General features: G+C 44.9%; 57 protein-coding genes and 1 pseudogene (1 of these 58 cut by a window edge). 31 read left to right on the forward strand and 27 right to left on the reverse strand.

The features are described from left to right. Positions 1-1014: 1014 nt before the first annotated feature. Positions 1015-2985, forward strand: a complete 1971-nt coding sequence (locus tag VEJY3_RS15875) for a replication initiator protein RctB domain-containing protein (RefSeq protein WP_020335045.1) — start codon at positions 1015-1017, stop codon at positions 2983-2985. 290 nt (positions 2986-3275) lie between these two features. Here VEJY3_RS15875 and VEJY3_RS15885 read toward each other — a convergent pair. The 3 genes and pseudogenes from VEJY3_RS15885 to VEJY3_RS15895 all read right to left on the reverse strand — a co-directional run bounded on the left by VEJY3_RS15885 (position 3276) and on the right by VEJY3_RS15895 (position 5525). After that, positions 3276-3742 (reverse strand): annotated as a pseudogene (locus tag VEJY3_RS15885) (transcriptional regulator). Beyond that, the gene (locus VEJY3_RS15890; RefSeq protein ID WP_014233424.1) at positions 3742-4674 is read right to left on the reverse strand and encodes an ATP-binding cassette domain-containing protein; all 933 of its coding nucleotides are present in this window, start codon (positions 4672-4674) and stop codon (positions 3742-3744) included. Before VEJY3_RS15890 ends, VEJY3_RS15885 begins: the two are co-directional and overlap by 1 nt. Positions 4675-4676: 2 nt before the next feature. Then, positions 4677-5525 carry an ABC transporter ATP-binding protein gene (locus VEJY3_RS15895; protein WP_014233425.1) on the reverse strand — a complete coding sequence of 283 codons (849 nt, stop codon included), beginning with the start codon at positions 5523-5525 and terminating at the stop codon, positions 4677-4679. Positions 5526-5887: 362 nt separating this feature from the next. Between VEJY3_RS15895 and VEJY3_RS15900 the strand changes: the two genes are divergently transcribed. The 10 genes from VEJY3_RS15900 (at position 5888) to VEJY3_RS15945 (ending at position 14324) form a co-directional block, all read left to right on the forward strand. Continuing rightward, positions 5888-6085 carry a PA3496 family putative envelope integrity protein gene (locus tag VEJY3_RS15900; RefSeq protein WP_014233426.1) on the forward strand — a complete coding sequence of 66 codons (198 nt, stop codon included), beginning with the start codon at positions 5888-5890 and terminating at the stop codon, positions 6083-6085. A gap of 392 nt (positions 6086-6477) precedes the next feature. Further along, positions 6478-6687 (forward strand): DUF3283 family protein, encoded by a 210-nt coding sequence (locus VEJY3_RS15905; protein WP_005374484.1) that lies wholly within the window; start codon positions 6478-6480, stop codon positions 6685-6687. Between the two features lie 138 nt (positions 6688-6825). Then, positions 6826-7542, forward strand: a complete 717-nt coding sequence (locus tag VEJY3_RS15910) for a YebC/PmpR family DNA-binding transcriptional regulator (protein WP_014233427.1) — start codon at positions 6826-6828, stop codon at positions 7540-7542. Between the two features lie 219 nt (positions 7543-7761). Continuing rightward, on the forward strand, positions 7762-8430 hold the full coding sequence (locus VEJY3_RS15915) for a hypothetical protein (protein WP_014233428.1): 669 nt from the start codon (positions 7762-7764) through the stop codon (positions 8428-8430). Positions 8431-8439: 9 nt separating this feature from the next. Continuing rightward, a complete protein-coding gene (locus tag VEJY3_RS15920; protein WP_014233429.1) occupies positions 8440-9138 on the forward strand; it encodes an ABC transporter ATP-binding protein in 699 nt (232 codons plus the stop codon). After that, positions 9126-10394, forward strand: coding sequence for an ABC transporter permease (locus VEJY3_RS15925; RefSeq protein ID WP_014233430.1), 1269 nt, complete (start codon positions 9126-9128; stop codon positions 10392-10394). The genes VEJY3_RS15920 and VEJY3_RS15925 overlap by 13 nt, the downstream gene beginning before the upstream one ends. Beyond that, positions 10387-11160, forward strand: coding sequence for an outer membrane lipoprotein-sorting protein (locus VEJY3_RS15930; RefSeq protein ID WP_014233431.1), 774 nt, complete (start codon positions 10387-10389; stop codon positions 11158-11160). Before VEJY3_RS15925 ends, VEJY3_RS15930 begins: the two co-directional genes overlap by 8 nt. 19 nt (positions 11161-11179) lie before the next feature. Next, a complete protein-coding gene (locus VEJY3_RS15935; protein ID WP_014233432.1) occupies positions 11180-12487 on the forward strand; it encodes a hypothetical protein in 1308 nt (435 codons plus the stop codon). Beyond that, positions 12488-13510, forward strand: a complete 1023-nt coding sequence (locus VEJY3_RS15940; RefSeq protein ID WP_014233433.1) for a sensor histidine kinase — start codon at positions 12488-12490, stop codon at positions 13508-13510. Positions 13511-13532: 22 nt separating this feature from the next. After that, positions 13533-14324, forward strand: coding sequence for a LytTR family DNA-binding domain-containing protein (locus tag VEJY3_RS15945; protein WP_014233434.1), 792 nt, complete (start codon positions 13533-13535; stop codon positions 14322-14324). A gap of 112 nt (positions 14325-14436) precedes the next feature. Here VEJY3_RS15945 and VEJY3_RS15950 read toward each other — a convergent pair whose 3' ends face one another. Together VEJY3_RS15950 and VEJY3_RS15955 are read right to left on the reverse strand one after the other, a co-directional pair. Then, complete coding sequence (locus tag VEJY3_RS15950; RefSeq protein WP_014233435.1) at positions 14437-14931, reverse strand: peptidylprolyl isomerase; 495 nt, start codon at positions 14929-14931, stop codon at positions 14437-14439. 60 nt (positions 14932-14991) lie between these two features. Continuing rightward, the gene (locus VEJY3_RS15955; protein ID WP_014233436.1) at positions 14992-15378 is read right to left on the reverse strand and encodes a thiol-disulfide oxidoreductase DCC family protein; all 387 of its coding nucleotides are present in this window, start codon (positions 15376-15378) and stop codon (positions 14992-14994) included. A 468-nt stretch (positions 15379-15846) separates the two neighbouring features. Between VEJY3_RS15955 and gltS the strand changes: the two genes are divergently transcribed. After that, entirely contained in the window at positions 15847-17073 is a 1227-nt protein-coding gene (gene gltS / locus VEJY3_RS15960; RefSeq protein ID WP_014233437.1) for a sodium/glutamate symporter, read from the forward strand. Between the two features lie 83 nt (positions 17074-17156). Here gltS and VEJY3_RS15965 read toward each other — a convergent pair whose 3' ends face one another. Genes VEJY3_RS15965 through VEJY3_RS15975 form a run of 3 tightly spaced genes read right to left on the reverse strand, consistent with a single transcriptional unit; the run spans position 17157 to position 19212 of the window. Further along, entirely contained in the window at positions 17157-17987 is an 831-nt protein-coding gene (locus VEJY3_RS15965) for a hypothetical protein (RefSeq protein ID WP_014233438.1), read from the reverse strand. Further along, complete coding sequence (locus VEJY3_RS15970) at positions 17987-18844, reverse strand: ABC transporter ATP-binding protein (protein WP_014233439.1); 858 nt, start codon at positions 18842-18844, stop codon at positions 17987-17989. Before VEJY3_RS15970 ends, VEJY3_RS15965 begins: the two co-directional genes overlap by 1 nt. Further along, positions 18841-19212, reverse strand: a complete 372-nt coding sequence (locus VEJY3_RS15975; RefSeq protein WP_014233440.1) for a GntR family transcriptional regulator — start codon at positions 19210-19212, stop codon at positions 18841-18843. The genes VEJY3_RS15970 and VEJY3_RS15975 overlap by 4 nt, the downstream gene beginning before the upstream one ends. A 192-nt stretch (positions 19213-19404) precedes the next feature. On the opposite strand from VEJY3_RS15975, the gene VEJY3_RS15980 reads away from it, so the two are divergent. Next, positions 19405-20271: a hypothetical protein gene (locus tag VEJY3_RS15980; RefSeq protein ID WP_014233441.1), complete on the forward strand. Its 867-nt coding sequence runs from the start codon at positions 19405-19407 to the stop codon at positions 20269-20271. A 71-nt stretch (positions 20272-20342) separates the two neighbouring features. On the opposite strand, the gene nagB is transcribed toward VEJY3_RS15980, so the two are convergent. Next, positions 20343-21143, reverse strand: coding sequence for a glucosamine-6-phosphate deaminase (nagB, locus tag VEJY3_RS15985; RefSeq protein WP_014233442.1), 801 nt, complete (start codon positions 21141-21143; stop codon positions 20343-20345). A 380-nt stretch (positions 21144-21523) separates the two neighbouring features. Between nagB and VEJY3_RS15990 the strand changes: the two genes are divergently transcribed. After that, positions 21524-21775: a DUF3081 domain-containing protein gene (locus tag VEJY3_RS15990; protein WP_014233443.1), complete on the forward strand. Its 252-nt coding sequence runs from the start codon at positions 21524-21526 to the stop codon at positions 21773-21775. A 153-nt stretch (positions 21776-21928) separates the two neighbouring features. On the opposite strand, the gene VEJY3_RS15995 is transcribed toward VEJY3_RS15990, so the two are convergent. Next, entirely contained in the window at positions 21929-22282 is a 354-nt protein-coding gene (locus tag VEJY3_RS15995; protein ID WP_014233444.1) for a DUF413 domain-containing protein, read from the reverse strand. Between the two features lie 148 nt (positions 22283-22430). Between VEJY3_RS15995 and VEJY3_RS16000 the strand changes: the two genes are divergently transcribed. Continuing rightward, complete coding sequence (locus VEJY3_RS16000; protein ID WP_014233445.1) at positions 22431-23324, forward strand: LysR family transcriptional regulator; 894 nt, start codon at positions 22431-22433, stop codon at positions 23322-23324. Positions 23325-23401: 77 nt separating this feature from the next. Here VEJY3_RS16000 and VEJY3_RS16005 read toward each other — a convergent pair whose 3' ends face one another. The 3 genes from VEJY3_RS16005 to VEJY3_RS16015 all read right to left on the reverse strand — a co-directional run bounded on the left by VEJY3_RS16005 (position 23402) and on the right by VEJY3_RS16015 (position 25176). Continuing rightward, complete coding sequence (locus VEJY3_RS16005) at positions 23402-24097, reverse strand: pirin family protein (protein ID WP_014233446.1); 696 nt, start codon at positions 24095-24097, stop codon at positions 23402-23404. Between the two features lie 80 nt (positions 24098-24177). Next, the gene (locus tag VEJY3_RS16010; protein WP_014233447.1) at positions 24178-24621 is read right to left on the reverse strand and encodes a DoxX family protein; all 444 of its coding nucleotides are present in this window, start codon (positions 24619-24621) and stop codon (positions 24178-24180) included. Positions 24622-24972: 351 nt separating this feature from the next. Next, complete coding sequence (locus tag VEJY3_RS16015; RefSeq protein ID WP_014233448.1) at positions 24973-25176, reverse strand: hypothetical protein; 204 nt, start codon at positions 25174-25176, stop codon at positions 24973-24975. Between the two features lie 194 nt (positions 25177-25370). Here VEJY3_RS16015 and VEJY3_RS16020 point away from each other — a divergent pair, with 194 nt between their 5' ends. Then, positions 25371-26738 carry a DNA-3-methyladenine glycosylase 2 family protein gene (locus tag VEJY3_RS16020; protein WP_014233449.1) on the forward strand — a complete coding sequence of 456 codons (1368 nt, stop codon included), beginning with the start codon at positions 25371-25373 and terminating at the stop codon, positions 26736-26738. Then, positions 26735-27217 carry a methylated-DNA--[protein]-cysteine S-methyltransferase gene (locus VEJY3_RS16025; protein WP_014233450.1) on the forward strand — a complete coding sequence of 161 codons (483 nt, stop codon included), beginning with the start codon at positions 26735-26737 and terminating at the stop codon, positions 27215-27217. Before VEJY3_RS16020 ends, VEJY3_RS16025 begins: the two co-directional genes overlap by 4 nt. Positions 27218-27337: 120 nt before the next feature. Here VEJY3_RS16025 and VEJY3_RS16030 read toward each other — a convergent pair whose 3' ends face one another. Beyond that, on the reverse strand, positions 27338-27946 hold the full coding sequence (locus VEJY3_RS16030) for a YitT family protein (protein WP_014233451.1): 609 nt from the start codon (positions 27944-27946) through the stop codon (positions 27338-27340). A 336-nt stretch (positions 27947-28282) separates the two neighbouring features. Here VEJY3_RS16030 and VEJY3_RS16040 point away from each other — a divergent pair, with 336 nt between their 5' ends. Continuing rightward, positions 28283-28678, forward strand: a complete 396-nt coding sequence (locus VEJY3_RS16040; protein ID WP_014233452.1) for a GFA family protein — start codon at positions 28283-28285, stop codon at positions 28676-28678. 2 nt (positions 28679-28680) lie between these two features. Here VEJY3_RS16040 and nhaD read toward each other — a convergent pair whose 3' ends face one another. After that, positions 28681-30111: a sodium:proton antiporter NhaD gene (gene nhaD, locus VEJY3_RS16045; RefSeq protein ID WP_014233453.1), complete on the reverse strand. Its 1431-nt coding sequence runs from the start codon at positions 30109-30111 to the stop codon at positions 28681-28683. 412 nt (positions 30112-30523) lie between these two features. Continuing rightward, a complete protein-coding gene (locus VEJY3_RS16050; RefSeq protein WP_014233454.1) occupies positions 30524-31549 on the reverse strand; it encodes an acyltransferase in 1026 nt (341 codons plus the stop codon). 250 nt (positions 31550-31799) lie between these two features. On the opposite strand from VEJY3_RS16050, the gene VEJY3_RS16055 reads away from it, so the two are divergent. Beyond that, positions 31800-32390 (forward strand): TetR/AcrR family transcriptional regulator, encoded by a 591-nt coding sequence (locus VEJY3_RS16055; protein WP_014233455.1) that lies wholly within the window; start codon positions 31800-31802, stop codon positions 32388-32390. Between the two features lie 130 nt (positions 32391-32520). Beyond that, positions 32521-33378, forward strand: coding sequence for an alpha/beta hydrolase (locus tag VEJY3_RS16060; RefSeq protein WP_014233456.1), 858 nt, complete (start codon positions 32521-32523; stop codon positions 33376-33378). Between the two features lie 102 nt (positions 33379-33480). Here VEJY3_RS16060 and VEJY3_RS16065 read toward each other — a convergent pair whose 3' ends face one another. Next, positions 33481-36030 (reverse strand): glycosyl hydrolase family 18 protein, encoded by a 2550-nt coding sequence (locus VEJY3_RS16065; RefSeq protein WP_014233457.1) that lies wholly within the window; start codon positions 36028-36030, stop codon positions 33481-33483. A gap of 517 nt (positions 36031-36547) precedes the next feature. Between VEJY3_RS16065 and VEJY3_RS16070 the strand changes: the two genes are divergently transcribed. Further along, complete coding sequence (locus VEJY3_RS16070; RefSeq protein ID WP_014233458.1) at positions 36548-36832, forward strand: pyrimidine/purine nucleoside phosphorylase; 285 nt, start codon at positions 36548-36550, stop codon at positions 36830-36832. Positions 36833-37116: 284 nt separating this feature from the next. Then, entirely contained in the window at positions 37117-37401 is a 285-nt protein-coding gene (locus tag VEJY3_RS16075) for a hypothetical protein (RefSeq protein WP_014233459.1), read from the forward strand. A gap of 26 nt (positions 37402-37427) precedes the next feature. On the opposite strand, the gene VEJY3_RS16080 is transcribed toward VEJY3_RS16075, so the two are convergent. After that, complete coding sequence (locus tag VEJY3_RS16080; RefSeq protein WP_014233460.1) at positions 37428-38585, reverse strand: GGDEF domain-containing protein; 1158 nt, start codon at positions 38583-38585, stop codon at positions 37428-37430. A 407-nt stretch (positions 38586-38992) separates the two neighbouring features. On the opposite strand from VEJY3_RS16080, the gene VEJY3_RS16085 reads away from it, so the two are divergent. Continuing rightward, positions 38993-40333, forward strand: coding sequence for an MATE family efflux transporter (locus VEJY3_RS16085; protein WP_014233461.1), 1341 nt, complete (start codon positions 38993-38995; stop codon positions 40331-40333). Positions 40334-40444: 111 nt separating this feature from the next. Here VEJY3_RS16085 and VEJY3_RS16090 read toward each other — a convergent pair whose 3' ends face one another. Then, complete coding sequence (locus tag VEJY3_RS16090) at positions 40445-42124, reverse strand: RluA family pseudouridine synthase (protein WP_014233462.1); 1680 nt, start codon at positions 42122-42124, stop codon at positions 40445-40447. Positions 42125-42249: 125 nt separating this feature from the next. After that, complete coding sequence (locus VEJY3_RS16095) at positions 42250-42870, reverse strand: DsbA family protein (protein WP_014233463.1); 621 nt, start codon at positions 42868-42870, stop codon at positions 42250-42252. 132 nt (positions 42871-43002) lie between these two features. On the opposite strand from VEJY3_RS16095, the gene VEJY3_RS16100 reads away from it, so the two are divergent. Next, positions 43003-43890, forward strand: a complete 888-nt coding sequence (locus tag VEJY3_RS16100; protein ID WP_041170378.1) for a LysR family transcriptional regulator — start codon at positions 43003-43005, stop codon at positions 43888-43890. 110 nt (positions 43891-44000) lie between these two features. Beyond that, on the forward strand, positions 44001-44804 hold the full coding sequence (locus tag VEJY3_RS16105) for a Cof-type HAD-IIB family hydrolase (protein WP_014233465.1): 804 nt from the start codon (positions 44001-44003) through the stop codon (positions 44802-44804). Positions 44805-44888: 84 nt separating this feature from the next. Here VEJY3_RS16105 and VEJY3_RS16110 read toward each other — a convergent pair whose 3' ends face one another. The 6 genes from VEJY3_RS16110 to VEJY3_RS16135 all read right to left on the reverse strand — a co-directional run bounded on the left by VEJY3_RS16110 (position 44889) and on the right by VEJY3_RS16135 (position 50565). Next, positions 44889-45986: a diguanylate cyclase gene (locus tag VEJY3_RS16110; RefSeq protein ID WP_014233466.1), complete on the reverse strand. Its 1098-nt coding sequence runs from the start codon at positions 45984-45986 to the stop codon at positions 44889-44891. Further along, on the reverse strand, positions 45986-46450 hold the full coding sequence (locus VEJY3_RS16115; RefSeq protein ID WP_014233467.1) for an oxidoreductase: 465 nt from the start codon (positions 46448-46450) through the stop codon (positions 45986-45988). Before VEJY3_RS16115 ends, VEJY3_RS16110 begins: the two co-directional genes overlap by 1 nt. Positions 46451-46851: 401 nt before the next feature. Continuing rightward, on the reverse strand, positions 46852-47691 hold the full coding sequence (gene fghA / locus VEJY3_RS16120) for an S-formylglutathione hydrolase (RefSeq protein ID WP_014233468.1): 840 nt from the start codon (positions 47689-47691) through the stop codon (positions 46852-46854). 89 nt (positions 47692-47780) lie between these two features. Next, on the reverse strand, positions 47781-48929 hold the full coding sequence (locus tag VEJY3_RS16125; RefSeq protein ID WP_014233469.1) for an S-(hydroxymethyl)glutathione dehydrogenase/class III alcohol dehydrogenase: 1149 nt from the start codon (positions 48927-48929) through the stop codon (positions 47781-47783). A 271-nt stretch (positions 48930-49200) separates the two neighbouring features. Further along, positions 49201-49950, reverse strand: a complete 750-nt coding sequence (locus VEJY3_RS16130; protein WP_014233470.1) for a class II aldolase/adducin family protein — start codon at positions 49948-49950, stop codon at positions 49201-49203. A 12-nt stretch (positions 49951-49962) separates the two neighbouring features. After that, on the reverse strand, positions 49963-50565 hold the full coding sequence (locus VEJY3_RS16135; RefSeq protein ID WP_014233471.1) for an HD domain-containing protein: 603 nt from the start codon (positions 50563-50565) through the stop codon (positions 49963-49965). A 177-nt stretch (positions 50566-50742) separates the two neighbouring features. Between VEJY3_RS16135 and VEJY3_RS16140 the strand changes: the two genes are divergently transcribed. Then, the gene (locus VEJY3_RS16140) at positions 50743-51612 is read left to right on the forward strand and encodes a LysR family transcriptional regulator (protein ID WP_014233472.1); all 870 of its coding nucleotides are present in this window, start codon (positions 50743-50745) and stop codon (positions 51610-51612) included. A 108-nt stretch (positions 51613-51720) separates the two neighbouring features. Here VEJY3_RS16140 and kdgR read toward each other — a convergent pair whose 3' ends face one another. Continuing rightward, complete coding sequence (gene kdgR / locus VEJY3_RS16145; RefSeq protein WP_014233473.1) at positions 51721-52503, reverse strand: DNA-binding transcriptional regulator KdgR; 783 nt, start codon at positions 52501-52503, stop codon at positions 51721-51723. A gap of 254 nt (positions 52504-52757) precedes the next feature. On the opposite strand from kdgR, the gene kduD reads away from it, so the two are divergent. The 5 genes from kduD to VEJY3_RS16170 all read left to right on the forward strand — a co-directional run. Continuing rightward, positions 52758-53519 (forward strand): 2-dehydro-3-deoxy-D-gluconate 5-dehydrogenase KduD, encoded by a 762-nt coding sequence (kduD, locus tag VEJY3_RS16150; RefSeq protein WP_014233474.1) that lies wholly within the window; start codon positions 52758-52760, stop codon positions 53517-53519. 18 nt (positions 53520-53537) lie between these two features. Continuing rightward, positions 53538-54098 carry a YgjV family protein gene (locus VEJY3_RS16155; protein ID WP_049794699.1) on the forward strand — a complete coding sequence of 187 codons (561 nt, stop codon included), beginning with the start codon at positions 53538-53540 and terminating at the stop codon, positions 54096-54098. 59 nt (positions 54099-54157) lie between these two features. Continuing rightward, a complete protein-coding gene (locus VEJY3_RS16160; RefSeq protein ID WP_014233476.1) occupies positions 54158-54793 on the forward strand; it encodes an RpiB/LacA/LacB family sugar-phosphate isomerase in 636 nt (211 codons plus the stop codon). A 76-nt stretch (positions 54794-54869) separates the two neighbouring features. After that, entirely contained in the window at positions 54870-55799 is a 930-nt protein-coding gene (locus VEJY3_RS16165; RefSeq protein ID WP_014233477.1) for a sugar kinase, read from the forward strand. A gap of 11 nt (positions 55800-55810) precedes the next feature. Beyond that, positions 55811-56281: the 5' portion of a bifunctional 4-hydroxy-2-oxoglutarate aldolase/2-dehydro-3-deoxy-phosphogluconate aldolase gene (locus tag VEJY3_RS16170; protein ID WP_014233478.1), read on the forward strand. Its footprint extends 153 nt past the window's final position; the window shows 471 of its 624 coding nt (coding positions 1-471); it begins with the start codon at positions 55811-55813; its stop codon lies off the right edge, out of view.

The following is a 56281-nucleotide window of genomic DNA, read 5'->3' on the forward strand; positions in this document are numbered from 1 at the left end:
ATTGTAAATTAAAATTTATGCGGAACGATTATATTGACCGGCTAAATTACGGATTATGTAAAATCAACATGTTTACAACAAAAAATGCAGAAACGGGGACAAGATTCATTCACGGATACCTACTTGATCATGCTTCCAAAGCATTTGAGGCCATTTTTTAATAGATGGTTCGGAAAGATGATCAAGAGGGTTACTTGATCATCTTTCCGTGTTTTATCCAACTTACGAAAGCATGATCATGACAAAAGTAGGGGAGTGCATGAGTAGATGGACGTTATTCGATGCGATCAAACCATCGGAAAAATGATCAAGTGAATAGGTTTCTCGGAAGCATGCTTTTTACTCGCCATTTTACGGACGAATGCAGATATACTGGGGCATTCAGAGAATCAAGCGTAAACAAACCTCGGAACGATGAAATAAAAACATGGTATTTGATAAGTACGGCTATCATGATCATGCTTCCTAAATTTAGAACAGATATAGGATTTACACGCTTAGTACTGATATCTGATGATATTTTCAGCACATGAATAAATTACCGCCGAAATGAGACTTTAACTTGGCATTAACGCTACTCTTGATCATCGATCCGGAACCAAGGAGGCGGTAAAATCCATGGTGTTTACACCTTTGTTGATCAAGCAAACCCGCATTTCTGTGGATAACCTGTACAAATGTCATGATCATCGTTTCAAGACCATTTTGATCATCTTTTCAGAAACTTAATGATCATGCTTACGAGAGGATATGATCATGCTTTCAAGATATTGTTGATCATCGTTTCGTTATATTCATGATCATGGTTCCGAAAGGGGTTTCGACAATTCCTTTTTATAACAACAACTTAAAATGATAAAAATTGCCAGATCAATAGATCATATAATCAATTAAGATCATATAATCAAAAAGATCAGTTATTTAAAAAACAAGATTTTTTCTTTATTTATGATCTGTTTTTCTTTATTCTTCGGAACCATAGCACAACTACGGCTAGTGTGATCTGGATCTAAAATGATGGCTGATGAAAAAATTCTGATTAAAGCACCAAGAAGCCACAAAGACGGGCATCTTTTTGAAGTGCACGAATCTTCTGCAGATTGGGTAGAACAATACCAACACTTCAAAGGGGTGACCAAAAGCATCTTAGAATTGCTTAATCTGATCTCGTTGAGAGGTTTCAGCAGCAAAGATGGACTTGTATCAACTACTGAAATCGTTGAAGCAACAGATGGTCAACTGACTCGTGCTGCGTTACAACAACGATTACGAGCAGCGGTGAACATTGGTTTATTTACGCAAACTCCAGTTCGCTTTGAAGAAGGACTGGCAGGTAAAACCATGCTTCACACGTTTGTTAATCCCAATAAGCTCATTTCCGCTTTGGGTGCAACGAGCTTAGTTACTGAAAAAGTCCGCCAGAATGAAAAACAAAAACGCTCAAAAGCACTAGCTCAGACGCAAGTAAACAAACGCTTGCTGACAGAACATGGCTTAAACACGCCGCCGACGATGAAAGATGAAGCGGATCAATTCGTCGTCTCTCCAACTAATTGGGCAGGGATTATTGACCAAGCTTTGGCGCCACCACGTACTCGTAAGAGTTATCAGAAGTCGATGGTGTCGATCTCTGGTACGAAAGCGGTAATAGAAACTCGATCGTCAAAAAATATCATGACAGTCGATGATCTGATGACCTTGTTTGCGCTGTTTACCCTGACCGTGCAATACCATGATCATCACAAAGATCAGTACCATCTTGATGCTGCTCATGTACCGAATAAAACACCGCTGTATATCACCGACATCCTGTCATTGCGTGGCAAAAAGGACAGTGGACCTGCTCGTGATTCCATTCGTGACAGTATCGATAGAATCGAATTCACCGACTTCCAGTTGCATGAGCTTACAGGCCGCTGGTTAAGTGAAAACATGCCGGAAGGTTTTAAAAGTGATCGATTCCGCTTTCTAGCGCGAACGATCACCGCATCAGAAGAAGCGCCAGTTGAGGGCAGCGACGGTGAGATCCGAATCAAACCTAATTTGTACATATTGGTTTGGGAGCCGTCGTTTTACGAGGAATTGCTGACTCGTGATTACTTCTTCCTCTTTCCGCCAGAGATTCTGAAACAACATACTTTGGTGTTCCAGTTATATTCCTTTTTCCGTAGCCGCATGGTTCGTCGCCATACGGATTGCATGTTGCTTAGTGAACTGAATCAGAAGTTAGCGCGTAACATCGAGTGGCGTCGATTCTCCATGGATCTTATCCGGGAACTGAAACGATTATCTGATGGAAAAGGGACGGAAGATCTTTTTGTTGTTAACTTATGGGGCTACCACCTGACGATCGAAACCATGATCGAGAAAGGCAAAATCATGGATTACCAGATCGATATCAAGTGTGATGTTGAGGAAGTCTTGCGTTATTCACGTGCTCGTACCACAAACGCAGGAAAGCGTAACATGGCTCCTACGCTGCCAAACCCACTTCGTAATGAGATGGTATCCAAACAACAGCTAGAAGAGCTCTCAGGCATCATTGACGGCGAATTTGAGCCTATTCAGCGCAAAGCACCGTCTCCTCGTGGTAATTTAGGGCGTAGGATCAAGCAAAGAAAACATCTGGTTGAGATTAATGCAGATGAAATTACCATTACTCTATCCAAATATACCTCACCAGAGGCTCTGGAACGCAGCATAACGGCGTTATCAGCAATGACAGGGCACTCATACGCCTCGATTAAGGAAGAGTGCTCTGAGTACATTGAGAAGCTTGATTGGTTAAGAGTTGGAGATGACCCATTACCTTATGAGACTCTGAGTAAGACCGTTGAGCTGTTCAATACGCAAAATGATCTCAAACATCTTACTATTGAGCGTCTGATTGCCGGTTTAGCTGTTCGTCGCAAGGTCTGCAGACAAATTTATGATGGCCATATGGATGAGATGGTGTATCGAGCTCTTGATGAAATGGCGATTTAACATCATTCAGCTTTATGAATTGAAACCGATTAATGTGACTGATTGATTTTAAATGTAAATATATATTTCGATAATAGAAAACAGACCTAACTCTAACAAAATCATGACATAGTGTTTCGGAGTCGAGACTAAGCTTGATCTCGAATAGACAACCTTTTGTCCTTTCTGATGATTAATAGATAGGCTCATATATTGTTACATTCATTCTGAATAGACTTCGCGAGTTTCTGCTTAGGAAACTCGCTTTTTTTTGTCTCAAATTCGGGGAAAACCTTGATCATCTTTCCGGGTTAATGACGTAAACCTTGATCATGCTTCCTGTTTCATTCCAATTTAAAGATCGCATCAACGCCACATGTGACTCGATCAAGCTGTGAGCTTGTTGTTGCCACTCACTTTGATCGCACTGCTGATTACAAAACTCTAAAGCGAGCACCGTGAGATGCTGCAAACGTTTCAAACACCAGTCCTTAATCTCAATATCGGTTGATACCTGACACGCAGCTTGTTCCAATTTTGCACTTGCGTAGAGCAAGGTTTGGTAGGCTTTTTGATGGTCATGATACCTGGCGTGTTGGAATACTCGTAAACAACCGTCAAGCCAACAAGCAATCGCTTTACTTTGTCGCTCGCACAGCTTGGGCCCAAAGACCTCATCTGGTGCCTGGTATAAGATCGTTTCCAATTTACCAACTTGATCATGCTTCCGATGTTCATACCACATCGAGATCTGATCTTGCCAAGTACTCAATTCCATTACGCTGCCTCAGTCCATTGTTTTACAAAGTGATTTGGCCCTATTTGATCAAATTCGTCGACAATGATGCTGCTTCGACTACGAATCTCATCGGCGTCTACTGAATAGTTTGGTTCATTTTTCACTAAGTTACCAAAGGGGAGGTCTGGATCGGGTACAGCAGAAATCAACAGCTTAGTATAAGGGTGCTGCGGATTCTTGAGTATTGAGTGAGTATCACCCCATTCAACGATTTGCCCCTTGTACATCACTGCGGTTTCTTCTGCGATGTAGTGTGCGGTTGCCAGATCATGAGTTATATACAAAAAGCCAATGCCAAGCTCTTGCTTCATTCGCTGCATTAAATTCAAGACGCCCAAGCGAATGGATACATCAAGCATTGATGTCGGTTCATCCGCGAGAATTATCTGTGATCCAACGGCGAGAGCACGCGCTAAATTAACCCGTTGGCGCTGGCCACCACTTAGCTCGTGTGGGAACTTATTTAACGTTTCCTCTGGAAGTTCCACCAGCTTCAACAGCTCCAGCAAGCGGGCAGATATGTCACGATCAGTTTTGACTTGCTTATGAATTTTGATAGGACGCGTGAGGTGATGGCGAATAGTATGCGTTGGATTGAGTGAGCCAAAAGGATCTTGAAAGACCATTTGTACTTTACTGCGATACTCTCGGATATCAGATCGAGTCGTGATCTCATTGATGTCGGTACCATTAAACAGGATCTTGCCCTCAGTTGTCGGATAGACTTTCGTGATCAAGCGCGCACAGGTACTTTTACCGCACCCAGATTCACCGACCAAAGCCAGGGTTTTCCCGGCATAAAGATCAAAACTAACGCCTTGCAGAGCGCGAAAGGTTTCTTCTTTCTCAAGACCGCCGCCGACTTTGAACTCTTTAATCACATCTTTCATTTGGATAATAGGCTGGTTCATGATTAGGCTCCTAGTGTCTCAGGTTGTTTGTGGACGTCGTGGATATTGGGGAAAGAAGCCCAGAGCTTCTGCGTGTAGGGATGTTGAGGATGATTGCGAATGTCGTAAGCTTTGTTAACTTCAACTATTTCTCCGTGGCGCATGATGGCGATTCTGTCGCACAATTGGCTCATTAGTGCCAAGTCATGGGTGATAAAAAGTATCGAGAACCCGAATTCATCTCTAAGCTGATAAATTTGCTGCAAAATTTCTCGTTGTACAACGACATCTAAAGCTGTCGTTGGCTCGTCCATAATGATCAGTTTCGGATTAAGAGACAGGGCGATGGCAATGACCAAGCGCTGACGCATCCCGCCAGAAAATTGATGGGGGTATTCGCTTAGTCGCTGTCGAGGAATGTTGACCAAGTCCATCAACTTCTCGGCTCGATCCTTAGCTTGAGCATTGGTTAAGCCTTGATGGTGACGCAATACATCGGCAAATTGCTCTTGAATCGTTAAGACAGGGTTAAGTGAGTTCATCGCACTTTGAAAAACCATAGCGATTTCACTCCATCGTAAAGCCGTTAGCTCAGAATCCGAGAGGCTAAGGATATCTTTTCCCTCAAACAGTATTTTGCCGCCAGAAATGAATGCAGGTGGCTTATGGAGACGATTCACGGAGAACGCGATGGTGCTTTTCCCACACCCTGATTCACCAGCAAGACCAAATATTTCCCCTTTACCTATGTCAAAACTGACGGATTTCACTGCGTTAAAATCACCATTATCTGTGATGTAATCGACACACAACTCTCTGATCTGGATGACCGGATCATTGTGGTATGCATGATTTAAGTTAATACCACTCATATAAACACCTTACCAATCTAAAAGATAATTATTATCATTAGCATGTTGGGACGGTTTTTAGAAAGTGACAGATGGAGAATCGGTGAAGTGACTCGAAAGTTAAGTGAAATAAAAACAGGTTTACGGTGTACGTTAAAAATGTCTGAGAGGACTAAAATGAGAGCTGGATCAGCACACTTTTCTTAGGGGTAATCATTCAAATTTAATCCTAAATTGTTACTTTGGCAAAACTTAAATGATGAAACTATTAATGAGTTAGCGAAAGGTCGGGAGGGTTCACATTTCCCTACTGTTTTGCTTACCACACCTGATGGGGTTTGCTATAGATTACTCATCGAAAACATGGTGTGTTCGGAGGAAATATGTCCATTAATTCTATCGACCATGAAGAAATGAGTAACATCGCTCACAAATGGGAATTACCTGAAGAAGAATCCGTTGTGCAGCCTGACAAAACCGTGAAATCGGCAGAAGCCAGAAGACGCATTGAGGCACTTCGTGAAATCCGTGAAAGTGGTTTGACGATTGAAGAAGCCAAAGAACTGGGTTTGATCCACTGATTCATCTTTGTCATCAACAAACAATTCAAAGGGTAGCTCATTGCTACCCTTTTTCATTTTATGACTCATCGCACCTACTTCAATGGTTAATGTTTTTGTCAACTTTCCTAGTTGTAAAACTATAGCCGCACAATGCCAGACTTTGCTGGATACCATGCTCGCTGGCCTATGGTTATCACTCGCTGTTTTACAGTGTAAATAAGATTTTTAAGCAGGGGATAGCAGTGCCGCGCGTCGATAGAATTTTGATTCGTCGCCAAAAGCGTTGAAATTCGATGGGATAGTCACATCGGTAACTTGAAATTGATCAAGATAAGTGCGTTTCTATTCTCCAATCTATAGTCGGTATGCTATAGTGCGCGGCTAGTATTTAAAGTACCTTGAGGCTGTGAATGTCGTTTAATCTATCCCTGTTGCCGCCTGATGAAAAAAACAAAATCGAACTGGATAAGCAAGCTTCGTTTTTGGTTTGGAAACTCAGAGAGGCCAAATCTGGCCCTGAAGCAATAGAAGAGCAATTATCTAAGATTAACGATGCTGATGAAAAAGCATTTTTCCAGCAATCGGTTGAAAAGTACAAGCGAGTAATGGGCGTCGCGTAAAGCGAATCGTGGCCTTGATAGGAATCAACGCGGCGAATGAGGTAACTTCCCCCATTCCTCAGCAGAGCGAAAATTGAAAACGTTTCGCTTTTTGCTAAAATCCTTCGCATTAAATTTGAATTTAGAGAGAACATCCCGATGGGAAGAAGTTTTGAAGTGCGCAAAGCCTCTATGGCGAAAACTGCAGGCGCAAAAATTAAAGTTTATTCCAAATACGGTAAAGAAATTTACATGTGTGCGAAAAATGGCGGTGCAGACCCAGACATGAACTTGTCTCTTAAGCACCTGATCGCGAAAGCGAAAAAAGACCAAGTTCCTGCACACGTTATCGACAAAGCGATTGATAAAGCGAGTGGCGGTGGCGGTGAAGATTACGCTCCTGCGCGTTACGAAGGCTTTGGCCCAGGTGGCACAAGTGTCATCGTTGATTGTTTAACAGATAACGGCAACCGTACTTTCCAAGATGTTCGCCAGTGTTTTGTAAAAACAGGCGCGAAAATTGGTGTAGAAGGTTCGGTATCTCACATGTTCGATCACCAAGCGGTATTCCAGTTCAAAGGCGATGATGATGAAATCATTCTGGAAACGCTAATGATGGAAGATGTTGATGTCACTGACGTTGAACTAGAAGACGGTGTGATCACAGTATTTGCACCTCATACTGAGTTCTTCAAAACGAAAACAGCTTTGAACGGCGCATTCCCAGATCTAACGATTGATGTGGAAGAAATCACTTTCGTTCCTCAAACTCAAACGCCAATCGCAGGTGAAGATGCTGAGAAATTCCAGAAGTTCCTAGACCTTCTTGATGACTGTGATGATGTTCAGCAGGTTTACCATAACGCTGAGCTGTAATTCGTTCGCGAATTCGATTGAAAGGCTTCCTTCGGGAAGCCTTTTTTGATCGTGCTGGGCGAGTCTTTAATCTTTCTGATTGGGAGGCCGATACAACCATTCATCCGTGCTGAACCCCATTCACTCCGCAAAAACACCATTGGTCGCATCCCTAAGCAGGGGAGAGCACCTTTCCTTAATCTGAAACCATCAAATCAATATTAATAAAGGACAATTACTATGATGGTTTTCAATTCGTACTTCCGATCGGGATTTCAATTATTCATCGCCTTATTTCCCGTTCTCGTACTGAGCAGTAGTTTCGCATTTGCCAATCCTACGGAGTCGTTACTTCACCGATTTAATCAAGCTGAACAAGGAAATTCAGCTTTGGTCGACAGCGTTCATGACGAACTAGCGGTTCTTATCGAGCAGCACGGCGCTACGCCTTTGACTTTGGTGTACCTCGGCTGCACTCAAACTCTGCAAGGTCGCGAAGCATTTATGCCTTGGAATAAGATGAAGTTTACCGAGTCAGGTCTGGCGACGATACAAAAGGGTTTAGATTTAATGGCTACCCAGCCGATACCGGTTCAAGAGCAGCAACGATTGCAAGGCTTACCAGAATATCTGTTAGCGACTGCGATGGCGGCGACAACATACACAGCCCTTCCTGATATGTTCAATCACTTTGAGCGAGGCTATGAGCTGTTTCTTGCCTTGATCAATGATCCAAGTTTCCAGCAACAGCCTTTTTCCGCTACTGCATGGGTTTACCGTTACGCCATTGATTCTGCTTTACGCGCTGACGATCAGACACAAGCCCAAGCTTGGTTGGATGAGATGGAGCGCTTAGGTTATGACAACATTGAAACGCAAAACGCCAAGGCACTGCTCGCGAAGCGGTAAGGAGCCACTGTGATCACTTTCAATCAACTCAGTCGTGATTATGTCTTAGGAAGCCAGACGGTTCATGCACTGCGAAATGTGTCGGGAGAAGTGTTTGCCGGAGAGATGGTGGCGCTGTGTGGTCCTTCTGGTTCGGGAAAAAGCACGCTCCTTAATATTCTAGGCATGCTGGATACGCATTATCACGGGCAAGTGACCTTTAAAGGAAGCCCATACCCAACCGGACAAATACAAGCCGCTAAAATGCGCCGAGAAAAGCTCGGTTTTGTATTCCAGAAATTCAATTTAGTGCCCGTGATGACGGCTTTAGAGAACGTTGCTTATCCGCTGCATCTCAACGGTTTTTCCAAAACCGAACAAACCAGACTCGCTCACGAAATGCTCGACCTCGTGGGCCTTGGGGAGTTTGTTCACCATATGCCAGATAATTTGTCGGGAGGGCAGCAGCAGCGCGTCGCTATTGCACGAGCTTTGGTCCATAAGCCGGCATTGGTGATTGCTGATGAACCCACTGCCAGTCTGGACAGCCAAAGTGCCAATAAGGTTATCGACATCATGAAAAAACTGGGGCACGAAAGGGGCACCACTTTCATTATTGCGACTCACGATATGCGAATGGCTTCACGCTGCGATTGTACTCTTGAGCTGGTGGACGGAAACATGACTCACACGCCTCTTGGGGCTGAGGAGGTTTCATGGGCAAGTTAATCCCAGATTCAGTTCGTCTTGCGTGGCTCAACCTACAGCGTAACCGCCGCCGTAGCCTGCTTTCGATGCTGATTATCGCCATTGCTGTATTTGCCCTGACCAGTGCAGGCGGTTTCGGCTTATATACCTATGACAGTTTGAAAGAGGCAACCGCGCGCGATACCGGGCATTTAACCCTAACAACTCCTGGATACTTCACGAAAGAGGAGGAAATGCCTCTAAGCAATGGTCTAAGCCATGTTGATGCTTTTACCAAGCAACTTATCGGTATTAATCAAGTACGAGGCGTGCAGCCGCGTGTGGAGTTCAACGGGCTGGTTTCCAACGGCAGTAAGTCATCCATTTTCATCGGTATAGGTGTGAATGACCGGGAGTTCGATATGAAAGGGCCATTTTTGGATGTGAGAGCAGGGCAGACGCTGTCCAATATCCACGCTTCACGTTATGACCCAGCTGAACCGGAAGTCATGTTAGGTGTGGATCTCGCCAGCAATCTAAACGTAAACGTAGGCGACTGGATCACGCTACTGGCTACGACGACGGACGGCGCGCTCAATGCGTACGACTTTAAAGTCCGCGGCATCTATTCAACGGGCGTTCCAGAGCTGGATAAACGTCAGTTGTATGTACACATCCATAGCGCGCAGTCTTTGCTCGGTTCGGACAAAGTCAGTACCTTATCGGTTTTCTTATTCGATACCAATCTGACAGACAAGGTCAGACAAGATGTGGCAACAATTCTGTCGAATCAAAAGCAAAGCTTCGGTAATCAAGAGGTTGAAATCACCCCTTGGCAGGAAAGAGCGTTCTTTTATCTCAAAGTGAAGGGGTTGTACGACCGGATCTTCGGCATCATGGGAGCGGTAATGGCGCTGGTGGTGTTTGTCGCGCTGTTTAACACCATGACCATGTCCGTCACGGAGCGAACGCGTGAGATAGGTACGTTGTCTGCGCTGGGAAGTTATCCGCGTGAAATTATAGCCGGGTTCTTAAGAGAAGCGGGGTTGCTTGCCGTGATTGGCAGCTTGATTGGCGCGCTGCTGACCGCCGTCGTAACGGTTTTGTTGATGGTGGTAGACGTGCAGATGCCGCCACCGCCGGGACGCACAGAAGGATATCCTCTCACTATTTACTTCTCTTGGGAGCTCGTTGCGGTTGCCGGATTTGCTGTACTACTGATTTGTTTGGTTGCGGCGTTTTTCTCGGCACGAAAAGGGGTGAACAAGCCTATTACGGAGGCACTGATTTATGTTTAATTTCAAACGAACCATGCCACTGGCGGTGTTAGTAATCTGCGGCGCAGTCTCCGCAAATGTGCAAGCGCTGGATACACAGCAAGTGGTGCAATTGATCGAAAAAGCCGATGGCTACCGCTTACAGGATCAATCATCTAAAGTCGTATCGTTGGTGCGCTTGTACCAAGATCAAGAATTGGATAAGACTCGCTTGTACCATGTTTATACTCGTCCCAATCGAGAGTCACTCGTGGTGTTTAAATCGGCAGTCGAGGCTGGTCAAAAAATGCTGATGATGGGCGATAACTACTGGCTGCAAATGCCTAAAAGCCGTCGCCCGATTCGCATTACACCAATGCAAAAGTTACTGGGTGAAGCATCGATCGGAGATATATCTACACTCACCTGGAGCCAAGATTATCAGGGAGAGTGGAAAGCGACAGAAACCACCTCTTTGAGCGGCAAGAGCATTGCCACTTACCATCTTGTCCTGACCGCTAAAACTGCAGGCGCGAGCTATCAGAAAATCGATCTATGGCTGGCAAAGCAGGATGCGTTTCCAATCAAAGCTGATCTTTATCTACGTTCAGGCAAACTCGCTAAGCAAGCGTACTACCGCCGAGCAACGAAAGAGACGCGAGATTACGTCAGTGAGATGACCTTGTTGGACAGCATCCAGCCAAGCAAAAAGACGGTGATCGAGTATCAGGCGATCTTGCCATGGCAATTGGACGACAAGTTCTACAATCCCAGCTATTTGCCAAAAGCGAACACCTCGCAATTGTAGGCTGCGGTAGGGGACCAATATGCGATTTTGTACTACTTGTATCGTAAGCCTTTTGGTTGGCGTTTTCGCTTCCCCCGTATTAGCGGGTAACGAACTGAGTCTCGAATGGGATTGGGCGTTGAGCTACGAGACCGTTAAGCAACGCGATACTCATTTCATTCCAGCGCAAGGAGACTCTCGTGACTCGCTTAATGCGCTGCTTGATGTGCAAATGAACTACCAAAACATCAGTGGCTTATTTTCGTTCTATAGCCAAGGCTTGTATCTGAATCAACATGACCGAAAAGGATGGGGGAGCGAATCAGACAACCAACTCTTAATACGAGAACTTGTCTGGCAGGACGAATGGCAAATCGGTGATGCTATTCTCGATATCAGTGTGGGTAAATTACGTGTCGATTGGGGAGTGGGGTATGGCTACCGTGTCTTGGATTTGTTCAAACCCTACCGACAAAATCCAGTTGGTTTGGTGGCAGAAGAAGGGGCGGGCGTTTTTTCTGTTTCTCATTACGATTTAGCCGGTGAATGGACTTTGATTGCCACAGACTCAAGTTGGGGGCAACAAGATCAAAGTGCATTGGATCAAGCGACCGAGCAGCAAGGTGTTGGTGTACGTCGTTATATGCTGGTGGATGACACAGAATTCCAATGGATTGGTTATTACGATGATGTTCGCCGCGGCTTACTTGGCGCCAGCGTGATTACCGTTTGGGACGAATCGATTGCCATGCACAGTTCTCTTTTGTGGCAAAAACAGAGTGTCAGTTATCAAATTTCTGATCAGCTTGAACAGCCTGTGTCTGTTGATAGCCATGGCAGTGCATTTCAAGCTTTGGTTGGACTTAACTGGGCTAACCAAGCTGGGCATAACGTAATCGCAGAATATTGGTATGACAGCCGTGCCTGGTCAAAGAGCGAATGGGAGAAGGCGATAAGCCGTGGTGACTTACTCTCTTTATTCCCCTCAACTTGGTTGCTTGCGAGCAGTTACGCGCAAGGTCTTCAGCATGCCAATATTGTGCAACATAACGTGATGCTGCATTGGAGTTGGGACATAGAAGCCTGGGCTGCATGGAGTGGCGTGACGTTTATGACAGAGAATATGGGGTGGTTAAGTGACGTCACACCAACGCTGGATGTCTTGATTTCTCCACAAGACGGCGGTGCGATAGTAACTCAATGGGTGAGTTATCAATGGATTGATACTGGTGACCTAAGCGTAGAACTGGAAGCTGCTGCACGATTTTTATCTGGAGATAAGCAATCCGCGTATGCGCAGATCAATGATAAATATATGATTGTCTTTAATATAAAAGGGAAATTCTAAATGTTCTCAGGGAAGTCAATGAAAGAAGGTGGATGGCGAAGAAGTTTGGTGGAGACCTCTTTATTCTGCCTATTTATTGCTGTAATGACGCTCTTTGTATGGGGCGGCCCGTTATATATTCATTTACTGGTCAGTTTTGGCTTTGGCTACTCGGCCATTTTTTTCTCGTGGTTGATCGACAAACTCTTTCCCACCATCCCGCGTGTAATGGAAATTGCCATTTCTCTCACCGCATGTTTGCTGTTTGGGGTGGTAAATGCACAGTTTTGGCTTGGCGAATACTTCGGGATCTCTGGCATGTTGCCCATCGGTTTGATGGGATTGTTGTTCAGTGCCATGTGTTTTTTCTATTTTCACTCGCGAGAGAAGCAAGCCATCGCACAGCGTGAATTGGAAACCATCAAGCTCGAGAAAGCGGAAAAAGAGCGCGCCTTATTACTCAGTCAATTGAAACAGATGCAAAGCCAAATTGAGCCGCATTTTTTGTTTAATACGTTGGCGAACATTAGTGCGCTAATGTCACAAGACGTGGATAAAGCCAGAAAGATGCTTGATCAGCTCACCGCATTATTGCGTGCAACATTAAAAAGCTCACGTGAACAAAACACGACTATCGACAATGAAACCGCGTTGATTGAGGCGTATCTCGCGATCCAACAAATTCGCTTAGGTGATCGCTTGCGATACTCCATTGAAGTAGAGGAAGGCACTGAACAACTAGAACTGCCACCAATGATGCTACAACCGCTGGTTGAAAATGCCATTATTCACGGCATTGAACCGAAGCGAGAAGGGGGAGAAGTGAGTCTGCGGATCAAACGTGACAACCGGTTACTTGAAATTGAAGTCCGAGACTCGGGTGTCGGGCTGAATCACGTCAGTCAACATTGTGGATCGGGGATTGGGCTTAGCAACTTAAAGCTGCGAATTGATGCTCTATTTTCCGGAGAAGGGCAGGTGTTAATCAGTGAGCTTGCCGAGGGTGGTGTCAGTGTCCGTTTAAGCTGGCCAATTGAGTGGTAATCGTAAACAAGGATATGGGGAAATGAAGACTGGAATCACTGCAATTATTGCCGATGATGAGCCGTTGCTGAGGCATCATTTGGACAAAAGCCTGGCTGAAGTATGGCCAGAACTGGAAGTGGTCGCAAAAGTTGCGGACGGTGAGCAAGCTTGGAGTACCATTCAAAATAACCAACCCGACATCGCCTTTCTTGATATTCGCATGCCCGTTTTAGACGGGGTGAGTTTAGCGCGAAAAATTAATCGTATGGTGAATCCACCTTTGATTATTTTTGTTACCGCATACGACGATTACGCGATTAAAGCGTTTGAACAAAATGCGGCAGATTACCTACTCAAACCTATCTCGGATGATCGGCTGCAAACCACTTGTGAACGTGTTCAAGCGCGCCTTGCTAATCGCGTGCAAGATAACGGCAACATGCAGATGAATAGCTTGTTAGAGCAGCTTCAGCAACTGTCAGCGCCCCAAACTCCCCAATATCTGCAATGGATTAAAGCCACTCAGGGGGAAGACATTCATTTGATCGCTACCTCTGATGTGCTCTATTTCAAGGCAGAAGAGAAGTACGTCTCGGTCTATGCACAGCAAGGGCAGGGGAGGGGTGTGGAATACCTGATTCGAACATCGTTAAAAGAACTGATCCAGCAACTTAATCCTGACCAGTTTTGGCAAGTTCACCGTTCAACTGTCGTTCAGGTTTGTAAAATCAATAAAGTTAACAAAGACTTTTCAGGACGAATGCTTGTCCATATTGGTGATACGAAATTGGCGGTAAGTCGAGCCTCACAAAGTTTATTCAAAGGTATGTGACCGTGACTTTGCAAGGCGCTTTGTTCTTTACACTGTAAACTACACTCTTATTCCATTAACAGTATATCTACCAACTTTTGTGAAATTGTGGCGTATTAGTGTGCACGGAGGTTTAGTCCCTGACGGTCACTTTCTCGATAATAATCGGATCGCAAGGAACGTCATCATGACCGAGTTTAGAGGTTGTCTTCACATCTGCGATGCGATTGACAACATCCATACCGGCGGAAACTTTGCCAAATACTGCGTAGCCCCAACCGAGATTTGTCGTTGCGGTGTGGTCGAGGAAGTCGTTATCTTCCAGGTTAATGAAAAACTGTGCCGTGGCGGAATGTGGTGCATCGGTGCGAGCCATTGCAATAGTACCAATAGTATTTTTTAAGCCGCGATTTGCTTCATTTGCAATAGGTGATCGGGTGGGTTTCTCTGCCATGTCTTCAGTATGGCCACCACCTTGGATCATAAATCCCTTAATGACACGATGAAAAATCGTACCGTTATAAAAGCCGTCTTCACAGTATCTTTTAAAGTTTCTTGAGCTTACGGGGGCTTTTTCGGTATTCAGTTCAATTTCTATATCACCGAAATTGGTTGTCATAATGATCATGAGTGGTTCTCTAGTGGTGTTTGGGGCAGGCATTATAGCCCAAGCGATAACATGTTCGTATTATCTTGAGCATTGATCGGTGCCACAGCGCGATGTGCCAGTGAGCCAGTAAGAGATGCGGTATCTATTGTTGGCGAATTTTATATACAGCCAGTCGGCAACCGGTCTAATCAAGGGCCAACGTAATGGTGCATACAGCCAACCTCTACCCACCAGCTGCCAGGCTCGATAGGTGACGTCCAATCCAAGCATTAAATTACCGCAGTCGTCCAAAGCGTGGAGTATGGTATTTGCTTTGGCGGCATCGATTTGTGGGTAAGCAGAGAATGCTTCACTATAAATATCGACGATGCGGATATGTTGATGCGTATCGCGCTTTGTCAACGCTCTCATCTCTTTGGCACAAAGCGGACAGGTACCATCATAAAATATGGTGAGTTTTGCCATAGCTGCTCCTTACATTTCTGCTGAGAATACCGTTTTGAATACACTTTGTTATACGTTGTGTCAGCGATGTTGATTCTAGCTTATTTCATTTTATATTTTCGATAGAGCAATCGTGCATGATGAATAGGTTTGACTGTAAGTCATAGATTGCATGAATGTTATTGAAATAAAGACAGTTTTTGCTGATATGCTATAATCTGTCTCCGTTATAGCGAACATTTTTGTTGTTGCTTGAGAGTTTCTCTGGATTCGGCTCATTTAAATATCCATGAGTCAGAGTAAGTAAACTACTCGATAACAAGTCCCCTTTCTGCTTACATTTTAATGCGCTCTCATAGAGTCTATCGCGCATTTGCATGATCTTTAGAATATTTTTGAACACATCAGTGAGAATATTTGCTATTGGAATACGGTTAAATTAACACTCAATCATTATGGAGGATGAAGAGGACAACAATAAGAGGTGATATGAATCATATAATATCTATCGGGGCTCTGGAGTCCTTCATGGTTGCGATCAGTGTGCTATTTCTAGGGCATTTCGTGAATGCCAGATTGCCAGTTTTAAGTAAGTTCAACATACCGGAGCCGATTGTAGGCGGTCTTCTCGTAGCCTGCATTATTACGACACTTCATTTCTACGGCATCGATTTAGAGTTCGATCTTCCATTACAAAACACGTTTATGCTGATGTTTTTTTCAACCGTCGGCTTAGCGGCAAATTACACCCAATTGATGAAAGGTGGCGCTAAGGTTTTCATCTTCCTGGCTGTGGCTTCATTCTACATCATCATCCAAAATGGCGTGGGCGTCTCACTCGCAGCAGCACTGGGCTTGGACCCACTAATGGGGCTGATTGCTGGCTCTATCACGCTTTCTGGCGGACATGGAACTGGCGCGGCCTGGTCTCAAACTTTTCAGGACGTATATGGATTAAATAACGTTTTGGAAATCGCGATGGCGTCGGCCACATTTGGTTTGATCATCGGCGGTATTATCGGCAGCCCGATGGCTGAGCGTCTGGTGGATAAGCATGGTATTGAATCGGAATATGGTCGCAGCGCAAAAACGCATGAAAAATTCCCAGAATTAGTCACCTACAACGAGTATGAAGAAGACAAAGTGACCGCTAAAAAAGTGGTTGAGAAGCTGTTCTTTTTACTGATTTGTGTCACTGGCGCTAAATATTTAGAGCAATGGGTAAATACGTTTGAAATCTCATGGCTGATGATTCCTGATTTTGTGTATGCCCTGTTTATTGGCGTGATTGTGACCAACTTCCTCGAAGTGACCAAAATTCGCAAGTTGGATGCAGAAACGGTCGATATGCTCGGCACGGTGTCGCTATCCCTGTTCCTGGCGATGGCATTAATGAGTCTGAAACTGTGGAATATCTTCGATTTGGCGATTCCATTTTTGGTGATTCTGGCTGTGCAGTCTGCGGTACTGGCAATCTTTACCTACTATGTGACGTTTAAAGTCATGGGGCGTAATTACGATGCTGCCGTCATTGCTGGTGGACACTGTGGTTTTGGCTTGGGTGCCACGCCAACAGCGGTCATGAATATGGGCTCTATCGTTAACCGTTATGGTCCGTCACCTCAGGCATTTATGGTCGTGCCGATTGTGGGGGCTTTCTTTATCGATATCGTCAACTTAGTCATCCTGCAAGGATATATCTCGTTTCTTGGCTAAGAGAAAAGAGAAGTGAAAAAAAATGGTCACAACGAAAGTTGTGACCATTTTTTGTTTTTGAGTTCAGCGTTGAACTTCGACCGTTATTGAATGGTTCGGCTGACTCTCAGGCATGCTGCCCAGGCTAATAAGCCAATAAAGACATAAATTCCGAGATTAGTTTTTCCAACTTCAGCTACTGCATCCAGTGGATTTGGCGCGATGATCGCGTGGAAAGGCAGGGTGAATATCTCAGAAAAGAACTGATCCACTCCGTAATAACCAAACAAAGCGATCGGCATCCAGCGCAGCGCATAAATGGCGATAAATAAGATCACCAGCGGTGAGTTTACTTTCTGTGAGATAACCATGGTGGTTAAAGCCAAAGGTAGCAGCAGAAAACCAGCCAACCCCATCCTTAACAGAAACTCACTCCAATGCAGTAAGACATAGCCTACTGATGAGTAGCGATACAAGAAACCGATTTGATGATTGGTGGATACGTTGAGTGACCACAACATAAAATCGGCAATGATCACCAAGGCAGAACACACTAAAGGTATCACTAACAGTCCAAAGACGAGCTTGACGACGTGCGTCTGAACATCGCTGATCGGCATACTACGCCAGAACATGATACTGCCTTCTGAACGCTCTTTGCGTAGCGTTCTCGGAAAATATTGGGTACCAAGTAGAATGGAAAGTAAGCCTGCACCTCCCGCAATGAGAGAACTTAACTCTTCCCCCAGCTGTTTTTGGATACCGTTGGCATCACCGCCGACACTCATTTGGAAGAAGAAATTTTGCTGAAGGTTCGAGTTGCTCATTAAACCGATAAACAACAAGGTCCCACAGACAAACATAAAAAATGGCACCCGAGACACGAGTGGGTTTTCTAGCCATTCTTTATTTAACATCGTCATTATAGAACGCATTAAGCTACCCCTTTTTGCAACGCGAGAAACAGATCAGCAAGCGTGACACCGTGAATGTCACCTATACCATCGACTTGTGCGGCGTACCTTGCGGGGAGTAACCACTTCGTTGTACCAAGCCCTTTTTGGGAAGAGAGAGGATGCATCGCTTCAATTTGTCGATGGTATTGATCTTGTGCATCAAGAATGAAGTAGTCTTCATGGATTTTATCCATCGATGTTTGCAAAACAGAATGACCGTGCTTGAGGATCAGGACATCCGTTAACAGGTGTTCGATTTCGGCCACTTCATGGCTGGCGATGATCAATATGCGTTCACCATCGTGAAACCATTCCAGTAGATGACGATAAAATGTATCTCGATAAACTAAGTCTAAACCGAGAGTTGGCTCATCAAGGATCAGAATTTGCGTATTAGTCGCGATGACTATCGCCAGATGCAACTGTACTTTCATCCCTTTTGACAACGCTCGAATGCGAGACTTTGCTTTGATATCAGTTTGGTGAAGTATGGCATCGGCTTTATGACGATCAAAACCTGGGTGAACCCCCTCGGTATAGGCCAGCAGCTGTTCGACTGTCATCCAGTCTGGTAACACATTCACATCTGAGATATACGACAAGTGCTGCATGATTTTGTGGCGTTGCATGACGGGCTCATAGCCGTTGATGAGAATCGTGCCTTTATATTCATGAGCGCCGAGCAGCGCGTTAATTAACGTTGATTTACCAGCGCCATTGTGACCGAGTAAGCCGAGCACCTGACCAGGATGCAAGTCAAAACTGATATCGTGTAGTGTTTCTCCTTGTTGGCTATAGTGTTTGGAGAGGTGCTTTACACTGACGGTTGCGTTCATTGGTCACCTTTAATTTGTAATTTGAGTTGCAGGATAAGTTCATCGAGAGACATATCCAGATGCTTTAACGTGTCGGCTATCTGAGGAATTTGCTCATTAAGGAAGCGTTTTTTTTCTGTGGCGAGTAATCGTTGTTTCGCGCCAGATGAGACAAACATACCCTGACCGAGTTTCTTTTCTACGACGCCTTGTTCAACCAAGAGTTGGTAGCCTTTCATGACAGTCAGGTGGTTAATTTTCATATCAGCAGCGACACTACGAACAGAAGGCAAAGCCTCGCCCTCCTTCCAAGTTCCTTGCAGGATTTGCTGAGTGAGCAGGTCCGCCAACTGACGAAAAATTGGCTGACGATCATGCCAATGTTTCATGATGAAACCTTTTGGCCAAGTTAGTGTTATATATAGGTATAACACCTTGGCGTTTATATAGAAAGCTCTGCAAGAAGATGAGTGAGAGTTATGGTTTATTGATTGCCCAAGAGGTTTGTCATAGGTGTCACTTCAAGTAATAAAATCAATAAGTTAATATTCAACTAATTGACCAGCAGCCAGAGGTAAAACATGTCTGAAAAAGTATCGACGTCAGCATTAGCAAAAATGCGTAATGTAGAAGCCAAGCTATTGTTCGCCGATCTTCAGCGAGCGGGTTATATCACACGTCAAGACGACAAATGGCTGTTGACGGAAGAGGGGGCTAAATTCGGCGGAGAATATGTCGAACATGCCAAATTTGGTCAATTCATCGTGTGGCCAACCACACTGCATATTGAACTCTCTTCAACGATCGGTAAAACATTCAGTGCGACGCAACTAGGGGATAAGCTCAACTTAAACCCGAAGCGTATTAATCAACTATTGAGCGAACTGGGTTGGATCAATAAATCAGAGGCAGGCTGGAACGTGACTGCCACGGGGGTTCGAGCCGGAGGAAAGCAGAGAATTGACAAGGAATCTCAACATTCTTTTGTTGTCTGGCACGAAGTCGTTCTGAAAAACAAGCGCTTGAAGCAGTCTGTGGTCGAGTTTTTAGGTCAGGATGCGGAGTCTCACTCGACGGACAAATCTTTTTCTAGTTTTCGTCAAAAATTTGAAGCCAAACACCGCACTTTAGACGGACATTATGTGCGCTCGAAAGGTGAGCTGTTAATTGATAACTGGCTCTATTTGGCTGGAGTGGTACATGCCTACGAACGCCAACTGCCGATTGAGCAGGATGTCACCAGTGATTTCTATTTGCCAACTGGCAAAGTCTATTTGCAGTTTTGGGGAAGTGATCATGGTGAGATTAGCCAAGATGACCGAGAGACAATCCGTGCTGTTTATGAGCAACACCAATTCAACTTGATTGAAGTTGATGCTAGTGAACTCGAAAGGTTAGATGAGGTATTACCCCAACGGTTACGTCAGTTTGGTATCAAAGCGTATTAAACGATAAACAAAAAACCCGTGAGTGATCACGGGTTTTGTATTTCTAGCGTGGGCTAAAAATTGCGCTGCGATTAGAAGCCTTTGATGTTTTCTGCTTCTAGTTCAGAGAAGTATTTTACTGTCTTCACTTTTAGCTCTTGCTGAGAAGGCTCGTCACATACGATCACGGCTTTCGGATGCAGTTGAAGTGCTGAGACTGTCCATAGGTGGTTAACGCAGCCTTCTACCGCAGCTTCAAGAGCAAGTGCTTTGTTGTGGCCTGTTACCAGAATCATTACTTCTTCAGAATCCAGAAGTGTGCCAACGCCGATAGTCAGAGCGTATTTTGGAACTTGGTTGATGTCGCCGTCAAAGAAACGAGAGTTCGCGATACGAGTGTCTTCCGTCAGAGTTTTGATTCGAGTGCGAGAAGAAAGCGAAGATGCTGGCTCGTTGAACGCAATGTGACCGTCGTTACCCACACCGCCCATGAACAAATTAATCTTACCGTAAGATTTGATCTTATCTTCATAGCGTTTGCATTCAGCATCGTGGTCGTCAGTATTGCCGTTCAGCAAGTTGATATTTTCTTCTTGGATATCAATGTGGTTGAAGAAATTGCTGTACATGAATGAACGGTATGATTCAGGGTGATCGGCTGGGATGCCGATGTATTCATCCATGTTGAAAGTCACAACGTGCTTAAAGCTGACTTCACCCGCTTTATGCAGTTCAATCAATGCGTTGTAAGTTGCTAGAGGAGTGCCACCAGTAGGTAGACCCAGAACGAATGGACGTTCAGCAGTAGGTTGGAAATCGTTGATGCGTTTTGCGATGTGTGCTGCTGCCCACTTACCTACTTGTGCTGCTTGAGTTAACGGGATAAGTCTCATTTTGTGCCCCTAGTAATTGAATTTAAGATGTTCTGAAACATTAATTCGCATTATAAAATAAGTTGTCGGCAACTGCTATTGTTTTAGGTCAAAAATTTGCTTTTTCTTTGAGCGTTGTTGTTTTTATCAACAAATGAGCCTTCAAATAACACTAAAAAGGACCAGTATGCCGTTTTTTACTTCTTATTAGCTTAGAGTGTATTGAGGTAAATTTCATGGCTGAAATTAAGTTTTTCATCGTGTGGAAATACGGCCGTGACGCAGAAAAGTCACAAGCATCGGCAGATATGAGAATGTTTTGATTTCAGATAAGCTCGATAATGGCAAGGTGTCAGTTCCTTATCCATAATTAAGGCGTGTGTATTGGTGAGGAACTCGCTATGAAAAACGAATTAGATCCAAGCAAAGTATTATCGGCATACGAAAATGTGATGAACAATGGTACCCCAACTGAGTTTGGGAAGATCTATGAAGGGGTTGAGGCGTTTTCTGACTATGATGGCTACAACGTATTTTTGAGAGGCAACGGTGTGGAGTTAAAGATTGGTTTCCACAATACCTACAATCTTGAATACGATCAGGAACACTTGAAGGAGAGTTTTTTGAAAAAGATTGCCATGCTTGCCAAGTAAACCAACACGGTTTTATGAACAAATAAAGCCCTCGGGAGAACGCGACCTTGGGCTTTAGGAGAAGAAACAAATCACAAACGTTCAATCTTAAGGCGAATGAACGCTTGTCTAAGTCTTCGACTTAACTATCTATTAGATAGTTATACTGGTTAATTAATCGTCTTCAACCAAACTCTCTTCCGTGTAGTCTTCCGTTGCATCCGGCTTGTTGCGTCCGTTTAGCGTATGGAAGCGCTTGCGACCACGAGCGAGTTGCGTGTATTTTAACCACGTACGCTCAATTTTGGTTTTTGCTTTGCCTGGGTGTTCTAACACCTTAACGAAGTGTTTCTCTTCGCTGTTTTCCGGTGTTAACTCGCCTGTTTCCAGACCAAGCATTGTATCCCCATAAATTGTTAGAATTTCCTCTTCTGCAAGAGTAAAATCACCAGACTTTGCAAATCCGCGTGGGAATTTTACGTTATCGTAAAATCGTTTTTTGCCATGACGGAATTCAGTGTCAGACATGTCAACAGCCTCTGTAACCGTTATTGATGAATGTAATGAACTAAGGCGAAAATTAGGCGCAAACCTAACAAAAGAAAAACAAATTTTTTTTATCGTCATGATTTTAAATAGTTGTTAATCTGGTTTGATATTAACCAGGAGATGGTTTATGGATGTAAAGGTCTTTCGAACATTTTTAGAGCTGGCAAGGGTTCGTCACTTTGGACGTGCTGCTGAGAACTTGTATATTACCCAAGCAGCGGTCAGCGCTCGCATCAAGCAACTGGAAAGTTATTTCGATACTCAATTGTTTATTCGTGATCGCAATAACATAAAGCTAACGTCTGCGGGTGAGCGATTAATTAGTTACGCTGAGGTGATGGTCACCACATTGCAGCAAGCCAAGCTGGAACTGTCACTCGATGATGGTAAAGCGCTGCAACTTACCTTAGGTGGCACCCCGAATATTTGGGATGCGTATCTACAGAACTGTTTGAGTGTGGTCACCGATTCTTTCGGCGGCTATGGCTTTATGGCGGAAGTCATGGGGCGCGAAATGCTCAGCCGTAGTCTTTTAGAGCGTACTCTGGACATGGCATTTGCCTTTGACCAGATAAAAGCGGATGAGCTGAACTGTAAAAAAGTGGCTGATGTTGTGCTTGTTCTGGTATCGACCGAACAAGATTCGCTAGATACGGTATTTGATAAAAAATACGTATACGTTGACTGGGGCACCCGTTTTGCTTCTGAGCATTCCGAGCGCCACCCGAAAATCCCGGCGCCGTTCTTACGGACCTCAACTGCGCGTATTGCACTGGACTTTATTCTAGAAAAGGGTGGGGCCGCCTACCTACCGATATCTCTTGTTGAGCCATTTATTGCTAATGGGCAGCTCTACAAGGTGTCTGGAGTGGAAGACTGGCATCGCCCTATTTACTTGAGCTATCGCAAAGCCAGCTCGTCTGTAGAGGCGATTAAGCAGGTTGAAGAGATAGTGAAGCAGGTTGATCCCCTTACCGCATACAGCTTGCAGCAAATTGGATCAGGTGCGTCTGACGAATAAGCCATCATTTGCTGTGAAATGAACACAAAGTAAAAGCCCCTGATGTGATATCAGGGGCTTTTTTATCAAAACTGGGATTACGCTAAGTCAAACACCAGTGCGAGAGTCTGTGCCGTGGAGTGATTACGAAATGTGACGCTGTTTTGCTGCTCAATCTTCGCACCATCACCTTCAGCCAATGTTGTGCTGTCGACATCAAGCGTGCTTCGAACCTGATGAACATAAAGGTTTCTGCTTTGCTCAACACTAAACGTCAGTTCTTGGTTTGGGTCTAAAATCAACTGGTATAAACGCGCATCCTGTTTGATGTGTAGGGTGCCATTTTCACCTGTTGGCGTCGCAATGGGCGTGAGTCCGCTGTGCTGGCCAAAATTCTTTTGTTGATAACCCGGTTTGTTTCCAAATGAGTTTGGCTGTATCCAGATTTGAAGAAAACGCAGAGGGTTGGTTTCCGAAGCGTTAAATTCGCTGTGGTAGATCCCCTTACCTGCCGACATTAACTGAAATTCACCCGAGGGTAATTTCTGCACATTACCTTCACTGTCTTTGTGAGCAATTACGCCCTCAAGTACATAGCTGATGATCTCCATGTCTCGATGACCATGAGTGTCAAAGCCAGCGCCTGGTTGGACGATGTCGTCGTTGATCACACGGAGATCAGAAAAGCCCATGTGTTGAGGATCGTAGTAGCTGCCAAAAGAAAAAGTATGCTTACTGTCCAGCCAGCCAAAATCAGCTCTTCCTCGATCTTTTGCGTGTCGCACTGTGATCATCTGTGTTTCCTCAGTATTCGTGTTCAGATATGGGGTTCAGAGTGGAACTGCACTCTGAACCGTACGTCCAGGAAGGGAAATTAAGAAAGCTTCTTGTTTAAAAGGTTATCCAGACCAGCTTTACCAGCACCTGAGAAAATCAGAGAAACGCTCGCTGCTAACAGTGCTAATCCAAACTCATAACCGTTGTTTGCCAGGAACAGACCGTTCTCGAAGTGAACCGAAAAAATAGCGATAAGCATGGTAAAAGAAAGTACGGTCGCTGCTGGTCGAGTCAGTAAGCCTAATAGAATAAACAAACCACCAAAGAACTCACCACTACCTGCTAAGAAAGCCATTAAAACACCAGGACCTAAGCCAATCGATGCCATCCACTGACCAGTGCCTTCCAGTCCGTAGCCACCAAACCAGCCAAATAGCTTCTGAGAGCCGTGTGCCATAAAGATGATGCCGATAGGAATGCGAAGTGCCAGCGTGCTGAAACCTGCGTTTGATGCGGTAATTTTTTGTAGAAGTGCTTTCATGATTCTGTCCTCATACGATGTTTTTTGAGCGGGAGTCCATTCTCCCTTGCTGTTGAGTACAGTTTAGGTCGGGTTTATACGATAAAAAATTGGGGTTATTTGATGCTCTAGTTCAATAAATTCGAACTAGTAGTTTTTTGCCTTTTAAATCAGTTTATTAAGATTGTATTCGGTGTTTGTTTTTCCTGAAAAAATCGAGGTTTCTTAATCACTATGTCATTTTTTTCGAAAGAGAGGGGGGATTAACTTTGGTGATAAATCTATGAAACTAGAACAAAAAAATAGAGCACGGGGGCGTGTGCTCTATTTTTTCGATATTAATGAGGGAGGAGGCTTCCTCGGGAACAAGAATTAGAGATTCATCAAACTTTCAAGCGACTCCTCTACATTGTTGTAGTGATAAGTCCTAATATTACCCCCATCGGTAGTATTGATTTGAATTTCTGAAATCTCGTTATTTGAGTCTCGCTCAATTATTCCGATAGAATGATCAACGGATTTACTCGTAATAACCTTTTGGTTTCTAAGCACAATTACGCATGTGTGTAAGTCCATACCAATTCCCTTTTAGCCGACGTTGTTGTGATGTTCTGGTCTTAACTTTAGTGTAGAAATACGCTAATGCCAACTATTCTCAATATTGAGTTCCGAAAATGGCTAACCTCAGTAAACACCTCGTTCTACAATGAGCATATAGCCCATTGAGCAGATGAACTGCTCGTTAAGATTGTGCAAGCAAGGACAGCATCATGCTTATACACCCCTACACGTCATTGACGTTTGAGCAGTGTCAGAAAGCGCGTATGTCACGTGATAGCCGTTTTGATGGTCGATTTTATATTGGTGTTAAAACAACCGGTATTTTCTGCCGACCAATATGTCCAGCTAACTTACCGAAAGAAGAGAATGTCGAATATTTTACGGACAAAACTCAGGCTATTAAGGCAGGTTATCGCCCTTGTTTGCGCTGCCGACCGGATAGTGCGCCTGGTTCGTGGGCCTGGAGAGGCGTAGAAACCACGTTTCAACGCGCTATCTCTATGATTGATAAGGGCGAGTTGCATCATCATTCGGTGTGTGAACTAGCAGAGCGTGTAGGAATATCTGATCGTTATTTGAGAATGTTGTTCGAACAGTACCTAGGTATGTCGCCCAAGCAATATGCTCAATATCAGCAATTGATGTTTGCTAAACAGTTACTGCATTCGAGTTCGATGTCTGTTACCGAAGTGGGCTTTGCCGCAGGTTTTAACAGCACGCGCCGGTTTAATGATGCTTTTCAAAAGTTTCTCAAATTGACACCGTCTCAGGTTAGGCGTAATGAGTTTGAAACAATGGAAACGAATCGGATCGTGTTACCGTTTCGCGGCGAATTTAATTGGCAGCATATGTTGGACTTTTATCGTTTAAGGGCGATCGAAGGCGTGGAAGTGCTGACGGAAAACAGTTACAGCCGTACGGTTTGTGTCTCAGGAAGCAAAGCGTGGTTTAAAGCGACGAAAGGTGAAAGCCATCTCGAACTGGACTTCGAAATTGAAGATGTCGCCAAATTACAGAATTTGGTGACCAGTGTTCGCCGAATGTTTGATCTTGACGCTGATATTTGCACGATAGAGCGGCATCTCAGTTATGTTGCCCCTGGGGTTGTAAAGAGTAGTGGTATTCGGATTCCTGGCGTGTGGAGTACATGGGAAGCGGGCGTTCGGGCAATTTTAGGCCAGCAAGTTTCGGTTAAAGCGGCGATTGGCCAGTTGAATCTGCTGGTAGATAAACTCAGTGCAGAAGGAGAAGTGCGTTATTTTCCTGAGCCAATTGACATCGTGAATGCGGACGTGAGTTTTTTACGCATGCCTCAGAGTCGAAAGAATACGTTAGTGACCTTTGCACAATATATGTTGGATAATCCACAAGCGGAACCACAGCAATGGTTAAAACTTAAAGGTATTGGGCCCTGGACGGTGAGTTATGCCGAGCTTCGGGGAGAGTCTAACCCTGACTGTTTTTTGCATAACGACTTAGTCGTAAAAAAGGCAATGCAGCGCTTCCCGTCTCTCAATAGCCATACCGCGTCACCTTGGGGAAGTTACGCAACTTTTCATTTATGGAATCAATCATGAAAACAATCTATACCGAAATGCCCAGCCCGTTAGGCACCGTGACGATCCAAGCTAACTCTGACGGCTTACTTGGTATTTGGTTTGAAACCTGTACAACAAAACCGGATGATTTGGGTGAACGAGATGATCGCCAGCCAATCTTGCATCAGGCCGTTGTTCAGTTAGGGGAATACTTTTCTGGGTTAAGGAACGAGTTTGATCTTCCCTTGGCGGCCACGGGGACGGATTTTCAAAACCAGGTCTGGCATGCACTAACAACCATTCCTTACGGAGAAACCTGGAGCTATCAACAGCTTGCAGACGCAATAGGCAATCCTAAGGCCGTGCGTGCCGTAGGGTTGGCCAACGGGAAAAATCCAATTTCTATCGTCGTTCCCTGTCATCGTGTCATTGGTAAAAGTGGGAAATTGACCGGCTATGCGGGTGGCGTTGAGCGTAAGCAGAGGTTACTGGCTTTGGAGCAGGGCAAGCCTCTTTGATTGAGATGAGAGTGTTCTCAGACTGAACCGAACTTAAGCTTACTTACTTTTATTGAGTATAAAAAAGCCCCGAGACGTTGGCTCGGGGCTTTTTCTATTTCTTCAGGCATTATCTGGCGATTATGCTTCCTGAGGTTTGGGTTGGTAACGGCCAGGTTTATGATTCATGGCAAGAATCAGGTTGATAATCACAGCCCCCATTACAGATAGAGCGATGATGTAAACATCCACGATAAACAGAGACATGATGACAATGGCACAATCCAACGCCATCTGTACTTTACCCGCCCGGATTCCGAAGCGTTCCTGTAGATACAGCGCCAGAATGTTAAAGCCGCCAAGGCTCATCTTATGGCGAAAGATAACCAACATTCCGATACCGATCAGTCCACCACCCAGAAGTGCCGCATACACCATATTGATTCTCGAAATTTCAATCACTTGATGCAGATGGTCTACCGCGAAAGAGACAATCGTCACCGCAATAAAGGTATTGATGGAAAATCGCCAGCCCATACGTGTTACAGAAAGAATGTAGAACGGGAGGTTGAGTGCGAAAAAGATTTGACCAAAACTGAAATCACTCACTTTGGTGAGGAATATCGCTAAACCTGCCGTGCCGCCAGTCAGTAGTCCAACTTTGCTGAAAATAATAACCCCCAAAGACACCAACGCACTGCCAAGCGTCAGAGCCAAGAGGTTCTCTCTAAAGCTATGATCTTTATCCATAAAAGTTTTTCCTTGGTTTAAACCCTTCCAGCCACATTGGCAGCTGGAGTCGGGGATGCGGTCGCCAAAGTGGCCACCAAAATATTTGCAATAGTATTGATATAACCTGATGACGTTATGCTGCTGCGTGAGCTAGGGAGGTTGGCAATACTTCAGAAAAACACGCCATTGTTAGCCTCCCAATTGTCACTGAAACCGCTTAAGTCTGGGTTACTTGCGCATAAAATGTCTTGAAAAGTGACCAATGTCGAGTTTTCAACAAACATTGAATTTTTGTTAGCCTGTTTAACATAATGTACACGTTGTAAAGTTGAGCTAGAAAAAGAAAGGAAAATCATGATAAAGCGAGTTGGACCAACTGAAATTAACGCTTTGCACAGGCTGAGTTGTCATTGTGGAGCAGTAGAACTAGAGCTTTCATTACCTAATGGCATTGAAAAACCAAGACGATGTGATTGCTCTATGTGCCGCCGGCGTGGTGCTATTGTGGCTTCTGTCCCCCTAAGTGGCATTCGAATTGTTAAAGGAGAAGAAAAGCTTAAGCTTTATCAGTTCAATACCCTTACCGCAAAACATTACTTCTGCAGCGAATGCGGTATTTATACCCATCACCAGCGTCGCTCAGACCCTACTGAATATGGTTACAATGTCGGGTGCCTTGATGGTGTCAATCCATACGATCTAGGTGATATTGAAGTGATGGATGGCGTGAACCATCCATCAGACAGATAGCGTTACTGAAACAAGCCACCGTTCATCCAGACATGTGCAGCGATGCTGGTGGCGTAACCCAGAGCAATCACCGGTGTCCACTTTAAGTGACCAAAGAAAGTGTATTGACCACGTGCTGCTCCCATTAACGCGACGCCAGCGGCCGAACCGATAGAGAGTAAACTACCACCGACACCCGCAGTGAGTGTGACCAGAAGCCAGTTGCCGACAGACATATCTGGCTGCATAGTTAATACGGCAAACATCACTGGAATGTTATCCACGATGGCTGAAAGTATGCCGACCATTACGTTCGCCCACATTGGATTCCATTCGGTGTACATCACATGAGAAACCAGCTCTAAATAGCCAAGCAAGCTAAGCCCACCAACGCACATTACGACTCCGTAGAAGAAGAGTAAGGTATCCCACTCCGCACGTGACACACGATGGAACACATCAAACGGCACGACGGAACCGATACGTTTCAGAGCCTGCTCGTCGCCATTCGCAATCGCGATGGCCGTTTTTTTCGCTAAAGACTGCTTGAGTGTCCGACGTAGGAAATAGCCAAAAAATTGCAGGTAAGCCAAGCCCATCATCATGCCTATCACAGGAGGGAAGTGCAGCACGGCATGGAAAGAGACGGCGGTAGCGATGGTCAGTATGAATAACAGAACAATGCGTCTTGCTCCGCGTTTCAGCTCCACGTGCTCATGTTTGGTATTGGGTTTGGTGTTTGGTACAAACAGCGACATCAAAAAGGCTGGGACTAAATAGTTGACCAAAGAAGGGATAAACAGAGGAAGAAATTCAGAAAATCTGACGTGACCCGCTTGCCAGACCATTAACGTTGTAATATCACCAAAAGGGCTGAATGCACCGCCCGCGTTGGCGGCGATGACGATATTGATACAAGCCAGATTGACGAATTTTGGGTTGTCGCCAGAGACTTTCATTACTACAGCACACATCAACAGTGCCGTCGTTAAGTTATCCGCGATGGGTGAAATAATGAATGCGAGGAAACCTGTCAGCCAAAACAGCTTTTTAAAGCCGAAACCCTTACCCACCATCCACGCTTGTAAAGAGTCAAAGAGTCTTCGCTCTTCCATGGCGTTGATGTAAGTCATCGCCACTAATAGAAATAGCAGCAATTCTGCGTATTCAAGCAAGTTGTGCTCTAACGCAGCTTTAGCGACATCCTGTTGGTTGTGTTGAGTAAAGGTGTACCCGATCAGAATCCAAATTAACCCTGCTGCGAGAAGTACAGGTTTGGATTTTCTCATCTTGAGATACTCTTCCAGCATAACCAGAGCGTAAGCAATAGAAAACAGAACCAGGGCGGTATAGCCAACGGTAGAATTAACTAGGTTGAGCTCGCTGGTGACCGCAGCCATGCTGGAGCTTGAGAATAACAAACAGCAGAAAGCTACAATTGGGTAAATTGGCATAGACATTTCTCCCTTGTCTTGTTGGAGAAATATTAGCCATAAATTAAGAGGTTAGTTGTGAGAAAGCTCGAATTAACGGTAGGAACCGGGCGTTATGCCACTATTTTCTTAGTGACACGATACCCGCTACGCAACATAAAATCGCTGCGGCATACAAACCGTAAGTCAGCCAATGGCTTATTTCTAAAAAAGGAGTGACTCCTTGAGATGCCCACATACAGCCTCCGTTAAATGAGCAGTGTTTTATTTATTGGGTAAATCTAAAGGAAATGCTCAATGTTTTTTGTGAGTATCGACAAAATTATTGAGGCTCATAGCGCTAAAATTTTAGCCAGTGAGAAATCACTCTCATTTTTGTTTGGCTTGCTCCAACGAACGTGTCAGAGCAAGCTATGACACGCATTTTATTGATTTATCTAAGTAATAGTTTTCTTAGTGGTGAAGCCTCAATACTTTTGACTAAAAGCAATGTGGCGACAATGGTGGTTGAGTAAATGAAAACATCTTTAACTAAACCTTGTAATAGGAGAATGCCTGCTACATTCATCATGATAATTACCACCAGTAGGTGGCTAACGTAGATTCCTAATATGCTCGGTGACCACTTGTGCACCCATGACATATTGCCAAAATTGGGGTTAGCAAGTAGCCACATGAAAATACCAAGTGACCAAATAACGGTCCCAAATAAGAAATCATGAGTGTTAAACATAACGTTGTGTTGCATCAGTCGATTGGCTTCTGCAAAGTGAAGCCCCAAACCAATCACCATCAGGAATAAGGCTTTGCTGCTAGACCATTGCCATTGTTTCTCTCTGGCCAGATAACCCAGTACAACCAGTAATGTACTAAAGAAAGGGCCATTGCGAGTAAAAAAGGGAGCTGGCAGTTCAGTTAATGTAGAGTAACTTCCTGCTAAAACTCCATATACGTAAAACAATAAAGCGATAGGAAGTAGGAGTCGTGACTGCCCAGCTTTGACCAGAAAAGCGATAAGTGTCACGGCTATCAGGAGTGCCGGCAGGAACCACAAGTGAACCAAGCCCCCTTCTAGCAATGAGTTAATCGGGGATTGCATCAGATAATCCCAGTAACCTTGTCGCTCTGCTAAATAACCCGCTTCAGAGACAGTTTGCCATCGGAACGGTACGACTAGGCAAATTACACTCCACACTAGCCAGATCCTGATTAACGGTTTGGCGTAGCTCTTCAGTGTTTTAATTGGATTGGTACTGAGTTTGGGCTGAATCAAATAGCCCGAAATAAGGAAAAATAAAGGAACCGCAAATCGAGACATCTGGTTAATAATGTACCCGACCCAGGGCACCTCGCCCCATTGCCAGTATGTGAGAGCCATTTGACAGTGAAGACCAATTATCGCCAACATGGCGATGATTCGGGCAAATTCTAAACTGGCGATCTTCTTTTTGGTTGTCATAAATTACTTACCTGAACATAAAACTATTCAGCGAAAGTAACAGTTCCCGAATAACGGTGTACGTGAAGAAATCAACTCATGCTCTCTTGGTGACAGGTAATGTTTTAAATTCAGACGTGGTTCAAGCTTCTCATTTATATACCTATCACGGAACTCAATATACCGATCGTTGCAATTGTTCTTGCCAATGAATGGTTAGACCAGAACACTAAACCTTGCATAAAAGAACGACCGTGCTAAAAATACTGTTATGAAAAAAGGAAAAGTAACGAAAGAGTTTATTCTGCAACGAGCCTTTGAGATTGCCAGTGAAGAGGGGCTGGAAAGCCTTACCATTGGTGAACTGGCAAAGCTGTGTGGGATGTCGAAAAGTGGCCTGTTTGCTCATTTTAACTCTAAGCTGAACTTGCAGCTTTCGGTACTCGAGCACGCGAATCAAGTCTTTACTTCTCGGGTGATAGAACCTGTTCGGGAGCTAGGGGATGACCATATAGAGAGAAAAATTCGTGGGTTGTTAGATTCATGGATGACTTGGAACCACTCTTTTCAGGGTAGTTGTATGTTTCTTGATGCCTGGAACGATACTGCAGCGGATGATTGTCCATTACAAGTGGCATTGAGAAAATCGATCAATACATGGTTGAACTACTTAGAAATACAAATCGCGAAAGGAAAAGATAATCGTGAGTTCTCAAGTGATTTAGACACCAAGCAGGCAACCTTTGATTTGTACGGGCAGTATCTAAGCGCGCATGTGTTTTATTCGATTAAAGGCGAGGCAGAGAGTCAGAGACTGTTCTGGCAAGGGATAGATAACTTGTTTGCTCGTTGGAAAGCGTAAGTATCCGGTTTCGAGTCAGTTAAAACACAAACACATTCAATATATTAGAGAGGGCGACAGAGTTCGCTCTTTCTTATCAGCACAAAAAGCACGACCGTTCTATTTTGTGCTGCTAGTTAAGGGAAAGATCATGAGCGACAAAATTTACTTTAATACTTCGCAGCGTTTTAGCGTTAAACGTAGCTTGGTTAATATCAGTACCCGCCTACATCACACTCTGGCACCGTCACACGCCAAAAGTACTGCAAGAAAGCTCCTTTTGACGCCAGTGCGTACTAAACCGAAAAATGCAGAGCCTGAAGGTTTGGTCAAAGGGGAGATCCAAGGGTTTGATGGCGTGATTAAAACCTACTCACTTGGAACTGGCCCTATTTGGGTTCTGACTCACGGTTGGTCGGGAACCGCGAGCCAGTTTTTTCCTCTGATGGAACATATCGCCGCGAAAGGCTTTACCGCACTGGCTTACGACCATCCTGCTCACGGTGAGAGTGAAGGTCAGTATGGTCACATTCCCGGTTTTATTCGTGGTCTTGAAGATGTGTTGGATTCGGTTGATGACATTGCGGGAGTAATTGGTCACAGTATGGGTACCGCTTCTGCACTGGAATGTCGTCACAGCAAACTGGAGAACAAGCCATTTTTGCTCATCGCGCCTGTTCTAAACTATGTAGAAAACCTGTTTGGTAGTATTGCGCGCTCAGGCTATTCCATGAAGCTGTTTCATGCAGTGGTATCAGAAGTGGAAGCGCAGTTTGATTACCCGTTACAGTCAATTGACCCGCTAAAACGCCTTTCTGAGCGTGAGTCAGTGACGATTATTGTTCACGATGAGCAAGACAAGTTCACTAAACACAGTATCTCAGCAAAAGCGGCGGAGGACATCGCCAATGTTGAGTTAGTCACCACGCAAGGTCAAGGCCATGGCCGAGTCATGAAGTGCGAGCAAGTATTTCAAAGTTTTGACCGCTTAATCGAATCTAAAGCGTAGTGGTTTTATAAAAATAAAGGACAAGGAAGCGAGTGCTGCCCTTGTCCTTTAAACATCATGGTTATGCTTTAGCTTTGTAGAAAGTAGCTTGGTTAGTGCGGCTTAGTTGCAGCTCGCTGTGCCTACTTGTTTCCAAACACCCCATTCACCTGTCGTTGTTGGGTCCTCGCCGCGAGTCCACCACTTCGCCTCCCAAGTACTGCCAGCATGCGTCACTTGATCACCCCCTGTGTAAACCGCATATGAATCCCAAGCGTTATCACATGTGCCCGTATTTGGATCTGTGGTGTATTGTGCAACGACTATGGTTGTACTTGCGGTCGCGGATGCTTCACCGTCACTCACACTCACCGTGAAGTTTAGGCTGGTATCCTGGGAGTACTCAGCAGCAGTAAAGGTCACTTTCGCACCTTCAACGGTCGCGTTTAAACCTTGTGGTAGCGTCCAGCTAAACGTGAGTGTGTCGTTGTCTGCGTCGCTAGATCCCGACGCGTCTATGACCACAACCTCACCTGCATTCGCTGTTGCTGGAGCGGTGATTTGTGCAACTGGCACTGTGTTTTGAGGTGGTTCGATAACGCCTGCTGGCTTCACGGTGACCACAACAAGATCAGAAGCGGTTGCACCTTCGTTATCTGTTACTGTAAGTTTGAACGTCAGTTGTTCTTCTGCGGTTACTTCAGCCACATCGAAGCTTGCGTTTGCACTATTTGCTCCGGTCAGGGTTACTGCTGTACCAGATATTTGCTCCCAAGCGTAGCTGGCGATCGTACCGTCAGAATCGGTGGACTGGCTGCCATTTAGCGTCACGGTTGTAGGACCTGCTACGGATTGATCTGCGCCAGCGGTTGCTGTTGGAGCGCGGTTTGGCTGCTCAATAACCGCACCAGACATACCTTCGTGCATGGCATTGAGGATATCGCCGTTATCTGCATCAATCTCCCAGGAGAATAGACCCGCAAGCCCAAGCGTTTTAGCGTAGTTGCCTTTTGCTAGTACGGAACGGTGGTCATCAAAAGTAATCAGCTCGCCCGTTGAGCGGTTCCATACCCACGGCGCTTCTGCCAGATCATCGTAACCGTATTCAAAGCCGTTGATCCCAGTGCTATTCGCTCCAAGCATGAATGACTTAATGCCTTTGTAATCGATAACGCCAGCTTCCCAGACACCTTGTGTAGTACTGCCTTTTAGCTTGCCTGTTGCAGTACCTGTCATTGGATCATTTGGATCGGTTAGGGTGTCCGGTGTTACCCCTTCCCAGCCACGACCGTACATAGCAGTACCGAGTACGAGCTTATTGGCAGGGACGCCTTGGGCGAGAAGAAGCTGGATACCGTTGTCTGCAGTATAGGCTGGCCCTTTGAACGGTTCGCCGTTTTCATCAACACCACTGCCATCACACTGACCAGGGCGCATGAACGACCCGCAGTAAAGGGCGGTCTGATGCCCTGGTACGTTGTTCCACCCGCCATAGAAGTCGTAGGTCATCGCGAAAATGTAATCCATATATTGGACCGCGTCCGCGTAGTCAACGTCTTCGATCTTGTCGTAACCCACACCAATGGCTGAAGTGAGTTCGTATGTTCGGCCTGTCTCTGCCTCTAACTCATCCAACATTGCACGCAGTTCACGCATTAGAGCAACATATGCGGGGCCATCGTTGATGGGGTCGCCTCGGTCTGTCGCTGCACCGCCGCCGCCAGGGAATTCCCAGTCAATATCGACGCCATCGTAAAATTTCCATGTGTTGAGGAATTTTTTAACGGAAGCCACAAAGGTGTCTCGATTGGCTTTATCGACGAAATCAAAGAATGGATCAGACAGAGTCCAACCACCAATCGATGGGATGATTTTCAGCTCAGGGTTACGTTGTTTCAAGGCCATCAGCATTGCGTAGTTACCCTTGATCGGAGTGCTGTATTCATGACCGGCTTGTGGGAAGCTCTTTTGGTACGCAGCCCATGGATCATGGATAACGACTTCATAATCAGGTACGCCGTTACAGGCGGTTTGCAACGCGTTAAAGCTATTCCCGCCAACGGATTTAACGGATTCATTAGGGCCACAAATTGGGATGAAGCCGTAAAGGATGTGGGTTAGGTTGTCTGCCGGAATATTGTCTACGGTGTAGTTACGGCCATAAATGCCCCACTCAACAAAGTAAGTCCCCATCACCACGCTAGGGTCTGTGCTGTAAGATTTGTTGTTTGGATCCACATTCATCGTAAGCGGTTTTAAGTGCGAGCCATCAGTGTCAGCGATGGTAATTTCAGCCGGGGCACTTCTCGCACAACCTGTTTCATCACACGCTTCGATCTCCATTTGATACAAACCGCCTTGACCATATTCGAAGTTGGCGGTGGTTTGGCTACTGGTAATGGCGCCAGTGGCAACTTGGGTACCATCAAAGTAGATGTTGTATGTGTCGCCCGTCGAGCCGCTCCACTGGTTGAATGTCACCGCAATCTTTGCTTGGTCATGGTAGGTCACCATATTGTGGTAACCGGATGTGGTTTCCATGGCCAATTCAATTTTAGAAAACTGAAGGTTGTTGGAACCGTACAGATCAATACTTGGTGCAGTTGGAGCAGCGACAGTCGCTCCGGATAATGCCAAAGCAACGCCTGCGGCACATAGGTTAAATCGAATCATAACTTCTCTCTATCCTTAGATTCATGTTCTATCACAAACACAATCTGCTCTTACGCCAAAGTCCGGCACCACCTGCAAAAGCATCACGTTTAGCATTTCAGAGAGTTTTTTTTCGTCAAAAAAAATCAAAGCGTTTTTCGAGTCACTTGAGAGAAGTTAAATAAAACTCGTACGCTGTTGCACGTGAAATACAATCTTGAGTCAATAATCTAAAAATATTCTGCAGAAGCAGTATTTATCGTTTACGCACTTAAAGAAAAATCAAAATGAAGCGTATTTATTTGTCTGAATATCTTGGGAATTCTTACATCTAAAGGCGCTAGGAGATTGAGGGCTCAGGTGCCACATTGTCTATTTGTTATGCCTAAATAATCACCGGTTTTGATGTGCTATGCATGATAAGAAAACCTAGTTATGAACCTATTTGTCACTAATGTTTAATTAGAAGGCTTTATGGGCTTGAGTCATGGAGAAAAACAGGGTAAAAAAGGTCAGATTTTTAATGAGGGAACTGATAATGAGTATCAAGGAAAACAGCTATTTTGCAGGCGGTGTGAAGTCACTAGGTTTTAGTCAACACGAGCAAGAAGTGAGTGTCGGAGTGATGCTTCCAGGAGAGTACACGTTTGGTACACAAGCTCCAGAACGCATGACAGTAGTGAAAGGTGCCCTTATTGTTAAACGTGTAGGTGAAACTGACTGGACAACATACAACAGCGGTGAGTCTTTTGACGTTGAAGGCAACTCATCGTTTGAACTACAAGTTAAAGATGCGACAGCGTACTTGTGTGAATATCTATAAAACACCGTCTTGCACCGTGAATTGAAGCCACCTTCGGGTGGTTTTTTTGTGTGTACTTAGGGTCTGTTGACCTTTCGAGCTGATTTTTGCAGCAGTTGCTGCCCAAAGGGTTCGGCTAAAAGCGCTATACTCTTTGTTGAGAGGTGCTTTACTTAGAATTACTAAGCTACAAACAACTAGCCGTCCGCCTCTCGCCGCGATTAAAGCGCTTTTATCTCGAACAAAAATTAACCACGAAAGATAAACAGACCCTAGAGAGTACTCATCAATCCAAGGAGGAAATGATGTCAGTACAACGCAAACACACTGATCTCCCTCCACGTTACGAGGTTTATGATTTTACTACAGAGCAAAGACGACGCTTCACTGCTGTGGCGAATGCTGCGCAAAAGCGGCGAGATTTGTATAAACGAGTATTAGATAACGAGCTGTTGGGTAAATTGAGTCAACAAACCTGCAAACCTAACGAGGCTCCACATCAAGGAAAAACCAGACGTGCAAGCCAAGTCATCTGGTTAGTGGTTATCCTGCTTGTTGGTTTATGGGCGACGTATTGGTTCGCTTATTAGTATTCTGTAAACGTTCACTCGACGAGCTAATAAACCTCTCCGATTTCTGGTTGGCGCAACTGTTGGGTGCTCAATTCTTCCAACTGCACACAATCTTCATAGTAGGCGTACTGATTTTTTCCGGTGTGTTTTGCTACATACATGGCTTTATCTGCACATCGAATCAGTTCCGATAAGTCGTTTGCATCTTGTTTATAAATCGCCGCCCCGACACTCATCGTGATTTCATTAATGAGGTCGTAATCTAGAGAGCGGTTTGAGAATACATTAACAATGCGTTTTAACACTTCGTCCAAACTTTCTTTGTTAGGCACATCGTGTAGTAGCAGGACAAATTCATCACCGGCAAACCGAGCGATAGAATAATCATTCTTCGGGGGAGTGTGGCCAGCTAAGCGAGTGCTCTCTTTCAATCGAGAAGCAAATGTCTTTAGAACGTGATCACCAACGTCATGGCCATAGTTGTCATTAATGAGTTTAAAGTTGTCGAGATCGAGGAAGATAACGGCGGTCAAACCTTTGGTTTGATAGCGATCGATTTCGCTCAGTTTTTGTCGTGCCCAAGTTTCAAAGCTCCAGCGATTGGCCAAACTGGTCAGTTGGTCAAAATAGGCCAGTTCTTCAATGCCTTCTCGATAGAGGACTTGAATGTAATTCAGAACCTTGGCGTAGTAATAAGAAAATGTATGACAAACAAAGCTAATCGCAATCAACGTCAACATAAACCGACGCTCAATCATAGGAGTGGCGGTTGGTAATCTATCCAGAAAAGCGATGCCGAAAAAAATAAAGAGTATGTAGGTACAGCTAAAGAGAAGCCCAACTTTAAACTCGTTGATAAGAATGAGGGTTGCGACAATTGGATACAGCCACAAAATTTTTCCTGAAGGCGCATCATTAAACAGTAGTAACAGCAAACCTTCTAGCATGAGTACTGCGCTTAAAAGTAGATCGGCATACTGGTGATGTTTTTGTACTTTTATCATGTAGCAAATTGCAAAGCAGGCAAGCGCAGATAAAGCATGGAGCAAACACAGCCCCCAGTGCTGCTCAAATGCTTGAACAATCGCACCATAGACTAGGCAAGTGGCGGCGATGCTCGAACATATAAAAACAATCTTCTTTTTTCTCGTTGCGCGGATATCCGCCATCTCTTCTAAGCGTGCCCCTGCCAATGTCGACATCTTGTATCCCTAACTTTATAGTTTTAACTCTATTCTAGTTGTTAACTGAGCGATAGATAGAATAAAAGTTCGGCTAACTGTGAAGTAAATCATTTTGAATATGGCGATGAGTAATTGAATTAAAAGTAGATTTTCGAGTCGGCGATGATGTTTAACGCGGGTCATACGCTCTTCAGCTATTGTTTTTTGTATACGTCGAGAAAGTGCCTTTCATATCGTCAATGAGTGACCGTGAGATGAGAAAAATATTACTCATTTCGACGAAATTTTGTTGCTGTTGTGACCGGGATGCGAATAAAATTTGCGCACAGCAACTTTTCGCCCATTTCAAGTATGAATGGCTATTTTCTTAAACTGCTTCACAGTTTCCTGTGAAGCAGTTTTTCATTGTGTGAAGGTTTACAACTATGCCTAAGAGCCAGAACATCAACCAGCGCATGTCCATCGTGACACTCGCTTGGCCGATACTCGTGGAAATTTTGCTAAGGACGGCTTTAGGAACCAGTGATGTATTTATGCTGAGTGGTTACTCAGACAAAGCGGTATCAGCGGTTGGGGTTATTACCCAGTTGACGTTTTTTCTGATCATTGTTTCAACATTTGTGAGCAGTGGGACGGGCATCTTAATTGCACAATACAATGGCGCTGACCGTGAGAAAGACTCGGTTGATGTTGGTGTCGCGAGTGTTGTGCTGTCGGTGATTGTGGGTATTTTCCTCAGCGTGATAGCGGTACTTGGTGCGATATTCTTTTTGCCATATTACGGCCTTGAAGCCCAAGTGGAAGAATACGCGCGCAATTACTTGTTGATCAGTGGCTCGCTGACATTCAATGTCACCATTGGCATCGTGCTAACCACGATTCTGCGTAGTCACGGTTTTTCGCGCTCACCAATGGTGGTTAACCTGCTCAGTGGCGTACTAAACATTGCAGGTAACTACATCGCGTTGTATCAGCCGTTTGGTTTACCCGTTTATGGCGTAGAGGGCGTTGCCGTTGCGACCGTCGTTAGCCAAGTCGTAGGTACATTGATGTTGTTGGTGGTTGTGGCACGTTCGAGTATCCAGTTGCCAATGTCGACCATGAAAAAAGTTCCGGCGGACATCTATAAAAAGATTTTGAAGATTGGCGGCATGAATGCGGGTGAGGTGTTGTCTTACAACATTGCGCAAATCTGTATTGTGTACTTTGTGGTACAGATGGGCACGGCTTCGTTGGCGGCATTTACCTATGCGCAGAATATTGCGCGTTTTTCTTTTGCTTTTGCACTGGCGATTGGTCAGGCAGCGCAGATTCAAACCGGTTATTACATTGGTAAGGGCTGGGTGACCAGCATCCTGAAGCGTATTCAGGTTTATTTCTTGGTGGGCTTTGTTGCTTCTACCGTTGCCACGACCGTGATCTACGTATTCCGAGAAGATATTCTCCGCGTGTTCACTGATCAGCCTGAAATCCTTGCTCTTGCTGGCTCATTGGTTCTGGGATCGATCCTGTTAGAAGCCGGACGTGTGTTTAACCTGATCTTCATTGCTGGTTTAAAAGGTGCGGGTGACATTAAATTCCCAGTGCAAATGGGCATCGTAAGTATGTGGGGCTTGGGCGTGTTGTTCTCTTACGTGCTTGGTATTCACATGGGCTACGGTGTAGTGGGAGCCTGGATGGCAATCGCTTTGGATGAATGGGTTCGAGGCATCATCATGGCAAGACGATGGCGTTCACAAGTGTGGACGAAATTTAAAGTCAGTTAAATGCGTCATAGCCGATAGTGGCAAAGACTGAGTCGGAATATACTTGGTCTGAATTTAAAAAGGCACTGAATTCAGTGCCTTTTTAGTTTCTTCAGATTAACCGTGCTGGGTTTAAAACTCACAATCGGCATGGAAGCTCATACGCTCTTTGCTGTATGGATGATCCAGTTCCAGCATTTCTGCATGCAGGTGTAAGCGATTCGCCTTTTCGCCATACAGGCCATCGCCGACCATTGGCATATTTAATCCCATGTGATGAGCGCTGTGGACACGCAGTTGGTGGGTACGGCCAGTTTTAGGGTACATATACACCTTGCTACGGCCATTTTTAACTTCAATCAACTGCCAGTGCGTCTCCGCTGGTTTTCCATGCTCAAAGCAAACCAATTGGCGCGGGCGATCTTCTGGGTCACCACGCATAGGTAATGAGATATCACCCTCGGCATCACTAAGTTCACCTTCCAGCAGAGCCATGTAGCGTTTTTGTACGCCACGAGCCATGAACTGCTTCTGTAAGCTTTTATTCGCGCGTTTGGTCAGTGCAAACACCAAAATGCCTGATGTCGCCATATCTAAGCGATGGATGACAAAAGGCCCTTCAACGTCAGGGAACATTGCCTGTAGCCTTGTGTACGCCGAGTCTTTGATGGTTTTGCCCGGAACAGACAGCAAACCTGATGGCTTGTTTACTACTACCATGGCTTCGTCCTGATAGAGAATTTCCAGCTCTTTGTCTTCTGCCCAGTTTTCCGCCAGCGGGTTGGGTTCGACGTTCATACCTTGCAGCATGTGGCCTAGTATCGGTTGGCACTTACTGTTGCACGATGGGTAAAACTTCTTGTGCTGGCGCACTTCGGACTTTGGTGATTCCCCCCACCAGAACTCGGCAAGCGCCAGCGGTTTAAAGCCATGTTTAAACGCGTACTGAAGCAGTTTCGGGGCAGCACATTCACCTGCGCCTGCTGGTGGCACCGGATTCGTGGTGGTAGCGAAAATATCCACTAAATCGCGTTCTTGTCCCAGTCCGTTAAGAAACCGGTACTGTCTGTGCAGTTTGTGCTGTAACGCGTTAGAGAGTGTTTTTCGACGCTCTTTAAGTTCTGAAAGTTCATGTTTTAAAGTGGCTAAACGCTGCTCTTTGACTGCCAGTTTTTCATCCCACGCCATCTTGAGGTATTTGAGCGCATTTTTCTCGGCCACACTTTGCTTACCCAAGTCGTCTAACAACGTCTTTAGTTCATCGGGACCTAGTGTTTGCTCACCCTGTTTTCGCTGTAGTTTTCGATTCGCACGGCCGTCTATCATGATTTGGCGTTGCGCCTGTTCTTCTTGCTGGTATGAAGCGCGATCGGCTTGAATCTCTGCTTTGAGCTCAATTAATTCGGGGTTATCTGCACACTGCTTGTATTCGGCATTGATTGCATTGATGGCGTCGGTTTCAGCGCGGAAAAAACCTTCATCTGTCAGCATGTCATACACTGGTGGTACAAACCCAGGCAGCAAGTTTTGATCGGCGATCTTGCCGGAGAAAGCACTGAGATACCCTAGCTCACCTTGTTGATTTTGTACCAAAAGCACGCCGAACATTTTCCCTCGTCCCGCTTGCTCATCCTCTAACCCAAAGTCATGCTCAAAGTCATTTTGCGTGAGTAAGTGTTGTTGCAGTTGTTCAGCGGCTAATACGCATAGAGGGTGCGGTGTGTAATAGAACGGAAACGTAAACTGCTCTGGTAACTCATAACCAGAAATATCAGCAGTAAAACGAGTAAAGCAATGTTCAGGCGAGTGCATGATGTGTATCCGCGCGAGTAAAAATTTGAGCGAGGATTGTACCTGTTTGATTCAAGATTGCCATGTTGATATTGCACCGTGAAATCGCTCTTTCTACGGCTGAAAGAGCGAATCTAATAAGTGGCTTACTGCAGCTGTTGCAATGCGTCCTGCCATTGTTCTGGTTTACCGTAATAAGCCGTGTGAGGAATTCTAAAGAATTGGCCTTCTTTTTCTACCAGTAACGTTGGGAATCCACTCACTTGCAACTGGCTCATTAACTGCTGGCTGGAGTGAATTTCGTTGATCAATACGGTTTGATTTTGCTCCATCAGTTCGTCCCAATCGCTTGTGTCCAATCCGAGTGTTTCAGCAATGGATTTAAGCGTGGAGGGCTCATTTACTTTGAGTCCCGATTGGTAATGAGCAGACTGAATCGCTTTCAGCATAACCCATGGGTCTAGACCGAGTTTCTCCGCGGTTAAGATGGCTAGCGTAGGCAAATAGGAATCTAGGATGAACTCACGCTCTTGCTTCACTCTTTGCACGTAAGCATCGCCAAATACAGCGCCTGTCTCCGCAGCTATACGTTCGTCACTGCCAATAATGTGCTGGCGAAATTCGGAACCAATCTCGTGCTGATTGAGCATGCCACCCGGATGGAACACGACATTAAATTGCGGAGATGTCACCAGAGGTTCTATGAGGTCTGATGCGCCATAGCACCAACCACACATCGGGTCGAAAAAGTAATGAATGGTAACCATGAAAGATCTCCTTAGGAATGAAATTAGTCAAACGGCACGGTTCGTTTGGGTACAGAGGCTATGTTATGAAATTGATACGCTCAGAAAAATACACAATAATGTGCAACACTGTTTCTTATTCCGAGCAAATCAATGGATAGACTAACCGCCGCTAAGGTTTTTATTGATGTGGTGTATTCCGGCAGTTTTACCGCAACGGCTGAGCGGTTGGAGATGTCCCGGCCGATGGTGACGCGCTATGTGGACGCCATGGAAAACTGGCTGCAAATTCGCCTGCTGCATCGAACCACGCGCAAAGTTTCACTCACCACCGCTGGAGAACGCAGTGTTGCGCAAATTGAACGTTGGCTAAAGCAGGCCGACTCCCTGACCTCGAATATTGTCGCTGACGGTGAACTGGCAGGTAAAATCCGACTCGCGTCGAGTGCTTCTTTTGGTTTTTCTCAGTTGATCCCTGCCGTACACAGTTTTATGCAATTACATCCTAAGGTTGATATTGACTTGGATCTGCAAGACTCCGTGAGTGACCTGACGGAAGAACGTATCGATCTGGCGATTAGAATAGCTTCGAACCCGGATCCTGCTTTGATTGGCAAGCCCATTGCTGACTGTGATTCTGTCCTAGTGGCTGCGCCTGAATATCTGAAGAAACAGAGAGTGATTTCTCAACCAAGCGATTTGTCTGACCATGATTGTTTAGGTTATAAAAATTTTGAGCGGCGCGTCTGGCATTTATCCCTGGGTGAGCAGTTTGAATCGGTCAGCATTCATTGCCGATTGACGTGTAATGAAGCGACTGCACTACTACACGGGGCTTTGCAGGGGATGGGTGTTGCTTTACTGCCCACGTATTTAACCACGAAGTATGTGCAATTGGGCGAGCTTGAAATCGTGCTTCCTGACTGGAAACCGAATCGGCTACACATTTACGCACTGTACTCTTCCCGCAAACATTTATCTCCGGCGGTGAGAGCCTTCATCGACCATAGTGAACAGTACTTTAAGCGCCATCCATGGTAGATCAAGAGTCAATATCGCAAAGCAATAGAACAACTCAACTTGAGATTCACACACGATCCTGTACCTTAAACGTAATCGCAGTTTTCCTTCCCTAATTAGAGTTTTAGTTCATGTCACAAGCTAGCATTAAATTTATCGCCTCCGATATGGATGGCACGCTACTCGATCAGTACGGTCGTTTAGACCCAGAATTCTTCGATGTCTTTTTACGATTAGAAGAACAAGGTATTTTGTTTTCGGCTGCCTCTGGCCGTCAATATTATAGCTTGCGTGACACTTTCGCTCCGATTCAGGATCGCATTCTGTACGTGGCAGAAAATGGCACTTTGGTGATACACAAAGATAAAGAACTCTATAGCTGTACCATTCCGAAACCTGAAGTAGCAGAGATAATCAAAGCGGCGCGCGGCATAGATGGGGCACACATTGTTCTGTGTGGTAAGCGTTCGGCTTATATCGAAATTCAGGATCAAAAAACGTTGGAAGAGTTTCAAAAGTACTACCATCGCTGTGAAAACGTTGACGATTTGCTTGAGGTTGATGATGAGTTCATTAAAGTTGCGATCTGCCATTTTGACGGTTCAGAAGAGTTAGTCTTCCCGACGATGAACGGCCAGTTTGGTGACTCACATAAAGTCGTTGTTAGTGCCAAAATCTGGTTAGACGTGATGAACGCAAAAGCTTCTAAAGGGGCGGCAATTCAGTATCTTCAACAAACCATGAACTTTACGCCAGCAGAGACGATGACATTTGGTGATTACTTGAATGATTTGGAAATGCTGCAAGTGAGCGAGCACTCTTATGCGGTGGGCAATGCTCATGAAGAGATTAAGAAAATCGCCCGTTTTTCTGCGCCAAGCAATCAGGAATCTGGTGTGCTCACTGTGCTGAAAGAAAAATTTCTGAACAACTAGTCGCGCAGACTCACCCTCAGTTGTAATGAAAAGCCCCGCTTGTTGAAGAGCGGGGCTTTTGTATGTTTGAGATGTCACTCTGTTCTATCTTTGGAATTTCATCTTGTACATGCGTTTATCTGCGATATTGATAAGGAAGTCGACATTATCGCTATCCATCGGATACCGCGCGATACCAATACTTGTCGAAAGCTGATGATCGTTTTCTGTTTTTAGTACCGGGTCATCAAACACGGCATTAATATGACGCTGTATTTCTTCTTCGCTGATGGCTTTGTCCTGAACGACGATGGCAAACTCATCACCACCCATTCGGTAAGTGGTAAAATTATTGATCTCCATCGACTTTAGCCGGTTAGCGATAGCTCGTAAAACTTTGTCGCCAGCTTGGTGTCCGTGAGTATCATTAATTTTTTTAAACCCGTTTAAGTCCAGGATACAGAGATAAAACGTGTTTTTTTGTTGCATGTTTTTTCTAAGCGTCACAAACAGCGCGCTTCTGTTGCCAAGCCTTGTCAGCGGATCGCTGAGTGCTAGTTTTCTGTGGAAACTTGATTCGCGGTAAAAGAAATAAATAAGAGAAAGTGTCGACAACACAAAAGTCGCAAACAGCATATATTGCGCTTGTACCAGTCGCTGTGTTTCACCTTTTTGTGCTTCATATACTTTGCTGGTGAGTCGGAAGTTTTGATTCACAAAATCCACTAAGTCTAAGTATAGCGTCTGGGTTGAGCGATAAAACTGGGCTGCCGCCTGACGATCTCCGGTGCTCGCCTCGACAAGAAAAGGCTCAAGGTCTTTGAATTGTTCGAAGAGTTCTAAAAAATACTGCTGAATATTGTTGCGAGAAAAGAAAGTGTACGCATCATCGCTGTTGATGAGTAAGTCAAAGCGGCTCCAGGCGAGCTCATACTGTAGCTCTGCGCCATTTATGTCCTGTATGTCTTCATCAAGCCGACGTGCTTCCCCAACCAGTTCTGACAGCTCTTTAGACAGCTGAAACAAAAACCACGTGGCTTGTTTTTGCTCGTTAGTAAAGTTTTGCGCTAATGCACGCGTTTGTTGAAGCAGCACGACATTCGCGAGTAATAAAGAGGTAGCAAAGACGAACAGCAGCAGTTTGCTGAGTGTTGTGTATCGCCACTTTTGGGGCTTGAGTGGATAGGTATCTGATAATTTCATTATTTCTTTATCAATTTAATTTCATTCACCTGCCAGACCATTTGGGCATGATATGCGGATCGATTTAGCTCTGGGTAAAGGTTCAGCGGATATACAACCCAATATGGGCCTTTGTCCCTGATTTTTATGTAATGTTTATCTTTTTGATAGGCCAAAATCGGCTCATATCTAACGATATCTGGTCGCGTTACGGTCGCGTGGTAATTGTTTAAACCACTGATATCGATTTGCGCTGGAATATCACCATATACGTAAGTGAGTAAGTCACTCAGCTTTACTCCAGTAAACTCAGACTCCCCTTTACTCCAAGGTAACTCGGTGGTGTAAGTGGTTTCTGGCAACGATTGAATGTCTTCTAATTCTAATGCCACACTGGACTTTTGCGGACCGTTACTAAATGAAACGGTATGTGCAGAAATAAAAGGGGCAAAACACAGCAAGCCTAATACGAGTATCTTTTTCATTCTATTCATTTTGGAGTTTTATGCTTTTACTGAGCTAGAGAAAGCGACGCTAGCCGTGATTTATTTAAGGTTTCGATGATTTGAATAAATGGATAAGGTTGCAAAAATATATCTTGTTTGAAAAGTAACCTTACGCTTACTTTACGTCAAGGCTATTACGTGACTTCTTAAATAAATGAACGATGAAATGCAGTGATTAGAGGAATATTAGGACTCTTAGCGTATTTTAAGTACTATTCAATAAAAATCGATATAATTATCAATTAATAATTATTAGAAGAAAATTAACATTTTCAATTCAATTTTAAAATTAATATTATTTCTGAATAACGAATAGATATTCAAAAAAGAATAAAGCCACCTTTTTGGGGTGGCTTATTATTATGTTACTTATTAGCAACTTACTCGAACAAATACTTAGCATGAAAGTTCAAATGGTCATCAATAAAGCTCGAGATGAAGTAATAACTGTGATCATAACCTGGCTGCATTCGAAGCGTTAGTTCTGAACCATGCTTATTCGCCGCCGCAACGAGAAGTTCAGGTTTAAGTTGTTCACTCAGGAACCCGTCTGCGTCGCCCTGATCAACCAAAATAGCCAATGGTGATGGAACTTGTTTCAGCAACTCACTCGCATCATATTGTTTCCAGTTTTCGATATCGGTACCTAAATAAGCGGTAAACGCTTTTTGGCCCCAAGGACACTGAATAGGGTTACTGATAGGGCTAAATGCTGAAATTGAGCGATACTGATCGGCATTTTTTAAGCCGATAGTCAGTGCACCATGCCCGCCCATGCTGTGGCCAGAAATAGACTTCACATCAGAAACCGGGAAGTTGTTTTCGATGATTGCTGGTAGTTCTTTCGTGATGTAGTCATACATGAAGTAGTGCTGTGACCAAGGTGCCTGAGTTGCATTGAGATAAAAACCAGCACCCTGACCGAGGTCGTAATTTTCATCATCTGCCACACCTTCGCCACGAGGGCTGGTGTCTGGGGCAACAATGGCGATGCCAAGTTCGGCAGCCATACGAAATGCGCCAGCTTTCTGCATGAAGTTTTCATCGCTACAAGTGAGACCCGATAGCCAGTAAAGCACTGGTACTGGGTGGGACTTTGTCGCGTTTGGCGGCAGGAAAATAGCGAATCGCATTTGGCAATTCAATGAACTAGATTCGTGAGTGTATTGTTTGTGCCAGCCACCAAAAACTTTGGCCTGACTTACGTTTTCTATCATCATGAATAAACTCTTAAGAAGCAGAAATTAGATTCAACGGCAGGACACCGTTAATACAATAAGGCTCTCCCTAGGGAGAGCCTGCAGAGACATTATTTGTCCATGTGAATCACGCTACGGATACTCTTACCTTCATGCATCAGGTCGAACGCCTCGTTGACGTCTTCAAGTCCCATAGTGTGAGTAATGAATTGTTGTAGACCGAATTCACCTGCCATGTATTTTTCTACAATTTCTGGAAGCTCAGAGCGGCCTTTTACGCCACCGAACGCACTGCCTCGCCATACGCGGCCAGTTACCAGTTGGAATGGACGGGTAGAGATCTCTTGACCTGCGCCTGCTACACCGATGATGACTGACTCACCCCAGCCTTTGTGACAGCACTCAAGCGCTTGACGCATCACGTTGACGTTACCGATACATTCAAACGAGAAATCAACGCCGCCATCTGTCATTTCAACAATGACTTCTTGAATTGGCTTATCGAATTTCTGAGGGTTAATCACATCTGTTGCGCCAAGCTGTTTCGCAAGATCGAATTTACTCTCATTGATATCGATACCGATGATGCGGCTAGCGCCAGCCATACGTGCACCAATGATTGCAGACAGACCGATGCCGCCTAGGCCAAAGATGGCTACTGTGTCGCCTTCCTGAACTTTTGCTGTATTCAGTACTGCGCCCATACCGGTAGTCACACCACAGCCAAGTAGACATACTTCTTCCAGAGGTGCTTCTTTGTTTACTTTCGCTAGTGAAATTTCTGGTAGTACAGTGTACTCAGAGAACGTCGAACAGCCCATGTAATGGAAAATTGTTTCGCCATTGATTGAGAAGCGGCTTGTGCCATCTGGCATTAGGCCTTTACCTTGAGTTTCACGTACTGCCTGACAAAGGTTCGTTTTGCCTGATTTACAGAACTTACACTCGCCACATTCTGCTGTGTAAAGAGGAATAACGTGATCACCAACTTCAACACTAGTCACGCCTTCGCCTACCATTTCAACGATACCGCCACCTTCGTGACCAAGGATCGCAGGGAAGATGCCTTCTGGATCGTCACCAGATAGAGTGAATGCGTCCGTATGACAAACGCCAGTTGCCACGATACGGACTAAAACTTCACCTTTTTTAGGCAGTTGTACATCCACTTCTTCCATTTTTAATGGCTCGCCTGCCGCCCATGCGACAGCCGCTTTAGATTTGATCGATGTTTGACCTGGTTTGATTTCAAGTGCCATTGGATTTCCCTTATCTAATCAATAGGTAGGCGTAGTAGTTAAGCGTAGCTGAGCTTTCGCTTTTCGCCTGTAGTTTTATTTATGCTCATTTTATCTATTTCATTAAAAATGATAATCCGTCGTTTATGAAAATGATTTTTACATATAAGTAATAATAAGAGTGTTAAACCGGATAGAAGACAAAAGGATTTTTGATGACGACAGGTGTGCTTTGGGGCAAACAAAAAAAGCGCTTATCGTGTTTATGATTCAGCGCCTTTTTCTTTATTAATCAGTCTTTGTAGCGTGGGTCGATTCGGTCCAGTTTGCGCAATAACGCTGGCCATACGATGGAACCATCCACGCCTTGTGTTTTCACCGCTTCAGTTATCGAGCTGACAATCTTAGGTTCAATGTGAATGAGCTCACTGCCTCCCGATTGTGCGGCTAATTGGATTTGGCAGGTGGTTTCCAAGGCATACATAGACAAAAATGCATCCGCGACGGTTTTGCCTACCGTTAATAGCCCATGATTGCGCAGCACAAGGAAATTTGCCTCTCCCAGATCTTGCTGCAAACGTGGTTGTTCATCTTCTCTTACTGCGACGCCTTCATAGTCGTGATAAGCCAATGACGACAGCACATAAGTTGACTGTTGACTGATTGGCAAGATGCCGTTTTTCTGCGCGCTGACTGCGACACCAGCTCGCGTATGGGTATGAATAATACAGCCGACATCATGACGCGCCTCATGAATACAGCTGTGGATGATAAATCCAGCGTGATTGACGGAGTGAGGTGTGTCTTGCAGCTTATTACCGTTTTGATCGATCTTGATAAGGTCGGAGGCGGTAATTTCATCAAACATCATCCCGTAAGGATTGATCAGAAAATGATGCTCAGGGCCTGGAATTCGTACACTTATATGGGTAAAGATTAAGTCGTCCCAGCCGAATTCTGCGCCCAGCCTGTAGCATGCGGCTAATTCCACACGTAACTGCCATTCTTGTTCGCTAACTTGATTTCTCATTGATGAGTTCATGATCGCCTCTCCCTATTCTGCTGCTATTTTGTCTTGAGCTTGTTTGTAAATCGAACGAACGGGACGCTCAAATACCTTGCGGATCATCGGCTCAAAGAATTCTAGCGGTAGGGTGTCTAATTCAGGATCAAAGGCTGGGGCGTCATATTTACGCACAAACTCCTGAGTGCGTTGGTAACAAGGATGATCGATGTACGCTTTGTGCATCTCTCTGTCCATATTCAAGTGATGGAAGAAGTAATATCCCTGAAAAATACCATGATGTTTGATCATCCAGTGATTCTCTTCACTGACGAAAGGCTCGAGGATTGTAGCGGCGATGTCTGGGTGGTTGTACGAACCCAACGTATCGCCAATATCATGCAGTAGCGCACACACTACGTACTCGTCATCCTTACCATCTCGATAGGCGAGTGTTGCACATTGGAGGCTGTGTGTGAGCCGATCAACCTGAAAGCCACCAAAATCACCATCAAGCAATAAAAGGTGTTTGATGATTCTGTCTGGTAATTCTCCCGCATAATCAACAAATTGTTCCGCGATGATCTTCCAGTCTTGTGCTGTGCCATGTTCCATATGAGTAAAACCAGCTAATGGGGTATTGTGCTTGGTCATTCTTCTGTCCTACTTGTGGATTCAGACGCTATAAAAACACAGCTCATGTTTGTTCAATGTTAAATCGTTTACATTTAATTAACTTTTTGTATTGAGGGGTATAGATAAAGGGAAGTTTCTCCCGGTCAGAGTTTGTGTGACAATGTTGTCGTTAAATGATTTGACGGGAACAAAGAAATGGCGAATTGGGAAGGTGTTACTGAGTTTGTAGCCGTTGCAGAGACAAACAGTTTCACTGGCGCTGCAAATAAACTTAAAACATCGGTTGCACAGATCAGTCGTCGAGTTTCCGCGCTAGAGCAACGTTTAGCGGTGAAATTGCTTCATCGCACCACGCGTAAAGTTTCTCTTTCTGAGGCAGGTCAGCTTTATTATCAGCAGTGTAAGCACCTGTTAGAAGGACTAGAGTTAGCCGAGCTTGCCGTGACTCAAATGCAGGCAGAGCCAAAAGGCATACTGCGGGTGACGGCTCCGGTTACCTATGGAGAAATGAACCTTGCGCCATTATTGCACCAGTTCTTAGAGAGGCATCCTCAGGTGAATCTCGACTTGATTCTGACTAACCAGCGACTCGACTTGATAGAGAAAGGGGTGGATGTGGCCATACGTCTGGGGCGATTACAAGATTCAAGTATGATTGCTAAGCGCCTTTCTTCACGCCAAATGTATGTCTGTGCGAGCCCTAATTATCTGGAACGATTTGGCGAACCCCATACACTATCAGAGTTAGGGCGTCATCAGTGTTTGGTGGGTTCTGTCGATTACTGGCATTTCAAAGAGCAGAACCGAGAGAAGTCGTTGCGCGTCTCTGGACGGATCAAATGCAACAGTGGTTTCGCTTTAGTGGATGCGGCAAAGCGTGGGCTTGGTTTAGTGCAGTTACCGGATTATTACGTTCAAGAGGCGTTAGATTGCGGTGAGCTGGTCGAAGTGCTCAGTGATTACCGGGATGATCGTGAAGGTATTTGGGCGCTGTATCCACCAAGTCATAAACTATCGCCTAAAGTCAGATTACTCATCGACTTTTTAGCGAAAGAGTTGGCGTGATCAGCGCATCAGCTGCCGAAGCGTTAAATAAGGTAAATTGCGAAATTTAATCGCCCTCTCAATATTTATAAAGTAGGCAATAAAGCAGCCGTCTAGCTGCTTTCCAGACTATGCGGGGTAGTTATGATATCCCAAGTGCTCGGAAATATTTTTGCCTGCTTGATGCAATAAGCCAACATACTCTTCCATTCGTTCTTCTTCAAAGCGAATAACAGGGAATGAGATAGACAGAGCAGCAATGATTTGACCAAAGCGGTTATAAACCGGCGCTGCGATACAGCGAAGGCCAGGCTCTTGCTCTTCGTTATCTTCTGCAAAGTGTTGAGCGCGCACTTTTGCCAATTCTTCTAGCACTTGTTCCGTGTTTTCTAGCGTTTTTTCAGTGTGTTTAATAAATTCTACACCGCTTAACACCTCACGGACGAAACTTTCATCGCGCTCAGAAAGAAGAACTTTACCAATAGCAGTACTGTAAAGAGGGTTACGGCGACCGATGCGCGATTGCATGCGTAGGTTGTAGCCAGAATCGATTTTGTGGATGTAAATGATGGCATTGTCATCCAGAGCACCCAGGTGCAAGGCTTCATTGGTTTGTTCTGAAATATGACGCATTTCTTTGTCGGCCAGTTCAATCAGATCAACATACTCGAGCGATTTTGATCCCAACTCAAACAGCTTGAGTGTTAGTGAGTACTTATCGTCTTCACCTTCTTGCGATACGTAGCCTAGTGACTTCATTGTTTGTAGAAAACGATATGTTGTTGCTTTCGACATCATTAGTCGTTGGGAAAGATCGGATACACCGATGGATTTTTGCTCCCCTAGTGCTTGAAGAATGTGAAACACTTTCAGTACTGATGAAACTGCTTCAGGTTGATTTGAGGTTTTCATTGATGTCCTTGTGAATTTTTTGTTTGCTTCATTATATCTTATAAAATCTGTAGCACTAGTATTTATAAAATACCTTTTCAATAATTTGGAATTAAATTGGGGTTCGGTGCAGAAAAATTGGATCGTAATCTATTTTTTGAAACGTCTTTTCAAAAATAATTGAAACTAATTTCTTTTTTATTCAGTATATGTGTGTAGAAAGTGACATGGCCAGTCGCCAAATCACGAATTATCTAATTATTGAGGAAAAAGACATGATTCTTGATTCATTTAACCTTGAAGGCAAAGTAGCCATTGTTACGGGTTGTGACACTGGTCTTGGCCAAGGTATGGCGCTTGGTTTAGCAAAAGCCGGTTGTGATATCGTGGGCGTAAACATCATTGAACCGACAGAAACTATTGAGAAAATTGAAGCCGAAGGCCGTAAATTTGTTGATGTTCGCGCTAACCTAATGACGCTGGATGACATCCCTTCAATCGTTGATCGCGCAGTCACAGAGCTGGGCCGCATTGATATTCTTGTAAACAATGCAGGTATCATCCGTCGCGAAGATGCGATCGAGTTTTCTGAGCAAGATTGGGATGACGTAATGAACATTAACATCAAATCGGTGTTCTTTATGTCTCAAGCCGTTGCAAAGCAGTTCATCGCTCAAGGTGAAGGTGGCAAGATTATCAACGTCGCATCTATGCTGTCTTTCCAAGGCGGTATCCGCGTTCCTTCATACACTGCCTCTAAGAGCGGCGTGATGGGTGTTACGCGCCTAATGGCGAACGAATGGGCAAGTCACGACATTAACGTGAACGCGATTGCACCAGGTTACATGGCAACAAACAACACCGCTGCTTTACGTGCTGACGAAGAGCGTAACGCTGCCATCCTTGAACGTATCCCTGCTGAACGCTGGGGCTTGCCTGAAGATTTAGCTGGCCCTTGTGTATTTTTGGCATCAAAAGCGGCTGACTATATCAATGGTTACACGATCGCGGTTGACGGTGGATGGTTAGCTCGCTAATCGATTTGTGAGAAGTTGATTGTGGATACCGCAACATTAGCGCAAGTAGTAGGGTTTATCAGTTTTGGTTTGGGATTCTCCGTCTTTTACCAAAAAAATGATAAACGCCTAAAAATCTTGATGCTGATATTTAATCTCAATCATCTTCTCCATTTTTTATTGCTTGGTTCAATGACCTCAGCGCTTGGGGCGTTCCTGTCGACAATCAGAACGACCACAGCAATATTTGTTTCGTCGAAGCGAATCGCTGCTGCATTTATTGTTATCAGTTTAGTTAGTGGTTATTGGGCTGCTGAGCAGTGGCGTGACATTTGGCCTATTTTGGGAACGATTATCGGGACCTACTCTGTATTCTGCTTGTCGGGAATTCAGATGCGTGTGGGCTTTTTGATTGGTGCTTGTTGTTGGCTGACCAACAATATTCTGGTGGGTTCTATTGGGGGGACACTGCTGGAAATGACCGTGATCGTTATGAATTCAATGACAATTTACCGTTTATATCGCCAGCGACTGGAGCCAAAGCTTCCGCCTTGTGTGAAGACGCTACAAACTGATCAAAATCAGCTTGAAAGGTCATAGATTCTAAGAATTTTGTTTAAGAAACTTTTTGAATGCGGTTTGTACCGCAGGAGTAACAGATGAAAATTGCACTAATGATGGAAAACAGCCAAGCCGCGAAAAACGCAATGGTGGCTGGTGAATTAAACACTGTAGCGGGTGGTCTTGGCCACGAAGTATTTAACGTTGGTATGACTGATGAAAATGATCATCATCTAACGTACGTCCACTTAGGTATCATGGCGAATATTCTACTGAACTCAAAAGCAGTAGATTTCGTGGTAACGGGTTGTGGAACTGGCCAAGGCGCGCTGATGTCAAGCAACCTACATCCAGGCGTAGTATGTGGCTACTGCCTGGAGCCATCTGATGCATTCCTGTTCAACCAAATCAACAACGGCAACGCTATCTCTCTAGCCTTCGCTAAAGGTTTTGGTTGGGCTGGTGAACTGAACGTGCGTTACATCTTCGAAAAAGCGTTCACTGGAAATCGTGGTGAAGGTTACCCTATCGAGCGAGCAGCGCCTCAGCAAGCTAACGCTGCGATCTTGAACGACGTAAAAGCCGCAGTCTCTAAAGATGTGGTTGAAGGCTTACGTGCCATCGATCAAGAGCTAGTGAAAACGGCTGTTGGTAGTGCGCAATTCCAAGAGTGCTTCTTCGCACATTGCCAAGTGCCTGAGATCGCAGAATACGTGAAGTCTCTACTGGACTAATTACTTAATTTATCGGGAATTAAGTACAAGCCAGCCATTGTGCTGGCTTATTTTTTGTACCACTAAGGAGGCTCCCATGAACCCAATCAGTCGCGTCGCTATCATCGGTGAATGTATGGTGGAGCTTAGGAAACATCATGGCGTGCTACAGCAAGGTTTTGGTGGTGATACCCTCAATACTGCTGTTTACCTGTCTCGTTTAACCCAACAACATGGCGTCGAAACATCCTATGTGACTGGGCTGGGACTCGATCCGTTTAGCCGCGAAATGCTGACAGCTTGGCAGGACGAAGGCATCAACACCGACATGGTCTACTTCTCTGAAGATAAATTGCCGGGCATTTATGCGATTGAAACCGCGGACGATGGTGAACGAAGTTTCTTTTACTGGCGTGAAGACGCTGCAGCAAAATATTGGCTACGCGAGCAAAACTTTGAATCTTTGGTTAAAGATCTTTGCCAACATCAAATGATTTATCTGAGCGGTATCAGTTTAGCTATTATCGCTGAAGAGCATCGTCAAACGCTGATCGACCTGTTGGCTGCCTGCCGTAACGAGGGCGTTACGATAGCGTTTGATAACAATTTCCGGCCAAAACTTTGGCCAAGTATAGAGTTGGCTCGTCGTTTCTACTCGCAAATTCTCAGTGTTACTGACATGGCATTTTTGACTTTTGATGATGAGGTCATGCTATGGGGTGACAAAGAGGAATCTGAAGCCATTAATCGTAGCAAAGGCTTTGGAGTGAAAGAGATCATTGTTAAGCGCGGCGCGGACGACTGTTTTGTTGTGACACAAGACCAACAGCACTCCGTTGCGGCATTGAAAGTAGATGCTGTGGTCGATACGACGGCAGCTGGCGACTCTTTCAGTGCAGGTTACCTTGCAAAACGCATTCTAGGCGGAGACGTTGCTGAGTCTGCGCTGGCTGGGCACAAAGTGGCTGGTTCTGTTATCCAACATCGCGGTGCAATCATTCCAAGAGAATCGATGCCGACTATTTAAGGAACGATGAAATGAAAGACCTAAATCAACAACTTTCTGAAATTAAAGTAGTCCCTGTTATTGCAATTAAAGATGCAAGCAAGGCTGTAAAATTGGCTCAGGTATTGGTTGAAAACGGCCTACCTTGTGCTGAAGTCACGTTTCGTACTGAAGATGCGGCACGCGCGATCAAGAATATGCGCGACGCGTACCCAGAGATGTTAATTGGCGCGGGCACTGTCCTAACCAGTGCTCAGGTGGATGAAGCGATTGAAGCTGGTGTCGATTTTATTGTTAGCCCGGGCTTTAACCCAACCACCGTTAAATACTGTCAGCAGCGTAATATCGCTATCGTACCTGGTGTAAATAATCCAAGTCTGGTTGAACAAGCGATGGAAATGGGCCTTCGTACCCTTAAGTTTTTCCCTGCGGAGCCATCGGGTGGCACAGCAATGCTTAAAGCACTTTCAGCGGTATACCCAGTTAAATTCATGCCAACAGGT

Origin of the sequence: Vibrio sp. EJY3, from assembly GCF_000241385.1 — a bacterium.
In the GTDB taxonomy this organism is placed as follows: domain Bacteria; phylum Pseudomonadota; class Gammaproteobacteria; order Enterobacterales; family Vibrionaceae; genus Vibrio; species Vibrio natriegens.

Excerpts from the sequence above, each read along its gene's own strand:
- VEJY3_RS15875 (WP_020335045.1), top strand. The coding sequence starts at position 1,015 with ATGATGGCTGATGAAAAAATTCTGATTAAAGCACCAAGAAGCCACAAA.
- VEJY3_RS15890 (WP_014233424.1), bottom strand. The coding sequence starts at position 4,674 with ATGAACCAGCCTATTATCCAAATGAAAGATGTGATTAAAGAGTTCAAA.
- VEJY3_RS15895 (WP_014233425.1), bottom strand. The coding sequence starts at position 5,525 with ATGAGTGGTATTAACTTAAATCATGCATACCACAATGATCCGGTCATC.
- VEJY3_RS15900 (WP_014233426.1), top strand. The coding sequence starts at position 5,888 with ATGTCCATTAATTCTATCGACCATGAAGAAATGAGTAACATCGCTCAC.
- VEJY3_RS15905 (WP_005374484.1), top strand. The coding sequence starts at position 6,478 with ATGTCGTTTAATCTATCCCTGTTGCCGCCTGATGAAAAAAACAAAATC.
- VEJY3_RS15910 (WP_014233427.1), top strand. The coding sequence starts at position 6,826 with ATGGGAAGAAGTTTTGAAGTGCGCAAAGCCTCTATGGCGAAAACTGCA.
- VEJY3_RS15915 (WP_014233428.1), top strand. The coding sequence starts at position 7,762 with ATGATGGTTTTCAATTCGTACTTCCGATCGGGATTTCAATTATTCATC.
- VEJY3_RS15925 (WP_014233430.1), top strand. The coding sequence starts at position 9,126 with ATGGGCAAGTTAATCCCAGATTCAGTTCGTCTTGCGTGGCTCAACCTA.
- VEJY3_RS15930 (WP_014233431.1), top strand. The coding sequence starts at position 10,387 with ATGTTTAATTTCAAACGAACCATGCCACTGGCGGTGTTAGTAATCTGC.
- VEJY3_RS15935 (WP_014233432.1), top strand. The coding sequence starts at position 11,180 with ATGCGATTTTGTACTACTTGTATCGTAAGCCTTTTGGTTGGCGTTTTC.
- VEJY3_RS15940 (WP_014233433.1), top strand. The coding sequence starts at position 12,488 with ATGTTCTCAGGGAAGTCAATGAAAGAAGGTGGATGGCGAAGAAGTTTG.
- VEJY3_RS15945 (WP_014233434.1), top strand. The coding sequence starts at position 13,533 with ATGAAGACTGGAATCACTGCAATTATTGCCGATGATGAGCCGTTGCTG.
- VEJY3_RS15950 (WP_014233435.1), bottom strand. The coding sequence starts at position 14,931 with ATGATCATTATGACAACCAATTTCGGTGATATAGAAATTGAACTGAAT.
- VEJY3_RS15955 (WP_014233436.1), bottom strand. The coding sequence starts at position 15,378 with ATGGCAAAACTCACCATATTTTATGATGGTACCTGTCCGCTTTGTGCC.
- gltS (WP_014233437.1), top strand. The coding sequence starts at position 15,847 with ATGAATCATATAATATCTATCGGGGCTCTGGAGTCCTTCATGGTTGCG.
- VEJY3_RS15965 (WP_014233438.1), bottom strand. The coding sequence starts at position 17,987 with ATGCGTTCTATAATGACGATGTTAAATAAAGAATGGCTAGAAAACCCA.
- VEJY3_RS15970 (WP_014233439.1), bottom strand. The coding sequence starts at position 18,844 with ATGAACGCAACCGTCAGTGTAAAGCACCTCTCCAAACACTATAGCCAA.
- VEJY3_RS15975 (WP_014233440.1), bottom strand. The coding sequence starts at position 19,212 with ATGAAACATTGGCATGATCGTCAGCCAATTTTTCGTCAGTTGGCGGAC.
- VEJY3_RS15980 (WP_014233441.1), top strand. The coding sequence starts at position 19,405 with ATGTCTGAAAAAGTATCGACGTCAGCATTAGCAAAAATGCGTAATGTA.
- nagB (WP_014233442.1), bottom strand. The coding sequence starts at position 21,143 with ATGAGACTTATCCCGTTAACTCAAGCAGCACAAGTAGGTAAGTGGGCA.
- VEJY3_RS15990 (WP_014233443.1), top strand. The coding sequence starts at position 21,524 with ATGAAAAACGAATTAGATCCAAGCAAAGTATTATCGGCATACGAAAAT.
- VEJY3_RS15995 (WP_014233444.1), bottom strand. The coding sequence starts at position 22,282 with ATGTCTGACACTGAATTCCGTCATGGCAAAAAACGATTTTACGATAAC.
- VEJY3_RS16000 (WP_014233445.1), top strand. The coding sequence starts at position 22,431 with ATGGATGTAAAGGTCTTTCGAACATTTTTAGAGCTGGCAAGGGTTCGT.
- VEJY3_RS16005 (WP_014233446.1), bottom strand. The coding sequence starts at position 24,097 with ATGATCACAGTGCGACACGCAAAAGATCGAGGAAGAGCTGATTTTGGC.
- VEJY3_RS16010 (WP_014233447.1), bottom strand. The coding sequence starts at position 24,621 with ATGAAAGCACTTCTACAAAAAATTACCGCATCAAACGCAGGTTTCAGC.
- VEJY3_RS16015 (WP_014233448.1), bottom strand. The coding sequence starts at position 25,176 with ATGGACTTACACACATGCGTAATTGTGCTTAGAAACCAAAAGGTTATT.
- VEJY3_RS16020 (WP_014233449.1), top strand. The coding sequence starts at position 25,371 with ATGCTTATACACCCCTACACGTCATTGACGTTTGAGCAGTGTCAGAAA.
- VEJY3_RS16025 (WP_014233450.1), top strand. The coding sequence starts at position 26,735 with ATGAAAACAATCTATACCGAAATGCCCAGCCCGTTAGGCACCGTGACG.
- VEJY3_RS16030 (WP_014233451.1), bottom strand. The coding sequence starts at position 27,946 with ATGGATAAAGATCATAGCTTTAGAGAGAACCTCTTGGCTCTGACGCTT.
- VEJY3_RS16040 (WP_014233452.1), top strand. The coding sequence starts at position 28,283 with ATGATAAAGCGAGTTGGACCAACTGAAATTAACGCTTTGCACAGGCTG.
- nhaD (WP_014233453.1), bottom strand. The coding sequence starts at position 30,111 with ATGCCAATTTACCCAATTGTAGCTTTCTGCTGTTTGTTATTCTCAAGC.
- VEJY3_RS16050 (WP_014233454.1), bottom strand. The coding sequence starts at position 31,549 with ATGACAACCAAAAAGAAGATCGCCAGTTTAGAATTTGCCCGAATCATC.
- VEJY3_RS16055 (WP_014233455.1), top strand. The coding sequence starts at position 31,800 with ATGAAAAAAGGAAAAGTAACGAAAGAGTTTATTCTGCAACGAGCCTTT.
- VEJY3_RS16060 (WP_014233456.1), top strand. The coding sequence starts at position 32,521 with ATGAGCGACAAAATTTACTTTAATACTTCGCAGCGTTTTAGCGTTAAA.
- VEJY3_RS16065 (WP_014233457.1), bottom strand. The coding sequence starts at position 36,030 with ATGATTCGATTTAACCTATGTGCCGCAGGCGTTGCTTTGGCATTATCC.
- VEJY3_RS16070 (WP_014233458.1), top strand. The coding sequence starts at position 36,548 with ATGAGTATCAAGGAAAACAGCTATTTTGCAGGCGGTGTGAAGTCACTA.
- VEJY3_RS16075 (WP_014233459.1), top strand. The coding sequence starts at position 37,117 with ATGTCAGTACAACGCAAACACACTGATCTCCCTCCACGTTACGAGGTT.
- VEJY3_RS16080 (WP_014233460.1), bottom strand. The coding sequence starts at position 38,585 with ATGTCGACATTGGCAGGGGCACGCTTAGAAGAGATGGCGGATATCCGC.
- VEJY3_RS16085 (WP_014233461.1), top strand. The coding sequence starts at position 38,993 with ATGCCTAAGAGCCAGAACATCAACCAGCGCATGTCCATCGTGACACTC.
- VEJY3_RS16090 (WP_014233462.1), bottom strand. The coding sequence starts at position 42,124 with ATGCACTCGCCTGAACATTGCTTTACTCGTTTTACTGCTGATATTTCT.
- VEJY3_RS16095 (WP_014233463.1), bottom strand. The coding sequence starts at position 42,870 with ATGGTTACCATTCATTACTTTTTCGACCCGATGTGTGGTTGGTGCTAT.
- VEJY3_RS16100 (WP_041170378.1), top strand. The coding sequence starts at position 43,003 with ATGGATAGACTAACCGCCGCTAAGGTTTTTATTGATGTGGTGTATTCC.
- VEJY3_RS16105 (WP_014233465.1), top strand. The coding sequence starts at position 44,001 with ATGTCACAAGCTAGCATTAAATTTATCGCCTCCGATATGGATGGCACG.
- VEJY3_RS16110 (WP_014233466.1), bottom strand. The coding sequence starts at position 45,986 with ATGAAATTATCAGATACCTATCCACTCAAGCCCCAAAAGTGGCGATAC.
- VEJY3_RS16115 (WP_014233467.1), bottom strand. The coding sequence starts at position 46,450 with ATGAAAAAGATACTCGTATTAGGCTTGCTGTGTTTTGCCCCTTTTATT.
- fghA (WP_014233468.1), bottom strand. The coding sequence starts at position 47,691 with ATGATGATAGAAAACGTAAGTCAGGCCAAAGTTTTTGGTGGCTGGCAC.
- VEJY3_RS16125 (WP_014233469.1), bottom strand. The coding sequence starts at position 48,929 with ATGGCACTTGAAATCAAACCAGGTCAAACATCGATCAAATCTAAAGCG.
- VEJY3_RS16130 (WP_014233470.1), bottom strand. The coding sequence starts at position 49,950 with ATGAACTCATCAATGAGAAATCAAGTTAGCGAACAAGAATGGCAGTTA.
- VEJY3_RS16135 (WP_014233471.1), bottom strand. The coding sequence starts at position 50,565 with ATGACCAAGCACAATACCCCATTAGCTGGTTTTACTCATATGGAACAT.
- VEJY3_RS16140 (WP_014233472.1), top strand. The coding sequence starts at position 50,743 with ATGGCGAATTGGGAAGGTGTTACTGAGTTTGTAGCCGTTGCAGAGACA.
- kdgR (WP_014233473.1), bottom strand. The coding sequence starts at position 52,503 with ATGAAAACCTCAAATCAACCTGAAGCAGTTTCATCAGTACTGAAAGTG.
- kduD (WP_014233474.1), top strand. The coding sequence starts at position 52,758 with ATGATTCTTGATTCATTTAACCTTGAAGGCAAAGTAGCCATTGTTACG.
- VEJY3_RS16160 (WP_014233476.1), top strand. The coding sequence starts at position 54,158 with ATGAAAATTGCACTAATGATGGAAAACAGCCAAGCCGCGAAAAACGCA.
- VEJY3_RS16165 (WP_014233477.1), top strand. The coding sequence starts at position 54,870 with ATGAACCCAATCAGTCGCGTCGCTATCATCGGTGAATGTATGGTGGAG.